Source organism: Streptococcus hongkongensis (assembly GCF_053206145.1).
Window position 1 is genome coordinate 1 of the sequence record NZ_JBRUGD010000012.1, and the last position, 57,671, is coordinate 57,671.

Genomic DNA, 57,671 nt, shown 5'->3' on the forward strand with positions numbered 1-57,671 from the left:
TGACAGCACCAACATCTCCGCGAACTAGAACAGTTACTAAACCACCACCAACATGTTCTTTACCAATCAAGGTAACATTGGCTGCTTTTACCATGGCATCTGCTGCTTCTATTGAGCCTACTAGCCCCTTTGTTTCAATCATTCCTAATGCTTCTGAAGTCATAATCTAATCCTCTTTCTTTACTGTCAAGATAACTCTTATTTATTTGGTAGAATTGTTTCCACTTCACCATGAGGACGTGGAATAACATGAACTGATACTAGTTCACCAATTCGTTGTGCAGCTGCCGCGCCGGCATCTGTTGCGGCTTTGACTGCACCGACATCTCCGCGAACTAGAACAGTTACTAAACCGCCACCGACGTGTTCTTTACCAATCAAGGTAACATTGGCAGCTTTTACCATAGCATCTGCTGCTTCGATTGAGCCTACTAGCCCTTTTGTTTCAATCATGCCTAATGCTTCTGAATTCATTTTCTATCTCCTTTAAAATAGTTATTTGATAAGTCTTAGCCTATCTTTACCTGTAACACCCATTGCATTAGCCTCTTCTGTATCCAAATGACATTCAAGACTAAAGGTATTTTTGACACGAACTGTGACGTTTTTTAATAGACCACCACGGTCACCTGGTAGTTCTAGGGACACTTCTTGATTGTTTGTCACACCATAATTCTTAGCGTCCTCTGGTGACATATGGATATGCCGCTTGGCAACAATACAACCTTTTTCTAATTGAATAGAGCCTGTTGGTCCAATGACTGTACAACCAGGCGTATTCTCAATATCCCCTGATAAACGTAATGGTGCTTTGACACCTAATTTAAAACAATCTGTTGCTGTAATTTCAACTTGTGTTTCATCTCTTACTGGTCCCAAAATGCGAACTTTTTCAATAACACCTTTTGGTCCAGCAAGCGTAACACATTCTTGAAGAGCATATTGACCAGGCTGAGATAAATCTTTCAATTTTTGAAAAGGATACCCCTTACCAAATAGGTAATCAGCATCATTTTGAGATAGGTGAATATGATGATTAGAAACACCAAGTGGAATTGAGTATCCATCTCGATCTACTTGTTGCAAATCATGAGTAGTAACTATGCTAGTGTCACCTAATGGCTTAGCATCTGAGGAAGCAGAACCACCTAGTTGGTCGATCACTTTATAAAATAAACTTTCTAAATCTTCGTCCATCTTTTTCCTCTTATTTCTGTTTTAATGATGATAAAATTTCACGAACAATTGCTTCATTGTCTACAGTATTTTCAGTTTCTACTGTTCCTGTCATTGGTTTTTTAACATCTGCTGCTTGACTTTGATGAGATTCAAAAGCCGCTTGAATAGATTGAGGCGTTTGGTTTAGAAAATTTTTTTCTTTTTGCTGACAAGTCTGACTGACCTGTTCATGGTGAACCGATGCTGATGAAACTGCAGATACTTGTTCATCACTCACATGTGATGAACGTGTTTTCGGTAAATTTTGGAAAACAAAATCTTCACTAGCTAAGGTTGTCACATCTTTAAGACCATAGGCTACTGTCTTCACATTTATCAAATGTTTTGGGCCCAAATTTTCTGAAACAGAGCTACCTCCGGATGTCCCACAACCAAGAGTAAATGCTGCTGGTAAACCAGTTGATAAGCCTGTACCACCTTGACTGCCACCTGTATTAACTAAAATACGAGATGCTGGTTTAGTAGAGAATCGGAAAATCATTTTAGGATCTTCTGTATGTAAACTCATAGTATGCCCAATCCCATTTTGTAAAAGTTTAATACTTAATGCACATGCTTCTTCCCAGTCATTAACAACATAAAAACCTAAAACAGTGGTTAATTTCTCAAACGATAAGGGATTACCTTGTCCTACACCAGCTTGCGGACCAACTAAAACCTTAGTATCACTTGGAACTGTCAAACCAACCGCTTTAGCAATATAGGTGGCTGGCTTACCTACAAATTTCGGACTCATTGATGGGTTACAGCCCTTAGAATTACCTCTAAAAAGAACATGGCAGACTTTATCAGTTTCCTCTTTGGTCATAAAATAACAACCTTGAGCTTTCAATTCAGCAATAACTTTATCTTTATTGCTTTCTTCACAAATAATTGCCTGTTCAGATGCACAAATAGTACCATTATCAAATGTTTTAGAGGCTAGAATATTAGCAATGGCCTTTTTAACATTAGCTGTTCTTTCTATGTAAGCAGGAGAATTCCCAGCTCCGACACCAATAGCCGGCTTACCACTACTATAAGCAGCTTTAACCATACCAGGACCACCAGTTGCAATAATGAGTGATATATCTTTAGCATGCATCAGTTCATTGGTTGCTTCTAAAGATGGATTCATCACACAAGAAATAGTATGTTCCGGAGCACCCGCTTCAATAGCAGCCTTACGAACCAATTCAGCTGCTTCAACACTACAGTGTTTAGCTGATGGATGTGGCGCAAATACAATAGCATTGCGTGATTTAATAGCAATCATAGCTTTAAAAATAATCGTCGAAGTGGGGTTTGTTGATGGTGTTATTCCTAACACTAGACCAACTGGCTCAGCCACACTAAAGAGTTTATTTTTGTCATCAAAATCAATAATCCCTGACGTTTTTTGGTCTTTTATTTCATCATATAATAACTTGGCAGCAGCATAATTTTTATAAGCTTTATCAGCAACTTTACCAAAGCCTGTTTCTTCAACAGCTAATTCTGCCAAGTAATAGGCATTTGCTTCTACTGCTTTAACAATATTTTGTAAAATAGCATCAATTTCTTGATCGGTGAATAATGCGATTTTATCTGCTGCTTTTTTACCATTTCTAACAAGATTTCGCGCTTCCTGAATGGAACATAAATCAAGGTCAATTGTATTCATTCTTTCCTCCTTTTTCTTTTCTTACTCATTTTTCTTTGATTTATAGTCGGTCACTAACAAGTCAATCATATCTCTTCGAACCATTTTTGATAATGTTTCAATTGGTACATGTACATCGTCATTAGCTGCAACAAGACTTCTTAAGTCATCTGCTTTGTTTTTTTCTAACTGCCTTTTAAACTCTTTCAAGGGCAATTTCTGAAGATCAGTCAATAGATTTTTTGATTCTTCATTTTGTAAGAATTGTTGCTCAAATTTTTCTTCTGCCGCAATTCGAACATTTGATTCCTTTTTTAGATAACTCTCATCAGTTGTTTCCACTATTTCTTCAGGATAAAGCTGAAGCAATTGGCAATCTGGTCGTGGAATTACATGAACCGATACCAGTTCACCAATTCCTTGTGCAGCTGCCGCGCCGGCATCAGTTGCTGCTTTAACAGCACCGACATCCCCGCGAATAAGAACTGTAACTAAGCCGCTACCAACATATTCTTTTCTAATCAAAGCGACATTTGCGGCCTTAACCATGGCATCTGCTGCTTCTATTGAGCCAATTAAACCTTTTGTTTCAATCATACCTATCGCATTCATCGCATCCTCACCTCGTTTACATCAAGTCAGACCAGTTCGCAGGGAATGTAGTATAAAAGATTTTGGCATGATCTGGAGATCCCCAAACCACATCTGACCCTTTAGGGACATAAAGAACATCTCCAGCACGACCAACATAAGTTTGGCCATCAATTTCAACAGATACCGTTCCAGAAATCACATAATCAATTTCTTCGTATGGGAGTTTCCAAGCAAAGTTAGAATGATCAATTGATAAGAAACCAGCACTCATTTTTGATTCATCCTTACTTACTAATTCCTGATAAGTTACCTTATCATCAGGATTTCCGGTGTCAAATTCGTCCATCCTTACAGTGCCTCCTTTGACAACTTTCAAGCCATTGTGATGGGCAACACATCGATAAGGTAAAGAAGGTTTGTCTTCTTTATCTACTGTATTTAAGAGCGTTTTTAACAATGAGAGTAGATCATCTGAGCTCATCTCATTGCCTTTTTTAAAATTGATATTGGCTTTTTCACATTTTGGACAATCCACTTCAAAAGAAATACCATACTTTTTAGCTTCATCTTTAGCGGCTGGTGTGATAATGGTATTTGCTTCAATTAGGCAAGTTGATTGGCCATTCTCGTAGCATTCCAATACATCTTTTGCAACAATTAATTTTGCCATTTTTTCTCCTTATTCCAGATTCATGAAAGTCAAAAAACATTCGCTTTATGAAAATCTTTCTTTTTTCCCATTTTGTTTTTTAACATCATCATAATTTTCATCAATGATTCCGACAACCGCAGCATCTACGGGCATCCGATCATCACCCATCATGCGACGTGCTGCAGAGCCTGTTGTGATAATAACACGATCACCAATACCAGCTCCGATTATATCAACGACGACGATAAGTTCTCCCGCTTTACTGCCACCTTTCACTTCCGCTAGTAACAATTTAGAACCATTTAGTGCTTCCGATTTTCTAGTCGCCCAAATGGTATCGACTAATTCAGCAACTAACATATTATCTCCTTTTTAATAGATGACTGTCTGACTACAATTCATTGCTATTCCAATTGGTGTGACAAACATCGGATTTTGTGGCTTAACCGTTTTTATTCCAGTTTCTTTTTGAATAATGGTCTCAATTCCTGTCAAACAACTACTACCACCAACTAAATAAATAACATCTATATCATGACCAAGTATATGGCGGTTAATAATTGAAGCAATCTTTTCCACAACCGGTTTTAAAACACCGATTAATTCCTGATGATTTTCAGGATTTCGTTTATAAGCATCAGCAACCTCAAACTCAAGATGATAAGCTCCAGCTACAACAAGTGTGAAATGGATTCCTCCTGTTGCTTCATCAACAGAAGATACCACTTCGCCACCTTTAAAAATTGAAATACCCGTAGTTCCTCCACCAATGTCAACAATAGCCCCATTTTCCAACCCAACAATTGCATTAGCTGCAGTTGGTTCGTCTAACAGAGCCGTTAGCTCAAAACCAGCACCTTGCACCACATTTTTAATAGCACCTGAATCCAGTTTATTTGTTCCTGGGGGAATAGCTGCCGCAGCATATAAAAGTTCTGTCTCTAACTTTTGTTCCAAACTTTCTTTTAATTCACGAACAATTTGGATGGCTCCAATATAATCCACGACCATCCCGTCACGAATAACACTTGCTGGTTTATGAGCTCCTGCAACGATATTTTTATCTTCATCTAAAACAACTAAAACAATATAAGCAGTTCCCAAGTCGACGCCAGTCAAGTAAACTGAACTTTTTCTTTTAATGGCTTGTTTTTCAACCGTTTCAAAATCCTTCACATAGTGATCACAACTTTTAGGTAATCTCTCTTGTTTCATCCGTATCCTCCTTGCTTAGATTCAGGTAATAGGCGATCAATTGTCCTAACCGTTGACCAACCATTTCAAGTGCTTTAGATGGATTATTTTCTAAATAGGCTTCTGTTTGAAAGTAAAGGGGATAAAGTCGAGATAGTATCTTACCTTTATCCATTTGTAAAAACAAAGAGACCGTTGAAAGATTGTTTACTAGGTAGACACTGTCAACATAGTCTGAAGAAGTATCAATTTTTAAAGATGGTAAAGAGAGATTGTCACTCGCTTCTATGGTTCCCAAATGGTGTTCAAGAATAGCTAACTCTTGGGCTAAACTAAGATCAACTGATACTAAATCAGATGCCACTTTTAAAAACTCACATCGTAAAAGATAAATTTGGTTGTCCTTTAAAGCATGTGATAAATGACTTACTTGTAACCTATTTTTAGAATTCACAGCTTTTAAAAACGAGTTTTTCTTCTTTTCAAGTGGATTATTATTATCAAAAATAGTGATTTTACGATCCATCAAAAATGTTTTAGCACCTGGTGTTAATCTTGTATTTGTTTCAATTGTGAAAGTCTCAAAAGGAAAATCATGATACTTAAGACGTAAATCATCTTCTGTTAGAAATTTCATCCTTTTCTTCTTTCTTTTTTCGTATTTATAATCCACGTAAAATTGTTTCTAAGTTATCACTAGTTACAGAGCGTGGATTAGTTGGAGTGCAAGCGTCATCTACTGCGTGCTTTGCCATTTCAGGAATCATTTTGTCAAATTCAGTTCGATCAATACCTAATTCCTCTAAGGAATTTGGAATACCAAGCTGTTTCGAGAGTCGTTTAATAGCTGTTATCAATGCCATAACACCTTGTTTTGGTGTTGACCCATTTATATCCAACAATTGAGCAACTTGATTGTAACGACTTGTCACTTCTGTTTCATTAGTTTCATCAAGACTAGCATTGAAGGAAATAACATAAGGCAATAGAAAAGCATTGATGCGGCCATGTGGTACATGAAAGAAGGCAGCAATGGCATGTGACAAACTATGACAAATTCCCAGACCTGCATTGTTAAAGGCTATACCAGCAATAGATGAGGCATTATGCATTTTTTCACGTCCCAATTGATTGCTTCCTTCTTTATAAGCTATTGGAAGGAAATGCCAGGTCAACTTAATCCCTTTTTCTGCACAAGCATCTGAAAAATCACTAGCTTGATTAGAAACATAAGCCTCCAAACAATGTGTCAATACATCCATCCCTGCGTCAGCAGTCACTTTTGGAGGCACAGTCATTGTAAATGACGCGTCTAAAACTGCAATATCTGGAACCATTGACTGATCAACCAAAGCAATTTTTTCATTATGTTTTGGATCAGAAATAACAGCAAAGGATGTGTTCTCGCTTCCAGAACCGCTGGTTGTAGGAATAGCAATCATCTGTGGTTTTGCTACTTTTTCAGATTCAGTATAAACACGAATCACAGCTTTGGCTGAATCCATTGCTGAACCGCCACCTAAAGCAATGACTGTATCTGGTTTAAACTGCTTAATTTCAATAATACTTTGCGCAATCACCTCAACAGTTGGATCTGGAACAACTTTTGAAAATACCAAGGTTTCAGCACCAGCATCCGTTAAGCTTTCCAAAACCTTATCTACCATGTGGCTTTGTTCCATAAATGGATCACAGATAATGTAAGCTTTTTTGATTGGTAATTTAGAAATTTCTTTTGTAGACCCCTTACCAAAAATAAACTTCGGTCCTACATTAAATTCTTGTACTTTCATTGATTACCTTCTTTAATTTTTTATTTTTTCTAATAAATTCTTATAATCCTCATTAGTAGTTAGTTTTATACAAAAGACTTCATTTAAGCCAGCTTCTTTCAATTCTTTATGACAATTTTCAATTTTTTGCAATGAGTCTTTTTCTTTTTGAATAACTATCCCAATAGCTGGTATCCGGAAGGCTTTTGCAAAATTTGGTGAATAAACTCTGAATTCACAATCTGAAGGAAGCAACATCATGATACAACTGGCATTCTGTTGCATTGCAATAATATGGTTAGTCATCCAAGGACTCCTAAGATAAGAACTCGGTACAACAATTGTTTGATCATAATAAACAATGGCATCAACCCGTTTTATCTCTTTTTTGCCTTCAATCACTTCAACAAATTTGAGTTTATCAGTATCCTCTGGACAAATGACTAGGATTCGTTTCTTCATGATTTTGTCAATCCAACAGTTGAAAAGCCCAAGTTATCATCAAAGTAATCTAAGATGCTTTGTAAAGCTGTTTCAACACTCTGAACATCGCCACTAAACATCACGGAACCCGTAAATCGATCAACAAAGCAAATATCTACATTAGCTGCTTTTCCTGCTATATCGGCAGCAATGATTGCTGTTTCATAGGGGGTTAAAGCAAGTATTCCAATGGCACCCTCATTTAAAGCGCCCAAGCTATCGTAGACCGCATCAATAGGAGCTGCAATGACGTGCGCTAAGGTAATTTGTTTACCGGGAACCGATTCTTGGATAATACGATCTATTTTTCTATCATCTTCAAACAAGTCATCTCTCCTTTAGTCTTAATGTTTTACTACGGTCACTGGGAAATCATAAGCTAAAATATAGCTTTCAATTCGATCTAAATCATATTGACTCAAGGATGGGTCACCTTTGATTTTATATTCCATACCTAATTGATAGTATTTGTTGACACCTAATTTGTGATAGGGTAATAAATCAATTCCTTGGAAATTCGGATAATCCTTATAAGGACGTAGAAATTCAATAATAGCTTTGATTTCTTCTTCACTATCATTAATTTCTTTGAGCATCGGCATCCTGATTTTGACTTGGTGACCAGATTCAATAATTGATTTTAAATTAGTTAAAATACGTTCATTCCCAACGCCTGTCAGTTCATTATGCCGTTTTGAATCCATATGCTTCATGTCAAATAAAAAGAGATCTGTAAACTCGGCAGCTGCCATAACAACTTTATTTGGTACATGTCCTGCTGTTTCTACAGCAGTATTTAAGCCATCTTGTTTACAAGCCTGCAATAATGCAATTGCTCCCTCTGGTTGTGCTAAACATTCACCACCAGATAAGGTTACACCGCCTCCAGACATCTCGTAAAAGGCATCATCTTCATGGATAATCGCCATTAATTCTGAAATGCTTTTTGACTGTCCAGCAATCGTAAGAGCACCTTCAGGACAGCCTTCTACATCCTCTTTACTTAGAAGTCTTTTTTTATATTTTCTAATATCAATCGGATGTTCTTTATTAGCATAGTCAAATGCCTGTGGTGCCTCTGGATTTGTATAAGAAAAGCATATTTTTCCAAGTGGACATGTTTCAGCACATGAATTATAGGGCTTACATAAGCTTTCTTTATACATCATGTTGCTACCAAATTCCAAGCCCTCTGGATTAGCACACCATTTACATCGCATTGGACATCCCTTAAAGAATACAATTGTCCGAATTCCAGGTCCATCATAGAGGTTGTATTTTTGAACATTAAAGACATTGATCTGAATGTCATTTTTCTTTCTTGTTACTACCACTATTTTCTCCTAATCCATCTTGTCTAGTCTCATTCCTTTTGAAACTAGACAAGATTCATTTTTTTAAATTTTTGTTAGGACAGTTCTTGCAATAATTTCATCTTGAACGTCTTTACATAATTCAACAAAGAATGCACTATAACCAGCAACACGAACGATAAGGTCACGATATTTTTCTGGATGTTTTTGAGCATCAATCAAGATGTCATTATCAAGATAGTTAAATTGCATTTCTCCATTTCCAAGGATACTTGCTGTTCTTAATAGTGTAATTAAGCTTTCTTCACCTTGAGGCGTATCAAGTAATCCGGCCATAATCTTGAAATTATGGACAAGCCCAATATTCATATTTTCATTGGCCATTTTTGAGACAGATTTAATAATGGCAGTTGGTCCTTTCGTATCCATACCATGATCTGGTGAAATACCATCAGATAGTGGCGTCCATGCACGACGTCCTGATGCAGAGGCACCTGTAATTTGTCCTAACGGTGTATTGTTTGAGATAGATAAAGTTCCGTGACTTAATACAGAATATAAAGTTTTGTATTTACGATGCTCACATTCAGTAAATTCAATAATGTCTGAGGTAAAGTAATCAACATAGTCATCATCATTACCATACTTAGGAACTGCTAAGCAGTCTGCGCGAATTTTATCATAGCCTTCGAAATCAGCAACTAGGGCTTTATTTAATTCTTCAAGGCTATATTTTTTATCTTCAAATACTAATTTTTTAATAGCTGCCATTGAATCGGCGTAATTAGCTAATCCTGACCAAACAACACCAGGACCAAAGTTATACATTGCTCCGCCAGCCTTAACGTCACGACCATTTGTCATAGTTCCTTCATACATCATAGACATTAAAGGTACTGGAACTAAATCTCTTTGAACACGTTGTGAAATAACGGTCATTACTGACGTCCATTTAGTCACATATTTAATTGTTTCCTTAACGGCAGCTTCAAATTGTTCAAATGTTTTGTATTGGTTTAGACCACCCATATCTGGTGTAACAGGTTTGCCATACCAAAGTGGTATCCCATGATTTAAAGTTGTTTCAATTAATATTGGCCATTGCGTATACGCTGTTGATGTCCATTGATAAAGACGACCAGATTTTTGAGGCTCAACACAACCCATTAAACAGTAATCACGCGCATCTTCCATTGAAACGCCTTTGGCCAACATCATTTTGATATGTGTATCATCAAAGTGACAGGCTGGGAATCCAATGCCTGCTCTAACAACGTCAACAATTTTTTTCAAGTATTGACGTGGCGATTTATTGTGAATGCGTGTTGCTAAAGTTGGTTGATAAACTTTGACATGACGAACTGCATCCATAAGGAGATAAGTTAACTCATTTGTTCCATCACGTCCATCACGCGTCACACCACCAACACACATATTAACGAATGGTTGGTAACCAGCAAAGAATTGTGAAGAGCCTTCTGATGTTAACCACATCATTTCTGACATCTTAATAAACATTGATCCAGCTATTTCAAAAGCTTGGAAAGGTGTCATACGGCCTTCTTCGATGTCTCTCTTGTATAGTGGATACATATATTGGTCAACACGTCCAATAGATAGTCCTGTTTGATTTTCTTCACACAGTAATAAATTTTGAATGGTTACAACATATTGCATAGCTTCCCAGAATGTTTCTGGTTTATGTGCAGGAACCTTAGCATTGACTTGTGAAATAGCTTGTAATTCTGCCTTACGTTTTGGATCACTTTCTTTTTCTGCAAGTTGTGCAGCATAATCAGACAGTCGTTGCGCATAAATCATAACACCTTCAGCTGTTAATATTTGTGCTTTATAGAAGTAAATCTTTTCAATATCATCAGGATTACCATAATCAAGTTCATCTAAATGTGCTTGTGCTTCTGCTTTAATATCAAGCATTCCTTTAGTCATACCAACGACATCATAGCCAGGATTAGAATCTCCACCACCTGATGTCGCATGGTAAGAACAATCTGAGACAAATGAATCACCAGATAACTCCCATGCGCCAGCTTCACGGTATTGTGATTCACAAGCTTCATCAACTGATTTCCCTTCCCAATATGGGAAAATTTCTTCTCGTAAAATCTTCTTATTTTCTTCAGACAAGTCATATGGGTCTTGTGGACGCGTTGAAACTGTATCAATTTCATCACGTAACCAACGCCATGAGATATCTGGAGAAAAGGCACCCCAACGAGCTCCACCATTAGGTGCACCAACTAACAATTCGTTGTCTTGAATAATTAAAGGTGCAATCTTACAAAATTCCTTAAAGGCTGTACCGCGTAATACAACTTTAGGCATACCTTCATTGGCTTTTGAAATTTTTGTTAAATTGATGGCACGAATAAGTGAAATAGTTGGTTTAGCTTTCAAATATTGTTTTTTTAAGGCATCTAAACGAGGTGTGATACCATCTGGAACTTCAGTTCCTTCAGGTGCGATAAGTGGACTTGAACTTGTTTTCTTTTCTTCTTTACTAATATCGCTTGATACACTTTGAAATAATTTTTCTAGTGATTTACGTTCACTGTCACTTAATTGTTTTGTAGCTTCTTCTAGTTTAGCTGTAAATTCTTTCATATCCATTTGTGATATTTCCTCTCTGTTAGAAATACAAGCAGTTATTTCTAAAATTCTATCTTCTTATTTGTCTTACTAAAATCCTATCCGCCTTGTATATGTCAGATGCTTTGGTGTGATATTTTCAGAGCAATAACCACGACCAGTTGTCAGTCCACCTAAAATCATTGACGGTGCAAAATTGGAACTTATCCCAATGGCTGAGCAGACAGTTGGGCCATTTACAACCATTCTTCCCACAGTTTTCACTGTCGCAAATTCCTTTATAACTTGCCAATCCTTTGAATGTATTGTCAAGGTATGCCCCATCCTCAATTCTGCCAACAAAGCCATGCATTTTGTGCAAGCAAGCGTCCAATCAGGCTCTAAATACACAATAATAATCGGGCAAAGTAGCTTCTTACTAAAGAAATCTTCTTCTGTGATATAATCTTGGACAGAAACCAATACCTTAGTTGTATCCGGTACTGAAATACCCGCTTTTTGAGCAATCCAGATTGCAGATTTACCAACGTAGTTGTCTAAGACATTTTTTTCAGATTGTCTTAAAAATGCTATTAATGCTTTTGTTTCATCTTCATTCAAGAGATAAGCACCATTATCAACCATTGCTTTTTTAATGGCATTCCGAATCACATTTTCAGTGACCAGAAATTGTTCGGCACCTGGCATTATGCCATTATTGAAACTTCTAGAATAAATCACATCTTTGACAGCTTGCTCAATGTCAGCACTTCTTTCAATGAATACAGGTCCTGATGATTCACCGCCATAAATCTGTGACGTATTTGTCTGATAAGTATCTGAGATAAATTCAGGACAGCCAATATTAATAATCAATGATAACTTATCACTAGCTAGGAGCTCCTTAATCCCTGCATCACAAGTAATTTCTGAGACTGAAATTGCCCCTCTTAAATACCCAATCGTTTCCACTAAGTTGATTAGTTCTTTAATACTTTCAATTGTTACTTTTTTAGATAATTTATTGGCAACAAAGATTAAAGCATTTCCTGATTTCATGGCTAATAATATGGTGTTGACTAGCAGTGTGAAACTAGGATGACTGGGTAATAAAATAGCTACAGTACCAAGCGGTACACCAATCTCAATCACTTTGTCGTTCAAATTTCCATTAATAATTCCGACATATGATTCCTTTTGGTAAGTTTTTTTGAAGCGTTTTATAAAGCTTTCGTAAAGAAATACTTCATCTTTTTCACTACCGTAATTATTACCTGTTACAAAACGATGAATCAATTGACTAGCAGCCTTCTGTACTTCTTCAGTAAAACTATCGCAATACGTATCTAAATCACTCTGTGCAAGATCTTGTAATTGAACAAAAGATGTTTGAGCATTCAGAAGGAGATTCCTCATTTCTTGAATAGAATCTAAATCTTTGTCAATATATCTCATTTACAATACACTTTCTTATTCTTGATTTTCTTCTGGCAATAAAACTGACAATGAATAACGGTCAATAATTTTTTTCAAATCTTCGTGTGGTCCAGGGATTACAACATGGCTATATACTTGGGCATTCATTTTTTCAACAGCCTTAACACCAGCAGCAACTGCTGTTTTACAAGCTTCCGTCTCACCTTGAATGATAACTGAAATATAACCTGAAGCCGTGTTTTCATAACCAATGACATCCACTTCTGAAGCTTTTACCATTGCGTCCGCTGCTTCTAAGACATAAACTAAACCAAAAGTTTCAATGGCTCCAATTGCTTGATATCTTTCCACAATATTCTCCTTTATCAATTATCAATATCATGCACAGACACAATATCCCCAACTGAGGAAATCGGTCTAGGCATCACATTATGAGAAGTTAACTTCCCAATTGCTGCAGCTGCATGGGCACCTGCTTCGACTGATGCTTCAACGGCAGCAACATCTCCAACAACCATTATAGTTACTAATGTTGACCCTACATTTTCGTAAGAAACAAGAGAAACATTACTAGCCTTTAACATTTTGTCACAAGCTTCTAAAGCTGGAACTAATCCAACAGTTTCAACTAAACCGAGAGCTTGTCCACCATGATATCTCATATTAATTACTCCTTTTGCTATTGAAAAACTTTTGCAATATATTTTTGAACAGCGAAGCGACCATCGTCAGTGATTTTGAAATTTATTCGTAATTGCCCCTTGTCGTCCAAATCATAGCTAGCTTGTTCAAGATAGCCATTGCATTCTAAAGACATTAAATGTTCCAAAAACAAGGGCTCAGTAAACTGTTTTTCTTGACCATACTGCCCTTTTAAAGCTTCCATAACTTGGCGAACATCTGCTTCAGGAACTTTATTCATATAGTTCAAAACAGCTGTTCTTGCTGGTAATAAACCCATCTTTATACCTCTATTCTTAATATTTGAAATCCATAAGACTTTTAGTGATTTGGGATAAAATCGAAGTGGCATTTTTTGATGACACCACCCTTATTCTTATACACCCAAACCTTCAAAATCAAATTTTACCGACTCACTATGACTTACTTGGCAAAATCATTTCCACTTCTCCATGAGGACGTGGAATAACATGGACAGATACTAATTCACCAATTCGTTGTGCAGCTGCAGCACCAGCATCTGTTGCTGCTTTAACAGCACCGACATCACCACGAACCAAGACAGTTACTAATCCTCCACCAACAAGTTCTTTGCCGATTAATGTGACATTTGCTGCCTTAACCATAGCATCTGCTGCCTCAATTGAGCCAACAAGTCCTTTTGTTTCAATCATTCCTAAAGCTTCGGAATTCATAAGACGACCTCCATATTATATATTGTTATTGGGATAATACTTTTCAAAAAAGGAATGCATTATCTCAACTAGAATTACTTTGTAATTAAAAAATAAGCTCTACACTCTTTTTATTATGTTTATTTAATATAAAGTAAGTAGGCCACAAAACAATTGTAAGCCCTTCCACAACTGGAAGGTCAATATTATTTTGTGAAAAAATTAATTTTTCACATTTAAAACAAATGATTTGCCGTTTATAAGGGGTTAAGTAGCTACTTATTTGTGAAAGATAAGTAGTTTTAACTGTTAATAACCTGAATTTTGACTATATCTTACAATAATGTAAAATTAACTTAACAAAAAACCTTCCTCTAAGAGAAAGGTTTTGAAAAGTAAGCAAACATTTGGCAGGTATTATTTTTTTATTCGACTCATATCTTCCTGAATCTATCAAGACTCTTCTAGTAAAGCTAGTCACTGAAACCCACTTTGATATAATCCAATAGATTTGCTATAAATTTCACCTTATAGCAAAAACAAAAAGTGAAAGCAATTTGCTTGCCTTCACTTGCTACTACAGGTTATTGAATTATTTACCAAGTTTCAACTCCTACAAATCATTTTGTCCAGTTATTTTTGTAATTTCATCCTTTGTAACAATGGGAATAATGACCTCTGTTACAAATTCATCTAAATTTTGAGTAACCCAATAATCAATGACATGTCGTTCAAAACATTCTTCTTTCAAAGAATAATGGTTTTTATTAGCATACGTAATTAATTTTTGGTAAGTTTCATTAATTGTATCTAGTGATCCAATATGGTAACAACAAAGTGCCATAAAGCCACCAAAAGTAGGATAATCAGCTGATTCTGGAATACAATGTTGCAATATCGTTGCCGATTGACAATTCCCATCAATTTTTTGTTGATGCGAATCATATTTCAAAATTACCGGACCTGATACCTCAAGATGATGTTCTTCTAAATATCTAATCCATTCCAAATTGATAATCGATTCCTTATAGGAATAGGTAAATGGTTGTTTAATATGACAATAACTAGCCTCTTCACTATAATACTTAACACTAACAATTTGACAGGCCGCAAATTGTTTTAATTGTGATTTATTCTGAAGACACATCTCACCTTCAATAATTAATTGTATCCAATCATCAATTGAAGCAAGCGAAATCATTAACCTTTCTCTTTCAGCTTGAATTTCAGCCTTTCGCTGTTTTAGGTAATTATAATGATTTGCGCAACCTTTTAATGAAATTAATTCCTTAATTCTTTTTAAGTTTAAACCAACTTGTTGATAGTATTTTATAACAGGAATTAAAAGCAGAGTTTCATTATCATAAAATCGATAACCATTATCACTACAAGTATATTTGGGTTGAATAAGGCCTAAACTTTCATAGTAACGTAACGTTTTTGCTGAAACCCCACTCATACTCGCTGCACGCCCAATAGAAAACAATCCATCTTCTACCATTCTCTTTCACCTCATATCATATTGTTAGTCTATAGCATTGAAATTCCCAATATTAAAAAAACTACTGACAACTTATTGTTACTGTAATTCATTTTTAGTGATTGTTTTACTTTTATATAACAGATGAATATTTTCATTGTAATCCCTACCATTAGGGTAAGGTCAAGTTGATTTCTTATTGGAGAAAAAACAGAAAAAATAAAATAAGTAGTTTATAAAAATCCCAATCTGTTACTGTTTATAGCAATAATCTTATTTTGTTGCATATTCTTCCTATAGATAGTTACAATAATTTTGTATCAAAAAAAGGCTAATCTGCCATTAAAACATTGCCCTTACGGATAAGTTTTTTTGAAAAATAGTATAACAAATAATGGTTATTTCCTCTTTGTTCAGATTATTTTTATTTAAATCAGTCCTGAAAGAAGTTCTTGTTTTAAAAAAATACTCAAACATAACTAATCGTAAACTTTAAAAAGATTAAAAATGCTTTGATTCAACTATTCATCTAAACTAAAATAGCACAAAAAAACAAAAACTTGAATTCTCTATTTTAGTATATAAAATTATTATTTATAGGACAAGTCTATCTCCTAACTTTTATGCATAAAATTAATTGTCGCTGACAAAAATGAGATAGACTTTCAATGAAATAGCTTTCCTAAAGTAATCCACTTATTTTCTAACTAAAGTGTTAACTAGACTAATGCTGTTATTTTTTGTGTTGGTTCAATTCGGCTTAGGAGGTTTAAATTTAAAATAAAAACAAACCAGTCAATTATCTGAAGTACAGGTAATTAACTGGTTTGCTTATTTCGGTTAAGGTTTTATTTTTATTTATTTACTATCTAAAATGCTATTTTATATCTTTAGTCACTGATGTTTTTCTTTTTTTATTACCCCAAAATAGAGAGACTAGGACTAAGAGTATGCTTGCCACAATCACACCAAATTGTCTGTCTTTATGTCCTGTTTCTGGTAAATTAGACTTTATGTTTGATAGGACTTTGACAGGTTTTTGAGCCAAGTTATTGACCGTGTCTTCCTTCTTGTCATCTGTCAACTCTTTAAGTGGCCGTCCCATTTTTTCCAAAGGGCTATTGACTTTTTTGTCAGCAATAAACTCTTGTAAGGGTTTATGAGCAGATGAATTAGCGTGGTTAGAGTCCATTTCTAATTGCTGCTCTTCTTTTTTGTCTTCTTGCAACTTTTCTTGTTCAGTTTGCTTTGTTTTTGTTGCATTAAGCAAGTCAGTTAGCAAAATACTATTAAAGTTCCCCGCCTTATCTTCAACAACTAAAGTCAATTTATCCAAACTAACTAAAGCAGTCACACTGTTATCATCTGATGTCACTTCTTTAGGAAGTATTATCTGACCATTTTCATTAGCAAAAAAGTACTTCGTAAATTTATAAGTCATACCATCACCCATTTCACTATCTCCCTTTTGATCATAATCAAAAGCGATAAAAGTACGGTAATGCGGAACTAATTTTTTAGAATCTATTTGACCTACCGTCACAATTCCAGTTTTCTCATCATAATGAGCACTTTTAGGTAGATCTGGTGTCTGCGTACTTACCATAACATTAAATTCTTTATGTTGTTCTAGTGCCCCTTCTACAACAGGCGTATAAAGGATACGGTAAGTGTATAGGCCATCTTTAACTTTCTCACCTAGTTGATTTTTACCATTCCAAACTAATTTTTCCATCTTGTGATGACCTTCAGCTTGTGCATAGTTCTTTGAGTAGGTATCTACTTGGTCACTCTTCCAAACAACTTCTCCTTTTTCATTCAAAACAAGAGCATAAATAGTCTTAACATTTCTCAGGAATGTTGCTTGAGGTGTGAGGTAATCAAAATTATTATCTCCATTTGGAGAAATAGCAAAGTAAGGTTTTCCATCTTGATCCAGATCTAATGTAAAGTGTTCTTCTTCGTCAAGACTTTTTGCATATGTTCCCAATACAATATCCTTAGGTAACTCCTCGCTATAAGCACTCTCAAAGGGATCAATTCCCTCTTTTAAAACATTAGCTAAAAACCATGGTGTCACTTGAGTTACTAAAGCAGTATAGTTATTTTTCGTTTTTACTTCTTCCCCAAAACCACCAATTGAACTTTCATAGTCTAATTGATTCTCTAAACCATCTTTTACCGTCTTTTCATAAAAAGTACCATCTTTCATTTGGCTATAGATGGGATCCTCTAGGGCTGGTAAATTCGCAAAATCTCCTCTATATGCAAGGAAGGGGATACTCATTAATTCTTGACTATCCTGACTTCCTTTTTTGAAACGTACAAAACCATCTAAGAAATAGCCGTTTGGCATTTGTTTCAAAAGCTCTTCAGTATAGTCACTAGCATCAATTGTAAGAGTAAGGTCAGTATATGGTCCTGAAACGGTCACTTTTTTCCATTCGCTATCCTTTAAAGACCTCGATTGCAACGCAAATTTCCCCTCTTTAACTTGATCCGTTAAAAGATTGGTTTGATAGTAAAGTTCACTCTTTGTTTGTTTCAGATTATGAATTCTGACTACAAATGTAAGCAAATCTGTTACTTTACCAAGATTTACTTTTGCTTGATTATCCTCAGACGTTAGATAATATTCCGCCTTGAAGGCTTTGTCTGCATCAATAGCCCCAGCTCCTTGTTGACGAGGAGAGTAATATGCTTTTGCTTCAGGATTGAATAAGGTTCTTGCAGAACTCATCACAATATGTTTCGTCAACTCCAATTGTTTTTCAGGTGATAAGTTAAGACTTGCATACTTATTAGCCAATTGGGCCTGTAACATGGCCATTATCCCGGAAACATGAGGAGTGGACATACTTGTACCAGATAATGTTTCGTATGTATCTTTAGAAATGGTTGATAAAATTTCAAAACCAGGTGCTACAATATCTGGTTTTATTTGTCCTTCTGCATTTAATCCCCAACTTGATTCTACCATCATACGGTCGCCCCCTGCATTGTCAATTACTTCAAATTTATGAGGAAAACGAATCTGACTATTGTTAGCTTCTACTAATTTTTGGCCATCTACAAAACTAATAAAGCCTAGTGGGACATCTGTATAGGGAATTAACATGTTACTTTGGTGTTCTCGATTATTTGCAACCAGTATACCACTTGCACCAATTTTTTTTAGTCGCTCAAGTGTAGGTCTAAAATCAGCTAATCCTACAGATCCTGTCCGTTTTATTAAAGCAATTTTCCCATTGAGATCTTGCCCTACCAAATCTTGCTCACTACCAGTATTTACAAATACAATGTTATACTCTTTATCTTTATCGAAAGCTTTTGATGATAATAAAGGAAGCTTCCACTCTTTTCCATCAGAATTAACACTGGCTACTTGACTAACTGATTTTTTGGAGTCGTAACCACCTACACTTAAAATATCATTGGAAATAGCAGGACTACTAATCTGACCAAAATCAGGATTTTTGGAATATGGATTGTCAAATCCTTTCCCAAAAGCACCATCATTTCCCACTGCCGCAACTAATAGAACGCCATGTTCTTTAGCTAATTGAATGGCTTCCTTCACATCTGAATGTAACGCTAGCCATGAATCTGCTGACCGACCAAAGCTCATATTAACTGTTTTAGCACCTAATCGTACAGAGTCCTTAATAGCATTTGCATATGCCTTTGCAAATTTATCTTTATTATTAGTAGTGTTTTTTGCTAAGGGAGAAACTCGCATCAACATAAGTTGAGCATTAGGTGCCATACCATTTACAAAGAAGTTATTGTAAGCTATTTTTTCACTATTTGCTGCAACAATTCCCGCTACGTGAGTTCCGTGATTAATATGTTCAATTTCCTTTGGATTAATAGCTGATTTATCAATTGGCCCCAAAATGTTAATTTGATTACTATAATCGTAAGCAAATACAATTTTATCATTTATCCATTGCCCATAATCAATGTTTTCTTTCTCTTTGAGTTTTTCAAATCCCTCTTTTTGAACAGCGAGTTTAGATGAATCTGTTCCTTTGTCTAGTTTAAACGCAGAATGATAGATATCAAAACCAACATCAATGACTGAAACGAGTGTTCCCAAACCATTTTTTGTTTCTTTTTGTAACTCTTTAACCTTTGTTGGGTCATTGAGTGCAAGAAGCGAGTTTTCTATGCCAGTAACTTCTTTTTTATATGCTTCTGGAAGATCTGAATAGTCTTTGGATTTAGTTTGCACTTGTCTCGAAGGTTTCTCTTCAAAACTGCCCAAGTCATCACCAATACTGCCTAACTTATCTGAATCTGAAGCAACTGGTGATTCTTCTAAATGATTGCTCACTTCTCTTTCAGTGGTTTGATTCGCATCTGTTAAGTCGCTTTGTTGTGAATGTGTTGTTTGCAAATTTGACTCCGACAATGAGTCACTTCCTTTTTGTATCACTTCCGAAGGATAATCTAAAGGGTCGTCTGCTCTAACCGTTCCTGTATACAATAAAAGAACACTTGCAGCAACAAGTGATATTCCAAATTTTCCATATTTTATGTGATTCTTATTCACGAAAAATCCTCCATTTTAATCATTACTATTATCATAAAATAATTAAGCACCTCTTATCAATTCAATTTTGTTAACGCGATGCAAATTATTGAATTAAAATAAAGATACAATAACTTTATGCTGTTTTAATAATTCCCTTAACTGATTGATATATAGTCTTTTGTCCCATCAAATGAGTTCAAAAGTTTGATTTTCGTGATTTAAAAGAATAATAAAAAAGAGGGCAACCTCTTTTTTTGCTATGCTTTATTGATTTGGCGTTTGATGACCATGAAAATAATCGGAAGTACTGAGACGAAGACGATAGCTAACATAATCAACTCAAAGTGAGCTTTGACAAATGGTATACTGCCAAAGAAGAAGCCAGATAAAATACCAATGATGACCCAAGATAAACCTCCAATGCAGTTAAAGATGAAAAATTTCTTGGGATCCATTTTACCTATTCCTGAGATAAACGGAATAAAAGTTCTAACAATAGGAACAAAACGGCCTAAAGAAATAGCAATATTACCATACTTTTGGAAGAAATGCTCTGTCTCAGTAATATGACTATCCTTAATAAATTTCCCAAAGAAGGGAACTTTTCTCAAAGCCAAGCCATATTTTCTACCTAAAGTATAATTCACAAAATCTCCCAATATTGCTGCAATAGCAAGAATAATGAGAAAAGGAATTGGATTATAAGCACTTTTTGCAATAAAAGCCCCAGTCATAAAAAGCAGAGAATCTCCTGGTAAAAAGGGAAAGAAAACCAAGCCCGTTTCTACAAAAATAATTAAGAAAATGATCAGAAAGGCATAAATCCCATACTGAGTTAAAATCAAGTTAATAAAATTGGTAAACATAAGCATCCTTTTATTTGTATTTTTTAAATAGTCAACAGTAATAAGCATATCAGAAAAAAAGAATAAATGCCATAGCATTTATTCTTTAGTGATGCTATAACAAAAAGTTTAACCTAGGATGCTTAAAATAAACTGATCGTTTGATTTGTATAGCCAGAGGATATAATGCTTAAGAAAATGAGTTCTGACTTAATTGTCGCAAAAGAGCAAGTCACGGATATAATCAACTGGCATATCTTCGCCAGTAAATAACTTGAAGGCTTCTGCTCCTTGATAGAGCATCATGCCCAATCCATTGATAGCTTTTTTAGCACCATGTTTTTTGGCAAACTTGAGTAATTCAGTCTCAGCAGGGCTATAAACGACATCAAAAACAACTAAATCAGGCCGGATCACTTGCGGATCAGTTATCAAGCTTTGCTTCTCCAATGGTTTCATCCCAACGCCAGTTGCATCAATATAAATACTTGATTTCGCGATAGATTCCTTAAAAGCTACTTGATCTGCTATATCACTAAGTGTGACCTTGGTTTGAGTCATTTGATTAATCTTGTCAACCGTTTTATCCGCATTAGCAAAGAACTGATCTTGTTGGTTGAAGATATGCACTTCTTTTGCGCCATCAAGTCCTAGTTGCACAGCAATGGCAGTTCCTGCCCCGCCTGCTCCTGCCAAGGTAATGATTTGATCCTTGATGTCAACACCTTCTTCTGCTAGGGCACGAACTGCCCCCGTTCCATCCGTAATGTAGCCAACAAGATGACCTTTTCCGTCTTTATTCACAACTGTATTAACAGCACCAACTAGCTCAGCTGCTGGCGACAGTTCATCCAAATAGGGAATAATGGTCTGTTTGTTTGGCATGGAAACATTGGAGCCTCGAATCCCTAATGCTCGAATACCCGCCACAGCATCTTCAAGTTCAGCATTATCAACTTCAAAAGCCAGATAGGCATAATCTAAGCCAAGTTTAGCAAAGGATTCATTATGCATTTTTGGAGATAAACTGTGACGGATAGGATTGGCAATCAACGAAATCAATAAAGTGTGACCGGATAAACGTTCTGACATGATCGGACCCTTTCTTTTTATAAGTTGTTAATAGCTGCGCTACTATGAAAAACCTTGTTGTAGCGATAAGAAACAATTATTTGAACCAAGCTTCCTAAAATAGCCAAAGCGGCTAATAAAACGAAAACTAACTCAATGTTCTTTTCTGCAAGAATCCCCGTAAGATATGGAATTGCCATAACAGAAAGCGAGGTTGCTAATGAGTAATAGCTGGTAATCCGACCCCTGTGATTTGGGAAAAATTCAAGAAGGACAACCAGTCCAAGTTGCCAAATCCCACCTGCTGCAAAAAAGCCAATGGCAACTGTTGCTAAAATCAAGGTTATCATATTTGGTAAGACTAACATGGTAATTAAGGCTAGAGCAGTCAAGGTTGTACAAGTAATGATGAAGTGAACAACATTAACTCCCTTTTTGATAATAGCCGAGGTTAAAAAGACAGAGGTAAAGGAACATATGCTATAAAGACTGACAAACATCAAACTATTCGTTTTAGACACTCCAACTATTTGATCTGCAAAAGTTGGCACCCAAATGATAAAAATATTAAATAAGGAAACTGAGACCAGTGAGAATACAAGGAGACAAATACCTTCTATGGCAAACTTAGCTCCATTAGCTGAGACAGTCACGTGCTCTTTAGAATTTGATGCCGGCAAGCTATTAGCTTTTTCGCCACTAGACATTGCAGGAAATGGTAGACGCGCTAAAAAGAGACAATTCACAAGAAGTAGACCAGCCGAGACTAAGAAGGTCCAGCCAAAGAATAAATGCTGTTTAATTAGAAAACTGGTGATAATAGGGAGTAAAAATTGCCCCATTGAGATAAAGGACTTGTTTAGGACACTTAAGGCCCCATTATTTTGATGACTCTCTGAAGCCTCAACCACAGTGGGATAGGTCGCTGTATCTAAAAATGAATTGCCAATTCCTGCAAAAATGGCAAAGACAAATGCTAAAAGATATGACGGAGAAAAGACGAGTCCTAAGTAAAAAATGACATAGGAGAGAGCCCCTAAAATAACAGCTTTACGTCTGCCTAAGGCATCAGATAAGAGACCTGCTAAATTGATACTTAAAATCCGACCAAATCCAACAGCACTGATGACTAAAGTAATTTGACTAATTGACGAATGCCATCTGTCTTGGAATAAGCTCATGTTTTGGGAAATGATAATTGTTGCAATACCTTGAAAAATATAATTGACATATAATGAGCCAATTGTCGGTAAGAATTTATTTTTCATGGATACTCCTTTATTAATTTTATTTTAAATTGCCATTGTATGATGTCAATACAATCCATCTTAACCTAATATCTTAGCTGATATTGAATCACTTATTAAGCATTCGATACACACTAATAGATAAGGGAAATGTGATGATATCTAAAGCAAAAGTTGACATACCCTTATATTATATCCTATTTTTTGTGATTCAGATGATTAGTTAAAAAAATAACAAAATTTATATTATTTAATCATATCCCCAATCCCCAATGTGACAGACTCTTTGACATAGTCATCCTGCATTATTTAAACAGCTGAAAACTTAAAATTACTAAAGGGGCTTTTAAAACGCTAGATTCCTAAGAAATCTAGCGTTTTAAAGGATAATTCTGTCTCATTAGTAACTACAATTTAGAGTGCTGTTACTGTCCATATACCTATGTGTTCTGACTTTACTTTCTTTCCTTTCGCAAACTGAAGCGTAACCATCATTGCTGGATAGGCTTTATCAAAATAGTAATAGGAACCTTTTTTATTGAGTTCTTTTAAATTAACATGATAAGAACACTGCGATTTTGACAGATATAAACGAAGAAAAACGTCTTCTTCTAGATTTGATGGGTCATTAAGACTGATTGCTGCAATATTTTGGACAGTATCATACTGGTAGCGCAACAGACTATCCCCCGTGCCAGTCTTAACTAGCTCTGTTTTGGCCATTTGACTGATATCTTGATTTAACTGATAACTAACTCCTTTAAAATAGACAGTCAATTGAATGTGAACTTCTTGATTGAGATGGACAGAACGACCAAAATAGGTTGAATCCTTTGTTCTTGAAAAATCCCACTGAATAGGTAACACCAAGGAGAGCAACTTCCCATTAGTAGCCACTGGTTGAAAATACTGTGGTAGGATAATATCATCACCACTCTTAACAAGTAAGTTGAGGGTTTGCTGACTTGAAATAGTGGCAGGATTAATTGACTTCGTAAACTGGTTCTCATTTGTTTTAGCATCAAAAGAAAGGACACCTTGTTCATATTTTAAAGGTCCCAATTCCTGGTATAGTTTAGCAAGAGGTGGTATAGCTAATTGGCTAGTTTCCAAAATTCTCACTGGTTTGTTAAACTTAGCTGATGTTTTACCCTTACTTGATACAGTGACCTCTATTTGGCCTGCTTGGCCATTAAGTCGTAAAATAGCTAACAGTTTTCCTTTAAAAGTCTTCTTATCTGCCACGTTATAGAAACTGTGGTCAATTGGATTTGCATTATCTAAAGCAATCAATTCAGCCGGACCACTGACTGAAACATGAACCAGACAATCATCAGTTAGGACTATTTCGTCATTTCTATCCATTAGATTGATGACCAGATACAGTAATTTTCTTTTTTGATTACCACTTAAAATGGCCTCTTCTCTTACTTGTAAATGATGTGCTGGACCAAATCCTCTTACAAGATTTCTACCAGTTGTTTCAGAGATTACTCGGCCTTTGTCATCGTAAGCAATTGCTTTTAGTTGCCCCTTTATAAAAGGAACTTGCCAAGTAAGATATAAGTTTTGTCCACTTATTGAGTGATTTTCTTCGGGCTGAAGGATCTGATAAGTGTGTCCACTTGTCGTTTCCCGTTTTGAAAAATGCTTTTCTCCGAGGTCTTTTTTCTGCCCATCTTGATCAAATAAGAAAAGTCTGACACTTGCGGCATTACTATAAACAACTACGTCAACGTGACCTGTTGCTGTTTGAGTAATGACCTTTTCATCCCAAATGGGCAACAGATGTAAGCATGTTGCTTGTGTTGCCCATTGGCTTTGGTAGAAATAATAAGAATCTTTTGGAAATCCTGCTGTATCAATAATGCCAAAATAAGAGTGTTTGGGTGACGGCCATGTTCCTGTTACACCTGGAGCAATGTTATTCCAAGGAGTTGGCTCCCCTAGATAATCAAACCCTGTCCAAACAAATTCACCTGCGACAAAGTCTCTAGTAATAACATCATACCAAGCCTGACTTGCTAAATCTCCCCATTCCACTGTCGACTGATCATAAGAAGTCAATTCATACAAAGTGCTTTGCTCTTGATGCTTAAGGTGATAGACTGATCTTGAATTGACTGCTGAAACTGTTTCTGAACCATATAAAAACCAAGTTGGGTGTTGGACTTGTAGGCAATCATAGTCCTTACCCTTAGCATAATTTAAACCAATCAATGACAGATTACCCTCAACTTGACTCAGATTATCCATGATTTTTTCAATCACCTTATACCAGACAAATTGAGGATCTTTCACCTTATTATCACCAATTGTAATAAAATGATGACGGTCAACTTCTAATACCCATTCCAGTAATTGGTTAAGTATCTCTGGATAAGATGACACATCGCCAGAAAAGCCTTCCAATAATTCATTTCCGATAGACCAAGCCAATATAGAAGGGTGATGCCTACTTTTGATAATCATATTTTGTAAAATATAGTGGCCCCATGTCATGCGACTATCTACTTTAGCTTGCAAGTAATGACAATTTTGCCTTCCTAGAGGCTGAGTAAAGTATCTTGAGAAATCAAATATATTCTCATTTTTTGCATATAACCAGGTATCAAAAGCTTCTTCAATCACTAAGAAACCAAGTCTATCGGATAAGGTTTTAATAATGCGAGCACTTGGATTATGGGCCAAACGAATGGCATTAGCTCCCATTTGTTTTAGGAGCACTAATTGACGTTCAATTGCATCAGGATAGGCACATGCTCCTAAACCTCCTTGGTCATGATGCAAACAAACACCTTTTAGTTTATAAGCTTGTCCATTAAGGTATAGTCCGCGCTTAGGTTTCTTTTGAATCATTCGAAAGCCTGTTTCGATTGTTATGTCATCTTTTACATCTTGATTTATTAATAAAGACAACCTGAATTGATACAAGTTAGGGGTTTCTGGTGACCAGAGCTCAATACCAACTATATTGAGTGATAGTAGAAATGAGTGATCTCTGATAGCTTCCTTTAAGGGATACAATCCTTGAATAAGTTTTCGACCGCTCTTTCCTGAGCGATTTAAGCTCCAAATATCAAGCATTAACTGATAGTCTTTGAAATCTGCTACCTCTTTTAAATCAGATAAAGTGCCAGATATTTCCAACTGTAAAGGCTGATGGCTTGTCACAACTTCTTCTTGATTGGTCCAATCAATCTGTACTGATTCTTCTTTGATATGGTCGAAAGGGATTACTGAGAGTGTCACTGAACGGTAGAGTCCTGAACCGGAGTACCACCTTGAATTTGGAATCGGGTTATGGCAGCGAATAGCAATGGTGTTTTTATCCCCGATAGTAACAAAATCACTAATATCATACGTAAAGGCCAAATAGCCATTGAGATGTTCTCCAACTAAACAACCATTTACAAATACTTGACTTTCCAAGTAGGCTCCCTCAACGGTTAGACAAATGCGACAGTCTTTAAGAGACTGTGCTATCCAAAATCCTTTTCGGTACCAACCAATTCCACCAAGTTTATAACCACTTTCGGCTTCTCCATTTTTGGTGTAAGGTTGATCCCGACTAAAATCATGTGGTAGAGTTATTTCTTGTGCATAGCTATCATCAAAATCGACCTTTTCCAATTCTTTAAAATCACCATAAAGAAATCGCCAATGTGAGTTAAAGTCTTGTCTTCTCCCTACTTTATCCACTATTTGATAATTTATTTCTTCTAAACGTTTTTTCATATCAATTCTCTTCAATTCTTATTATCATTTATGGAATAATAATTATCCCGATAACAGTCTCTAAATTCCTTTGGCGACAATCCATTTAATTTCTTAAACATTTTTATAAAATAATGATTAGTGTTATAACCTATTTCAAAGGCAATCTCACTGATGGAGTGATTGGTATACAAGAGCAGTTGCTGTGCTTTTTGAATTCTAACTTGGTTCAAATACTGGGCAAAGCTCTGCTCTGTTTCGTTTTTAAAACATTGACCAAGATATACACCATTAACATGCAATTTATCTGCCACGTATTTTAAACTCAAATCCTCTGAGTATGACTGTGTAATATATGAAATAGTTTCACTAACAAGTTCTGAAAACCGCTTTTGTGGTGGATTATCTTGACTAGTTAACTCTAATAATCTAACCAGTTCTGATTGAATGCGATCAATATGTTTACTAGTATGAATGGTTTCAAGCATAGCTGAGTAGGTCGTTTTGTCTAAAATTGGAAATTTACGATAGATATCTAAAAACAGCAAAAAGGAAACATGTTTAACATCCTCAGGACTATAGCCTAGCTCTGCCATTTCTTCAAATATGGCATCTAATTTACTTAAGATCGTCGGCTTGTCACCAATCATCAATGCTTTATTGAATGATAAAAATTGTAGTTCCGAACTTGGAAAAATAGTGTGGCTGATCGCACTTCCCTTAACTTGTTTATTATAAAAGAGATGACTTTGAACCTGATTGTAGCTATCATATACATTTTCCCAATCCGTAACTGTTTCAGCCAAAATTAATTGTATCAGATCAGCTTGAAAGGTTTGCTGCAAGTCTTCTACAAATGATTTAATCAGTAAACGGTTGCCAACTAAAATAGCATAAAATACCTTTTTATCTTGAGTAATGACGAGTGGTAATTCTTGCATGTTTTGTTTAAAATAGCTCCGTAAGTTTTCAAGTTCTCTAGCATAGTCAATATATAGCACCGTGAAAGAGGTATTCTTCAACTGATACTTATTTGCCAGATGCTCCTCAAAATCAGACTCACTTAACTCATCCAGTAACCATTGTTTAACAAGATATTCGTCATATCCTGTTTGCTTTTTTCGTTCAATCATGTGTTGGTCAAGAGTGTTTTTAACGGTTACAAGTTTTTCTTTTAATTCATCTTTATTAATCGGCTTTAGAAGATAAGCTCTGCTTTCCAGTTCAATGGCTCGCTTAACAAAATCAAATTCTTGATAGCCTGACAAAATCATCGTTTGTAAGTTAGGATAAAGCTTTGTTGCTTCTTCAATCAACTGCAATCCAGTCATTTCTGGCATATTGACATCGGAAATCATCAGGTCAACGCGAATATCACTTAACAGTCTTAAGGCTTCTTTTGCTGACTTAGCTGTCCCAATAACTTCAAATCCCAACGATTGCCAATCAATGATAAGTTGAAGCCCTTGCAAAATCATGTATTCATCGTCTACTAAGAGTACTTTGTACATTAGACTTCCTTTCTAAATGTAATCTCTATCTTAAAGCCACCTGCTTTTGAATGTCCTATTGACCAAATTAAATCATCTTTAAAATAAGTCATCAAGCGCAAATAAACATTTTCTAAGCCAATCGATGTCTTATCGCTTTTACCATTTTTTCTTAAATTATCTTCAATCCGCCTGATATCATTATCTGAAACACCTTTTCCATTATCTTCAATCAAGATTTTAATAAAGTTACCACTGTCCTTAGCTTTGATACTAAGGGCATTGTCACGACGATTATAATCAATACCATGAACAAAATAATTTTCAACTAGGGGTTGGATAACAAATTTGGGTATTTGAATTGAGGACAAACTTGGATCAACCACGACATGATAAGCAAAACTTTCGGGATAGCGCATCTGATACAAATAAATATATTTTTCACAAAAATCGAGTTCTTCTTTTAAACTAGTAACTTTATCCTTACTGATATTATTTCTGAGTAAGGCTGCAAAGGCATAAATAACATCTGCTAATTCTTCTTGGCGACAGCTAAGGGCATACATTCTAACATACTCTAGCGTATTGTATAAGAAATGTGGATTGATTTGGGCCTGTAAGGCACTCATCTGAGCATCTCGTTGCTCAACCTCAAGCGTATAAATTTCTTCAATGGATTGGTTGATGTTGTCTAACATGAGATTAATTCCTTCAGAAATATTGAATAACTCCAATTCCATATGACTATTGTCAATTTTTAAGGACAGGTCTCCTGCAGAAACTAAATCAAGTGTATCAGTGATTTCTGAGACTTGTTGAATGTAATTGCGAAAAAGACCAAATAACAGTTTCAACAAACACCAGGCTAAAAAGGCTGCAACAATACTATAAATCAAAACAGTTTCAATGGCATTTATTATTAAGGTTGTTTTTTTGACCGTAACAAGCGTCAACCAACTCCCAACTACACTGCCACTGATCCTATAATCTTTAGCTTGATTTAGGGAATAGATGTCTCTTTGTCTTTTAATGGCATTTCCAAATAATGAGCTTAAATCAGATTGATTTGATGGGGTCATATCATAGAGCTCCCGACCAAAATCATCAAATGCAAAGGTTGATATCAGTGAATTTCTCTCAGCCTTTGAAACAGATGGTTGTTTAAAGGTTAAATATAAACTTCCCTCTACTTCACCATTGTCTGGGTGACGAATGGCTTGAACCATATAATTGCCTCTAAGAAAATCTAGTTTTCCACTTTTAAATTGCCCCGTTTTACGAGCTTTTGTGGCTTCAAGGTAGTGATTATTGTCATCTAAATTGATAATGATGGATTGCATCTCCGGATATAAATCAAATAGCCTTTGCATCTGATTAGGTATAGCAACCGTTTTACGATCCATTTGCCAATCATTAATCACTTTGTTAAAATAAGCACTTTGACTCATCGTCATATAGTCCGTTAAGTTGCTAAAATCATCTGATCGGCCAACCAGTTGCTCCAATACACGTAATGTGACATAGTTTTGTGATTGCAGAATCCTAACTGATTCTTCCAGACGCTTGTCCATTTCTTTTTGGACTGTTCTATAGTCACTAATGATTGAGTAAGTACTTAATGATAGGGCACCAATTCCAAAAAATAAGATAATTAAGATACTGTATACTTTCATCAGGCGATTAATTAATATTCCCTGACGAATTTGCTTATTAAAAATTTTAGAAAGATTATTAATTATCATAAGTCATGTCATCCACAATTTTTCGATTTGATTTGCTAACATAGTCTAAGACAAAGACAAATAAACCAAAACTAAGAAAGAGGAATAAGCCTTTAAATTTCCAAGTTACAGCTATGGTAATGACTAAGCTGGCTAGGAGTTCTAAGAGTTTTCTAAAACTGAAAAATAAACTAATAAAAGCTAGCTTGATGTTATCCCAAATGGCAATATCATAAAGCACATCATATAGACTGACATAAAGGTAGAGCAATACAAAGAAAACCATAACGGCTCCGATTATAAAGGTCAAACAGAAAAATATGAGCCCTTGTAATTGAATGGCTAAATGTAAATTGATGGCTAGAAAACAAAGCACTAAGAGTAATGATAAGAAGTAACCATTAGCTCGCTTAAAATTGTCTTTCCAAAGGTCAAAGGCTGTCTTAATAGAATAATTTTTTGCTTCTACATCACTAGTAAAATATAAGGAAATAATAGTTTGCCAAGCAGGTCCAATTCCAAATAGAATGAGACCAGATAAACAGAGCACATGAAAAATCAGTGTTAATTGCATCATTTTCCATATCGTATAAAATAATTTTTCTAATCCTGACATACTATTTCCTTTTCTTCTTTTCAAATTATTTTTCTTAACCAAATCTACTATATCATACTTAATGTCATTGTGAAACCGCTTAACAAAAAGAGGACTAAGACACATCTCAATCCTCTTTGTTAATTGGCTTTTGGGAAACTTATTTGTTTTTAGAAGTATAGTCATCCAATTGTTTTTGAACTTCTTTTTGAACTTTATCCCATCCAGCGCCTTTAAGGTCTTTAATCATTTTTGGCAATGTTTCGTCAGGATCTACGGTACCTGTGTTCACACTAGCTTTATAGCGATTCATGACATTAGCAATATTAGACAATTCAGTCTTGATTGATTTTGTATTTACTGTAAAGCCAAGGATTGGTGATTCTTTGGCATCTTTGATTGATTGATCACGTTTTGCAATCATGTCATCTGTAATAGATTCTTGAGTATAGAGAATCTTATTATTACCAGTGTTCCAAGCTGACATATGAAGTTTTGGTTTATAGCCATCAAGTAATTTGATTTTCTTGTCGCCAGTTTTTTCCCATGCTTCGCCCTTGACACCATAAACAAGTCCATTTAATAATTCTGGGTCACTGTTAAGCAAGCCAAGTACTTCAACAGCTTTTTCTTTATTTTTAGAAGCACTTGAAACGACAAAGTTGGCCATTTGTGCTTGGTTAGTTGTTTTTAATTGTTTTGTCAAAGGACGAGAGACAACTTCTTTACCAGCTGCGTTAGTTAAGATAGTGTCGCCATAATCCATAGGACCTTGTGTTTCTTCACGCATAAACCAAGTATCGCCCTCTAATGGGTAACCCTCAGTATTGGTTGCTGCATCTTTAGGAATCAACCCTTCTTGGTACCATTTATGCATTAGGCGAAGGTTATCTTTAAATCCTTCATCTTCATATTGGTTGATGATAGTTGGTTTGCCTTCATCTATTTTTACTGCAAATGGTTGATCTTTGGTTAATGGGTAATCAAAGTTACCAGACATATTGAAGACTTGTCCAATTGCAAAAGCTGCTGTTTTAGGATCTTTTTCATGGAATTGTTTTAGCACTGCTTCTGCTGAAGCGTAAGAATTAACGCCTGAAATATCCAATCGATATTTATCAACTAAAGGTTTGTTAAATGTGAGCATTTGTTGAGCATAAACATTGGCATCAACAGGGAATGCATATAATTTGCCATCAACTTTATTTCCTTTGATATAGGCAGGATCCATATTTTCATATGTTTTTTTAGCATATTTTGGAATTAATTTTGTTAAATCAGCAAAGGCACCTTTTTGAGAATTCACGACATAATTATTTGAAAAAGCAATATCATAAGCCTCACCAGATGCGATGATGGTACTCATTTTACTATCCCAGTCACCCCAGCCAATATACTGGACATCGAGCGTAACTCCTGTTTTTTCTTTAATGCGTTTATTCGCAATCTTCATTAATTGATTAAAATTATCAGGTTTATCCCCAATTTGATACATTAAGAGTTTGCCACCTTCTTTATCACCACCTGTAGATTTGTTGCCACAAGCTGCGAGACTAGAAGCTGCCAAAACAGTTCCGGTTACACAAACAATTTTTTGCCACTTTTTCATAAGTGAACGCCTCCTAAAATTTTTTACATATTATTCTTTGACACCACCAATAGTCAAACCACCTACAAAATATTTTTGGAAAAATGGATAGGTGATAGCAATTGGTAATGTTGCAATAACCACAATGGCCATCCGAACTGATTCTTTGGGCAATGCTTTAAAGCCATCAGCCATTTGAGCTCCGAGACTAGCATTGCGAGCCAGAGCTTCTAAGTTACTTTGAACTTTCATTAGTAAATATTGCATAGGTACTAGATTGTCACTTTGAATATAAAGCAACGCATTGAACCAATCATTCCAATAAGATAATGCTGCAAACAAACTAATTGTTGCTATTCCTGGCACAGCTAATGGTAAAACAATTCTGACAAAAATGGTGAATTCACTAGCCCCATCAATGCGAGCTGACTCAATGATACTATCTGGAACTGTTTTTTTGAAAAAAGTCCGCATCACTAAGATGCCAAATGGACCTAATGCTAGGGGTAAGATTAATGCCCAGATGGTGTCTTTTAATTGAAGGAGATTACTAACAACTAAATAGTTAGCGACCATACCAGGAGCAAACAACATGGTAATCAATGCGTAAATGGTGAAAAAACGCTTATAAGGGAAATATGGCCTTGAAATAGCATAAGCATAGGTAGAGGTCATTGTCGTATTAATTAGTGTTCCAAAAACAGTAATGAAAACTGAAATGCCAAATGACCTAAGTATCTTTTCTTTCATGACCCCTTCAAAAATAAATTGATAGGCATGTGTAGACCACAGGTTTGGGAAAAAACTATAGCCATGATTGATTAAATACCCTTCATCTGTAAAGGAGATTATAATAACAAAGACAAAGGGAATAATACAAGACAAAGCAAATAGGGCAATTAGAATATTGAAGATAAGATTGGTTCTACGATCAAAGGTTCTGACCGAGACTTTTTCAATTTTTTTTCTTTTTACCATAGTTATCTCCTAAAAAAGTGCTGAATCTGGATCCCATTTTCGAACAATGGCATTCGAAATCAAGAGAATACAGGTCCCTACAACTGACTGATACAGACTAGCTGCTGAAGCCATACCAATATCACCTGTAGAGGTTAATCCATTATAAACGTATGTATCAAGTACGCTGGTTACTTCATATAAAGCGCCTGAATTCTTTGGAAGTTGGAAGAATAATCCAAAGTCAGACCTAAAAATACTACCAATATTTAAAATTAACAGTATTGAAACCATTGGTAATAACTGAGGAATGGTAATATTTTTAATCTGTTGCCACTTACTAGCCCCATCAACCATGGCAGCCTCGTAATAGTCATCACTAATCCCAACAACAGAGGCATAATAAATAATACTGTTATAGCCAAGTCCCTTCCAAACATTCATAATTAACAAAATGAGAGGCCACCAAGTTGGATTAGAGTACCACATAATTGGTTGTCCACCATGTGCCACAATCGTATTATTGATCATTCCACGGTCAGGATTTAAGAAGGCATAAACAAAATATTCAATAACTACCCAAGAAAGAAAATAAGGGAGTAATGACATAGTATGGTAAACTTTAACCCCTCGCTTATTGCGCAATTCACTCATGACAATTGCAAATGCAATAGCAAAGAAAACATTAAAGGCTAAAAAGATCAAATTGTATCCTAAGGTATTCTTAGTTATCAACCAGGCATCTTTAGATGAAAATAGAAATTTAAAATTATCTAAACCAACCCAGGGACTATGGCGTAAACTTTCTAAAAAACCACCTGATGAATAATGGAAATCCTTAAAGGCAACAACATTAGCAAAAACTGGAATATAGAAGAAAAAGATAAACCAGACAAATCCTGGTAATACCATTAGTAACAAGGTTCGATTCTTCTTAACAGTTGTCCAAAATGATGCTTTTTTCTTTTTGGTCATGTCACGCATAAACCAAACCTCCTAACTTCTTCTCAATTCCTCTAAAGTATATCAATCTCCTCTTGGACCAACAAGCAACAAATTATAGAATTGATAACACAAACTATAGGTCTTTAGAACAAAGTATAGATTACTAAAGAAAGCCTTTTCAATCTCTCCTTTTTTTCATATACTATTGGTAAGATAATGGAGGAAACATAACATGCAACTATTAACAATTGATATTGGTGGCACTTCTATCAAGTTTGCCCTGTGCCAAGATGGACAACTCAGTCAGCAAGTCCAATTTCCAACTCCCGATAATCTAGAAAGCTTCTATGAGTTATTAGATCAACAAGTAAAAAACTTTAAAGCCAAATTCCCAATTGAAGGTGTTGGAATTAGTTCACCTGGTGCCGTTAATAAAGAAACTGGTGTTATCGAAGGGGCCAGTGCTCTACCATATATTCACAACTTTCCAATTCAAAAGCAATTAGAGCACCTCTTCCAACTGCCAATCAGCATTGAAAATGATGCCAATTGTGCGGCTTTAGCCGAAAATGCCATGGGGGCTGGCAAAGGAAGCTCTAGCATGGCTACTATTGTTATGGGGACTGGAGTTGGTGGCAGTCTGGTCCTCAATGGTAAAATTCATCACGGAGCTCACTTATTTGGTGGTGAATTTGGCTTTATGGTTATGGACAAAGATTATCACATCCTTAGTGAATTAGGTACAGTGGTCAACATGGCTAAACGATATAGTCAAACTAAAAATGATGGCAAGAACTATACCGGAATTGAAGTGCTAGGCCTTGCACAAGCAGGTGATGAGCTTGCCATTGCTGAAAAGCAAATCTTTATCCGAGCCATCGCCATGGCCATTTATAACATCCAACATACCTTTGATCCAGAAATGATTTTACTTGGTGGTGGTGTGTCACAAGCCGACTTTTTACTGCCTACACTTGAAGCTGAACTGGACAAGATTTATCAAGCCGTCAAAATTTCAAACATCAGACCAAAACTGGGCATTTGCCAATTTAAACAAGAAGCTAACTTATTGGGCGCAGCCATCGACTTTCTTTCTACTGGCGAGGAACACTAATATGGACAGACTGGATTTTATAGACACCCGCTTTGGCACTGCCAACCACTACCGTTTCTCACAAGGCAACTGTCTGCCATTGACAGGAACACCTTTTGCCATGAATTACATCTCCGTTCAGAGCCGAAGTAAGGATTCTAGCTGGTGGTTTCATCCTGAGGACCACTCCTTTCTTGGGCTGAGGCTAACCCATCAACCTAGTCCCTGGATTGGTGATTTTTCAACCTTTACTTGCCTGCCAGTCAGCGGAGCTATTACCATTGGCGATGATTTCCATAACCAATGGTCCTACCGACCAAAAGAAGCGACCTTCCAGCCACATCAAATCCAACTCTCTAGTCCTGGTCAAGGTTTAAGTGTCCTAGCGACTGCCTCTACTTATGCTTTTCAGTATGCTTTTTCTTTTGAAAATGGCGGTGCTGGTATCATCATTCATCACCCTGGTGCTAGTGCTTGGCAAGTTTCTTCCGATGGGAAAACCCTGCATGGTTATGTCAAGAATCAGTCAGACTGTGAAGATAAAGACCTGAAAATGTATGTAACCATCCATCTGTCTCATCCAATTGTAGAACGAAAAATCGGGAAAGAGTTGATGACTTGTGCCTTAAATGATAGTCACGAAGATAGCTTTTTCTATTTTGCCTTTGACAAGGTTATTAAAGAAATTGAACTGAGTGGCGCGACTTCCTTTATTAGTCATAAGCAAGCTCTGATCAATTATCAGACAGAGGGCAAATTGACTTTTAAGCAAGCCGTTGAAAAAAATCGTTCGAGCTGGTTAAGCTACCTTGAGCGGATCGAGGTCACAAATCAAGACAAGGAAAAAGAGCATCTCTTTTACCAACATTTCTACCGCTCACTCCTCTTCCCACAAAGATGGTATGAAATTGATGACCTTGGTCAGGACATACACTACAATACATTGACCAAAACAGTAGCAAAAGGAAAACTCTATACTAATAATGGCTTTTGGGATACTTCTAAAACACTTTACCCCTTCTTATCTTTGATTGCTCCAGAGATTTATGAGGAGGTTTTAGAAGGTTTAGTGTCTTCCTATAAAGACACGGGCTATCTACCAAAATGGTTATCCCCTGATGAACGTGGCATGATGCCAGGTACATTAGCAGATGCGGTAATCGCTGACGGTGCTATGAAAGGATTGGGCAAAAAGGATTGGCCAGTTTTATTAGAAGCCATGTTAGCAACCGCTAAAAATGATAAAGAGGATAAAAAATATGGTCGCCTAGCAAGTAAAGACTACGAAGCTCTGGGGTATATTCCAAATGCTTATCCAGAAAGTGTTAATCAGACCCTTGATTACTCATATAGTGATTTCTGTATTGGTCAGCTTGCTGGACTTTTAGGACAAAAAGCCTTGGCAGCTCATTACCACTATCAATCACTCAACTACCGGAACTTAATTGATTCGGAACAGACTTGTTTGCGAGGAAAAGACAAGCAGGGCCATTTTGCATCTGATTTTCAACCTAAAGAATGGGGGGGTGATTATACAGAAGGCTCTAGTTATCAAAATGCTTGGGGTGTTTACCATGATTTTCTTGGTTTAATAAAAGCTATTGGCGGCAAAGCTATTTTTGCTAAAACCCTAGAAGAGCTCTGTAACACTAGTCCTGACTTCTTAGTTGGTTCCTACGGCTTTGAAATTCATGAAATGTCAGAATTAGCTGCTCAAGATTTTGGTCAGATTGCCATCTCCAATCAACCAAGTTTCCACCTGCCATACCTTTACTACTTCGTTGGTAAACCTGCCTATGGGCAATTAATCATTAAAAATTTGCTAAATCATGCTTTTACCAAAACTGGCTACCCTGGTGATGAAGATAATGGCAGTATGAGTTCATGGTATCTCTTAAATACAATAGGCCTTTATCCAATGACTCCCGGCAGTAGCCAATACTTGTTAGGAATACCAAATTTGGACAAGATTGTCATACATCTCCCCAACCAAAAAGACTTAGTCATCAGCTGTCAGAATAATCATCCACAGCACCAATTTGTAACTGAGGTAAACTTTAATGATGCCAAGGTGACCAAACTCTATATGACCCATCGTGATTTACTTAAAGGTGGAAAATTGGCCTTCAAACTTGGACTTGTTCCGCCAATCCGCAACTTGAAACAAGCTGATTTCCCATTTTCTCTTACAAAGTAAAAAGCTGAGACTATTTTCTCAGCTTTTTTAGTGATAATCCTCAGCTTGTGCTAAGCTAACTTTGGCTTGATTGGCATTAGTTTGCTTCAAAATATGGTAATCATAATAGCGAATAGCAATATCTGAGCCAGTTCGACATGGTCCTGATATCAATTCCTCATATCGGGCATTCAAATTTGGCTGTGATTCTTGGATGGCTTGCCAGAAGTTGATATCTTCTTCCACACGCGCTAGCCATGGGCTAATTGATTGAACAAAGGAAATATTTTTTGACTCCTTTAAAACGTGACTGGCTTTGGCCAATTCTTTTAAAGAAGCTTCTAAGAATGAAAGGTCATTAGCTTTGATAGCCTGGGCAATTGCAAATGGGCACTCCTGGTGCAGGTGCCGATTACCATTATGATAGGCAAAGATTTCAAGGGCATTTGCTTCAGCCGGCGAATCTGCATAAGTCAGCAAGGTTTCTTTAAAGGAAGTGGCTGGCTCAAAACGATTGGCATCCCACAAATAGTGGCTCATATCCATTAAAGTGAGCTTGGACATTTCCCAATTAATCATTGGATTTGACACAATTCCTGAAACTAGATAGCTAGGATTGGCTAACTGCGGCGACCGGTTGGCATAGGGACTGATAAACAGTCTTTGATGGTCTTTTTGATAATCATTGACTGGAATATTGTCCCAAATAATGATTGGTCGATGATAGACTTGGTGAATTAAAGCTACATCAGCCTCAGAAATCTGACTGGCAAGGGTTGATGGTCCTGTCCAAAAGAAAGGAATTTCAGGTGCCATAATTTCTGATAATTGGTTTAAATATAAGGAATCATGAGCATTATCATACTCAGTTGGGCAAACAACCAAGTCAACAGCCGCCTGCTGTTTTATGAGGTAATCATAAACCTGATTAACTAAGTGGCCTTGAGCAAAAGCAGCAGATTGATAATACTTTTCAACAGTTTCCATGATGGTATAGTCAATGTCATCTAAGAGAAGACCAAAACGATTGACGCCCAAATCAATCATTTGTTGCAACTTTTCATATAAAACCTGATAGTCCTCAGGATCACAATAATCAAAATCCAAACCCGGACTAATCATATACCAAAAATCAACCTGATTAGCTTTAGCCTCAGCTAACAAGTCTTTAAAATAGGCAATCCACTCATTGGGGTACAAATCACGCCATTGCTTGCGCAAAAAGTCATCATTTTTAGGCGCATACATATAAGTATTCATGCGATTTTGACCTAAAAATCGTAAGCAATCACTTCTTTCTTCCTTTGTCCAAGGTTCCCCATAGAAGCCCTCAATCACCCCCCTCAAAGCAAAACTTGGAGAATGCTTGATACTAACTAGAGCAAGTTCAAGCCCCTGTTTTGTCTGAATAATTAGCTTTTCAAGGGCTTCTTGGGCATAGGCAAAGCCTCGCATATTTGACGTTGCAATAGTGATGGTATAATCTGACTTAACCACCAAGGAAAAAGCATCCGCTGGCAGATTTCGATCATACTGATGACACATGTGAAGAGTGGCTGAATCATCGGTGACCCACTCAAAAAAGTTAGCTTTAGCTAAATCGGTCTTTAAAGACTCCTGATTTTGAAAACGAAAAAACTGACCTTTAAAGGCAACCTTTACGGGTCGTGGTAAAACTAAAAAATCTCCACGACTTATCACTTCCTGATAACTCTTTAGCTGATTATACAAGGATATAACCATAATGAAACCTCAACTATTTATTATTTTTGACTACTACTGCGATAATACAGTTTAACTGGAATTTTTTTACTTTCTAGTTTTTGCCGATTTGATGTAATCATTTGAACCAGCAATCGAGCAGCTTCTTGACCAATTTGCAAGAAATCTTGACCCGCCGTTGTCAAACCTGGTGATAACAATGATGCCGCTTGAATATTGTCAAATCCAACAATAGCAAGATCATCTGGAATCTTAAAATTCTTCTGTTGTAAATATTGTAATATCTGAATGGCTAACCAATCATTTTCAACAACTAAGCCTGATTTTCTACTTTTACTTCCCTCTAAATAGGAAGCTAACTTAGTTAATTCTTCTGCAATGGAAGAATTTTTCTCTATTATCCAATGCTGACTAGTCATTTTTTCTTCTGAAACAGCTTGCAGATAGCCCAGGTATCTATCTCTAACTGATGAAACCTCACCTAAAGATTCTTGTCCTATAAAGAGGATATCTTTGCATCCTATCTGGATAAGATGTTTAGTTAAATCATAAGAGCCCCGATGGTTCTCAGAGACAACTGTTGGCATCTCAAACCCTTCAACAACTTTATCTAATAAAACTAGAGGAATTTCTTTCAACTGGCATTGGAATAATAAATCAATACTCTGATTCGTATTTTCTGGATAAAGAATTATCCCAGCGTAATCAGACAATTGATCCACTGATACATTTTTGACCAGATTAATGGTTAGTTGAAAGTCACCTTTTGACAGTTCTTGGACGATGCCTTTGGCATAATCTGTCAGTTCATTACTAGCCTCAAATGGCAACAGTAAGGCAATTAATTTTTTTTCCGAGCCAGTTGTCGCTTTTCTGTCCTTGACAAAACTGCCTTTGCCTCTTTGACGATGAATCAAGCCTTCATTTTCTAATTCCACCAAAGCTCTTTTAGAGGTAATTCGGCTAACAAAAAAACGTTCTGATAATTCTTTCTCTGTTGGTAGCTGATCGCCAGCTTGTAAACTGCCATCAGTCATTTTTTCTTTCAGATAATGATATATCTTTTTGTACAGTAACTCTCCCATCATGCCCCCTTTTTTTATAGTATATCATCATTTTTTAGCAATGTAAACCTTTACAAAAAGCAAAAGTAGGTATATAATGTAAGCAAAAATAAATGATATATCATTTGGAGGACCTTATGACAAGACCGATACCTAGAAGTGTCAGTAACTTTATGAATAAAATCGAAACCCTCTGTGGTGAGGAGCATGCAGACTGGGCAAAAAATTTCAAAAAGTCATTTGCCAATACCTTGGAAACTACCTTAAAAACCTATGAAGACGGAACAAGCTTCCTTCTTACTGGAGATATTCCAGCAATGTGGTTAAGAGATTCAACAGCGCAAATGAAACCTTATTTATTTGTCGCTAAAGATGACCCTGAAGTGCGCCAATTAATCACAGGTTTGGTAAAACGCCAATTTCGTTACATTCTAATTGATCCCTATGCTAATGCATTTAATGAAGAAGCAAATGGTCAAGGCCATCAAACAGATCAAACTCAGATGAATCCATGGATTTGGGAACGCAAATATGAAGTCGATTCTCTCTGTTACCCTATTCAATTGGCCTATCTCCTTTATCAAGAAACAGGTGAAACAAGTCAGTTTAATGACGACTTCCATCAGGCAATTTTAGCCATCCTTGATTTGTGGGAAGTGGAACAAAATCATGACCAATCTCCTTATCTCTTTGAACGAGACACTTGGCGCAAAGAAGATACACTAACCCATGCTGGAAAGGGAAGCCCTACTGCTTATACTGGAATGACTTGGTCAGGCTTTAGACCTTCTGATGATGCTTGCCAGTATGGTTATCTTGTTCCCTCAAATATGTTTGCTTCAGTGGTTTTAGCCTACTTAGAAGAATTATATGAGCAGCTCTTTTCTCAGCCTGCACTTGTTGAGCGCATCAAAAAATTACGTGAAGCCATTTTGCTTGGTATTGAATCTTATGCTATCGTAAGGAATAAACAAGGGCAAAAGATCTTTGCTTATGAAGTTGATGGTCTTGGAAACTATAGCATCATGGACGATGCCAATATTCCTAGCTTATTAGCAGCACCTTATCTAGGCTTCTGTCAAAAAGATCATCCTATTTACTTAGAAACACGTCGTACCATTCTAAGTAAGGAAAACCCTTATTTCTACAAAGGTAAGGTGGCTGAAGGAATCGGCTCGTCCCACACTCCCGAAAATTATATCTGGCACATTGCTCTTGCCGTTCAAGGGCTGACAGCGACAACTAAAAAAGATAAAGAGGCTATGCTTAACTTCTTAGTTAAGACAGATGCCGGTACCCACCTTATGCATGAAGGTTTTGATGTTAATGACCCAAATAACTATACCAGAGAATGGTTTTCTTGGGCTAACATGATGTTTTGTGAACTACTTTTAGATTATTTTGACATGACAATTAAAGCATAAAGGATGACAATATGAAAAAGAAAAAAGTACATATTATTTCACATAGCCACTGGGATAGAGAGTGGTATATGGCCTATGAACAACACCATATGCGGCTAATCAACTTGATTGATGACCTACTAGATTTATTCAAAACAGATCCTGATTTTCATAGCTTTCATTTAGATGGCCAAACCATTATTTTAGAGGATTACTTGCAAGTTCGTCCTGAAAAAAAAGAGCAACTGCAAGACGCTATCACTAAAGGAAAATTGAGGATTGGTCCCTTTTATATCTTACAAGATGGCTTTTTAACCTCCAGTGAATCAAATGTCCGAAACATGTTAATTGGAAAACAAGATTGCGACCGCTGGGGAGCAAGTGTCCCACTAGGGTATTTCCCAGATACCTTTGGTAATATGGGGCAAACACCTCAATTAATGAAACAAGCTAATTTGGCAGCCGCAGCTTTTGGTCGGGGCATTCGTCCAACTGGTTTTAACAACCAAGTCAATACTGATGACCTTTACAGTTCACCATTCTCCGAAATGACCTGGAAAGGTCCTGACGGCAGTGACATTACAGGTCTTTTATTTGCCAATTGGTACAGTAACGGTAATGAAATTCCGACTGATGAAGAAGAAGCAAAAGTTTACTGGACACAAAAACTAGCTGATGTTGAAAAATTTGCCTCAACCAATCAACTGCTGATGATGAATGGTGTCGACCATCAACCTGTACAAGTTGATGTAACCAAGGCCATAAAAGTCGCCAATAAACTCTTTCCTGATTACCAGTTTGTACATTCTTGCTTTGAAGACTATTTAAGTGATTTAGAGGCCGAATTACCAGATAATCTGACAACAATTGAAGGCGAAATTACCAGTCAAGAAACAGATGGTTGGTACACCTTAGCTAATACGGCTTCATCAAGAATCTACCTCAAACAAAAAAACACCCAGGTCTCTCGTCAACTGGAAAACATCACGGAACCTCTTGCCAGCATGGCTTATGATATTAGCGGAGACTACCCCCACGACCAACTGACCTACGCCTGGAAAACCTTAATGCAAAATCACCCACATGATTCAATTTGTGGGTGCAGTATTGATGCGGTTCATAGGGAAATGATGCCTCGTTTTGACAAAGCCTTGGAAGTTGGAAAATACCTAGCCACTGAGGCCACTGAGGCCATAGCTTGCGCCATTGATACTTCTTCTTTCCCTGAAGATAGTCAAGCCTTCATCCTTTTTAATACACTAGGTCACCCTAAAGAAGCTATTATCAAAAAAACACTGATTTGGAAAAAGGCGCCACTTGGTTGTCAGAAACCTTCTGAATTGTTTGAAAAAGTCGAAAAAGAACGACTAGCTCTAGCTAAAGACTTCCAAATCATTGATAGTCAACATAACCCCGTTGAAGGTGTCCGCATTCTGGCCACTGAAACAGCTTTTGATTATGACTTGCCAAAACGGACTTTCCGTGAACCTTATTTTGCTATCAAGGTCACTCTGGAAATGCCTGTTACGCTTGCTGGTATGTCCTATGCTAGTTATGCCCTTCGTCACCGCAAAGCTATCGCCAAAAAAGAAATAGGGAAGCTCTTATATCATGAGGATAAGGGGCTTCTTGAAAATGAGTTTATGGCAGTGAAAATCACTGAAAATGGTCTTTTAACGATTACTGATAAGACAACGGGTCATACTTATCCAGACCAACTGGTCTTTGAAGATTGTGGTGATATTGGAAATGAGTATATTTTCAAACAGTCTGCCGATAAGAAAGCTATTTTAGGTCAGAATTTCCCCTTTACAGTAGATGTGCTCACTAATACTGAGAACTTAGCGCTAATCAAACTGACTCGTTTTATGGCGATTCCAAGGTCAGCTGATGCTACTTTAGCTAAAGAAATGACGGCGATTGTCGATGTGACCGAGCGAACAGCTGGTCGCTCCCAAGATTTGGCGCAATTACGAATTGAAACAGATATTCGTTTAGAAAAAAGGAGTCCGCAATTACAGTTTACAACGCGTTTTGATAATCACATGACCAACCATCGTCTGCGCGTGCTTTTCTCTAGTCAGCTAGAGACTGACCATCATTATGCAGATAGTATCTTTGAAACGGTTAAACGGCCAAATCGGGTCAATCCGCAATTCTGGAAAAACCCATCTAACCCACAGCACCAAGAATGCTTTGTTTCCCTAAGAGATCACGAAAAAGGTATTACTATTGGTAACTTTGGTCTCAATGAATATGAAGTTCTTCCAGATACTAACACTATTGCCCTAACCTTACTCCGTTCAGTCGGTGAATTGGGAGACTGGGGCTATTTCCCAACCCCAGAAGCACAATGTTTAGGGCAACAAACCTTAACTTACACCTTTGAAGCTTTTTCCGAGGTCAACCAACATCACTCTTATATCCGTTGCCAAGCTATGCAAGTACCATTTACTTTGGTTCAAACTAGCCGCCATGACGGGCAACTACCTCCTCAAAAAAGCTATCTGTCAGAACTACCAAGTCAGGTCGCTCTAACAGCCTATAAACGAAGACAAGGAGATAATGCTCTCATCACGCGCCTTTATAACTTGTCAAATGACTCCTCACAAGAGTTTAATTTACTCGTGCCAGATAAAAAAGGACAGGTTTGTAACTTGTTAGAAGAGGACTCTCAACAAGCACTACCAAGACAACTAGGAAAAGGACAAATTCTAACTTGTTCCTGGCACTAAAAAAGAGCTAACAGCCGTTAGCTCTTTTCATTTACTTTAAGTGCTCCATAAATGGTCTTGGCTAAAATTTCATAACCTTTTTGCCCAAAGTGTAAGCCATCATCCTTGATGCCAATAAGAATTCTATCAAGTGGCATGTCATCAGTTGCTGCATCTCGAAAAGCTTGATTCAAGTCCAAAGCACGACAGGCCTTTTCCTGACAAACTTTAGTGATTAGTTGACCATATTGTGCTAGTCGTTGATTGCTTCTTTTTGTCTGCTTTGCTTCATCCACAGGAGGTGGCAGCAAAAAATGAATCCGGCGTGTCATAAACCGTGTTGCAAAGATATCAATCAATTGATTCAGATTCTTTTCAAATTCTTGAGGGCTGACATCTCTGTCTGTTGCTAAATCATTTGTACCGACCAACACAAACAAATACTCCGATTGATTATCCATAATGATGTCTTCAAAACGAGCCAACAAGTCGCGCGTGCTATTGCCTGAAATAGCTGAATTCATTACTCTAAGTGTCGGGTCTAAGTCATACAATTTAAGGTTAACCATTGGAATATCAGCATCCTCAAGCCTTGCCATTAAACTATCGCCTGTCACATGTATTTTCATCGATTCTCCTTCTTTTTTAGGAATGACTGCTCAGTTATTGTCACTTTCTGTGAACTGAATTTGCCATGGTTCAATTACGTTTTTGCTGGCTAAAAGCTCTGAAAATGACTTGATTTTTGGAGGATGGTTTGTGTGCTGACCAATTATCTTTTCCATCCAAATCATATCGAACCAGGTGTCAAATTTGTAACCAGAATTAGTGAAATGACCAACGACATGGTAACCCAGTTTTTGATGGAATGCTTGACTACCATTGTTTAAATAGGGAGAGCTTTCTTTTATCCAAGCGATACAAGCATTGAGATTAAGTACCCCCATTTGTTCCAGTAGGCATTCTAACTCTTGATAAAGTTTTTGTCCCCAACCTTGTCCTCGTGCTGACTGGGATAAATAGATAGTCACTTCAGCTGACCAAGCATAGGCCTCTCGTTCATGGAAAGCTGATCCATAGGCATATCCTAAAATCTGGCCATCCTTTTCAATAACAAGATAAGGATAGAAAGACTGAATCGCTAGCATTCTTTCCCTAAATTCTTCTAAGCTAGGGAGCTGATAGTCAAAAGTAATAGCAGTTTGCTCGACATAAGGTTGATAGATTGATAATAAGATGGGAGTATCTTCTAATCTTGCTTGACGAATTAATAATGCCATAATGGGGTACTTTCTCTTTCCTTTGGAAAATCGATACTATAATGTTACATTACCTAAACAGCTAACACCTTCTCCATGATGACTTTTTAAGTGCAGTTATTAAGATGAGTGGTCGAAAACATGAGAAAATAATACCCTTTTCTCATTTTTTATATTATAACAAAAAAAGGAAGTTAAGTGGGTCCTTAACTTCCTTTGTCTCTCTCGTCCATTAAAACAAGCACTAATTTTCTTTACGACGTTTGACTGAAGCAAACAGGCCTGCACTTGCTACTAGTAAACCAGTAACAACAAAACTATTACTTACTGACTTAGATTTAGAATCCGCTAATTTTGGTAATTCTTCAGTTGTTGCAACTGGGTTAGTTGACCCTTGTTGGTAAACATAAATTGTTTGACCATTATGATTGATAGTTATAACCTTATTATTATCAGGTACAGTAATATGGCAATCACCTTCAACAAATTCGGTTAAATTAGTTCCAAAGATAGCATTACTTACCCAACGGTAGAAATTAATGGTATGTGTTTTATTCGTAGGATTCCCTGCAAAAATAAACATTGGTTGTCCTTGGAACATCCCACTAATAGCAACCGTTTTGTTAGCTAATCTTTCATGTTTTGGCCACCACCCTGAAACATAAAAATTACTTTCGCTTATGTTAGCCAGTGTTTTAAAACCAGACGGAACAGCTTCAATCCATGAACCAGAATTTGCATAATAAAGTGAATTAGCTGCATAACCACTTGTATATGGACTATTAGCATCCAAAGTTATTTTCATAAGTCCTTCATAACTGTAACCATTATCTGGGTCTGTCATAGCAGCATCAAAGCCCGGTAACACTCCTAAACTTTCAAGTTTAGCCATAGCAACACCACCTAAAACAATAATAGGTTTCTTGCCAAGAATACTAGCATCGAATTGGTCATTATCCAACACAATCACATCTGCATCGCTAGCAGAATCAACTAAGTTGAATCCCATTTGTTTAAGGGCAAGACTAACTTCCGATGGTGACCTAAACCCTAGATTGGCATTGGCATTACCTGGTGCATAAACAGCTAATGCTTTCAAGGTTTGACCAATCGGTTTCAGGCAGGTTGGTTTAGCATACAATGGATATGTGGCAACTACACTATCATAAGTTGCTTTATCCATAACATAACCATCATCAGTTAGATAAACTGACTTACCAGCTTTTATAGCTGCATTAACAGCTTGAACTGCAGCTAGAGAGTTATTAGAAACAATATAATAGTTTTCTGTTGTCGATTGGGTCCTAGGTGCACTCGTTAAGGTAACACCACCAAGTTTTCCGTCAAATACACTTGCTTTATAAACAGCTTCAGACCTAAAACCACGCATTGCTGGGAAGTTCATGACAAGCTCAGCATACATTGCTGACCATTCTGATTCATTGGCTCCTTTATACAAAACATGATTTGCATAGCCACGCTTGGCTTGAGCCATGTCAATGACTAAGTCACCTTTTTTGTAACCTTCTGCATCAGCAGTTAATTCATTAATAATTACCCCATTTCTTCTGAAGTAATCAATCATCTTAAAGGCTTGGTCAATATCATTTGTAGCTGATAATTCCATTGGAATAACATAGTAATCTGGGAAGAAAGTAGCATGACCATCTTTTATGCGACCTTTAACGGAGCCATCAACTGTTACCAAAGCATCTTCTGCAGCTTTAACTTCTGCCTTTTGAATACCACGAAGATAAAAATTCAAACGGTTCTTCATTAATTGATCACTATGAGATAAATCATAATTAATGCCACCTAGAACGGCATGATATCCGGCTTTATAAGACTCCTGATTTGTACCTGGGATTTCAATGGTATGACCAAGAATCCCTTGATATAAGCCATAAACAGCTGTATACCCAGAAAAAGAATCATCCCATCCTGAACCATAATCAAATTTGGGAATAATGTATCTATCATATACCGAATTAGTAATTCCGGCATTTCCCATTTCACGAGCCGCATTCACTAAGTCGTTCTCAAATAAATCATATTCAAAGTTTGGATCATGAGGAGGTGTGCAAGGTTCAATCAAGAAATCTTTAACGAATCCATGAACATCAAAAATTGATATTGGATTCCACTTATTTATTTGTTCAACAATTGCAATTGTTTCCGGGTTAGTCTGATAGCCAGTATCCCGGTTTGGATCCAATCCATTATTTAATGCACGTTCATTAGCAATATCCCCATCAGGATTTTCAGTGAAGTTAAAGAGTAAAATAACCTTTTCTAGTAAACGCTTGATATCAATCGTTACCGTCTTAGGATTATTATTAGCATCAACTGTTTGATAATTGATTATTGAAGCAGTCGCAAAGGTTTTAAAGAGACTACGAACAATATCAATACCCGGCTGCTCATCAGCATGGGTATTATTAATAAGAATAGGTAATTGATAATCAAATTTACCTTGTGCTAACAGTTCTAAAGCCTTGTCAGGCTGCATTAACATCAAAGGTGTCGTTTGATTTAAGTAGTTATCAATTGTTGCTTGGTCCTTTGCAACAATCCCCATTTTAATATCATTTTTTAAGGCACTTTTTCCAATGGTTTCAATCCTAACTAGGCGATCAGTTGCATGATTTTGCTCAATCGTTTTTAATTCATTAAGCAATTCGTCATGTGTCATATAATCAGCATAAGGACGTAGATTCAGTTCCTTAGTCAAAATTGTTTGGCCATCTTGACTGACACCAGTTAGTGTATAAGTTCCAATGTAGTCACGATAGGTACGGCGAATATTATTTGGCCATCTTAAACTCAGATCTGACCCAAACAATGGATTAATCGTGATATGGTAATCAGTTGTTGAGGCATTTGTAACTGACGTAACTGATAGTAAATCAGCACCAACAAAACCACCTGACTTAATATCATAAGTCTTAGTAGGCAAATTAGAGATGGTCCAAGTCATTGGACTTGTAGTTGGGGCAGAAATAGCTACGGTATTTTTTTCCTCCATATAGACCGTTTGACTCCCCTGACTAAGTGGAACAGCTGTTGAGCTTGTGATAGCTGATGCAAGGATACTATCTCCATTTGAACTAGGCTTACTCGTATCAGTTGGAGCAACTGTCGGCGTTTCTGTACCAATTGCTGGCGCAGTAACACTAGTTGTCGGACTAGTACTGGTAGCTAAATTAGTATCAGAACTTGCCACTGGAACTGTGCTACCCGTAGCCAAATCATTGGAGACTAAAGCACTTGCTTGTCCCGCAGAATCAGTGGCTATCACCTCATTAGCTTGAACATATTGCGTCAAGGCTAAGGAACAAAGTAATAAACACGACGCTGACAACCCTTTAATAAGGATGTCAGATGAAGCTTTATGACCAGTTTTTAAATTAGTCATAGGTTTACCTCCTCATGTAGGGAACTCTAACCCCTACTCTAAATGATATTTTTGTGTGATAAAATACTCTTTAGCATATTCATTTTAACATAGCGAAAAAAACCTTGCAACCGCTTCCAAAATTTGTTAGAATTCAAACTATTTCATTATTTTATCATTAAGATGATAAGTCATTGACAGTTTGACTGAGTAAATTCTCAAATAACCTAAAAACTTCCTTCATGTAGAAGGAAGAATAGGGAACAACTTGTTATTATTTTACTGTGCTCAATTTTTTCTGTCCGCTATTTTGTGTTTCCTAACTCACATTTTTGTATCTCTTATCCAGTTTCGACCTAATATTCAGGTACTCCACCTAAGATACCAATTTTTTATTAAATAAAATTTCTAGTAAAGAGATTTGTAGCTGATATTCTAATCTTTTTAGTTTCAATATACTGACCTCAATAATATTTTTCCTCCGGGGGTATGACTGGTTAAATCGTTCATAGACATTTCACCCACTGTCCTTTCACGCTGGCAGCCTGAACGTTCAGAAGTATCATTATAATTATTTGTCATCATGGCAGATAAGTGACCAACCTATTTTTTATCTGATAATTATCGCTCATATCTTCGCGTATCAGATTTCTTGCTCAACAAATAAGAAAGTCCCACCTCGGTTTATTCAATTGTCAATGAACAAACAAGGAGGAACTATTTTATATTTTTATACGTACTGGATAATCAGTTAAACCTAACTAGTAATCCATACTAATAGGATAAAGAGTTAGGAGTTTAATTAAGTAGTCAATAGATAGTTGTCGACCACCAAACTTCAATCTGGAGTATGCTGATTGGCTACAAGTCAGATATTGGGCAAGATATTCTTGTGTAAAATCATAATTTTCCCCAGATCCATGAAAGGACTGTACATTCATTCACTCCTAAGAAGAGTATAGACAAGTTTTGAACGAATCTTAGGAGTGAATGACAAATTGGCATACGAAATTTAGAAGAGATAGAATTCTGTAATTAAAGACATATTAAGTACGATACAGATTTTCGCAAACTAAATATAGTATCACTTGAAAAGGCAACCGTTTTCTGTACAAATTTTATAAAGTGCTTTTTAGTTAAGTAATCAATCGTATTGCCATTGGTGTCTGGTAATTGAGGTTACCATGGATACGATGATAGTTCCACCAATGACCGTAATCTCTTGTTTTGACGCTTAGCTCTTCAAGGGAGTGGAAAACTTCTTGATGAATAAACTCAATCTTGAATGAGCGATAGTTGCCCTATGATACTGCATTATCATAGGGGCATACTGCATAACTTAATGACCGTGTAATGTAAATCTAGCATGAGTCGAAAAGGAACTCCTTATGATAATACATTTATAGAATTCCTTTATAAAACATTAAAAAGCTTGTCAACAGTGCACATTTTGCATTCATTGAACAAGCTCAATTTGAAATCCTTAAATACATTGAAATCAATACTAACCCAAAACGCCTTCAATCCGCATTAAGATATCAGTCACCGATAGAATTTGAAACAAGTAAACTTTGATTCACTTAACGTTTTGAATTATGAAGCTAAGATCAAATATTTTTAATAATTTTTAAATGTGTTAAAAATTTTTGTGATAACTCAACTATACTGTAAATTCCTGTTAATAATTACTATATAATAAATCACTCCTATATTTGTCAAAAACCATAATGCCCGTATTTGCAAAAACTTTTTATGCTTGATCCTTGTGATAACATCTACCATCAGGATCAAACGTAAAAATTGTCTTTTGGGTATCTCTTTTTTTGCAAGACCATGTCAAGTCATATTATCTTCAATATTTTTAATAGTTTGTTGTATGGAATTGTTTCCATTAGTAAATTAATAAAGTAGAAACTTTAACTAATATCACTTAATCTAAACTAGAAGCTCCATTATCAAGATTACAAATAACTTTTTCAACTAAACTCAGTCGTCATAGCCACTAGGATGGCTATGATGCCAGGCCCATGCGGTCTCTATTATGGTTTCAATATTGTCAAATTGTGGTTTCCACCCCAGTAATTGTCTGGCTTTGTCAGATGAGGCTATCAAAATATCCGGATCTCCTGGTCTACGAGCTACTATTTCGACAGGAATTGCTCTGCCAGTAACCTTTCGGGCAGCATCTAATATTTCAAGGTTTGAAAATCCGGTAGCAGATCCTAAATTAAAAGCGGTTGAGTCTTTTCCAGCTCTTAAATATTCAACTGCTAGCATGTGTGCATCTGCTAAGTCAAAAGGATGCACATAATCACGAATATTCGTGCCATCAGGAGTCTGATAGTCATCTCCAAAAATCATCAACTTATCTCTCGTCCCTTGTGCCACTTGAAGCATAATTGGTAATAAATGTGTTTCGGGACTATGATCTTCTCCAAGACTACCATCTGGCTTGTCTCCAGCAACATTGAAATAACGCAATGCTACAAACTTGATGCCATAAGCTTCATCTGACCATTTCATGATAGTCTCCATCATCAATTTACTTTCGCCATAAGGGTTTATAGGATTTTGTTCTGCTGTTTCTTTGATTGGAATTTCTTTTGGAATGCCATAAGTTGCAGCAGTTGATGAGAAAACGATATTATTGACGCCACATTCATTCATGACTTCTAAGAGTTTAACCATACCTACTGTATTGTTGTCAAAATATTTTAAGGGGTCCTTCATGGATTCTCCAACTAAAGAATAGGCCGCAAAATGAATAACAGTATCAATATCAGGATGTTCCTTAAAAACTTGGCGCATAAAATCTTGATCCGCCAAATCTCCTTGATAAAAAATAGCATCTGGATGCAGAGCTGCACGATGTCCAGTTACCAAATTATCCACAACAATCACTGCTTCACTTCCTTTTTCAATCAAACGATCGACCATATGTGAGCCAATGTAACCAGCCCCACCAAGCACTAAAATTGCCATCTTTCTTCCTTTCTCTGGATCATATTCAGTAACTTCTATTATATTACACCTAAACTCATTACAAAGCGATTAAAAGCCATCTGCCCCTCTGGCGTTTGTTTATAGACACCGGCATCTTCTAAAACTCGAGCAAAGGTCTGTCCGACTGCTTGAAAAACAAGGTCGTGAACAGTCTCTGCGCTTATTACTGGATGTGCTTGTTTGATTTGCTCTGCCCATTCCTTATGGTATGCTGCAATTGTGTTTTCTTGTCCCAACAAATAAGCTTCAACCTCCGCTAACTCATCTTTTAAACGAGGTGGTAAAATAGCCAAGCCCATCACTTCAATCAATCCTATGTTTTCTTTTTTAATATGTTGCACATCAGCATGTGGGTGATAAACTCCATCTGGATGCTCTGGTGACGTATGATTATCACGTAAAACAAGGTCTAATTCAAATAAATTATCACGTTTCCTTGCAATTGGTGTCACGGTATGATGTGAGATATCTTCTGAATAAGCCAATATATCAACTGTTGCATCTGAGTAGTCTCGCCAAGTCAAGCGAATATGTTCAGCTAATGCCACTAAGTCTGTCTTATTTTGACCAGTTAAGCGGAGAACTGACATTGGCCACCTTAGTATAGCGACACTCATATTCTCAAACCCTTTTATCTTAAAGGAATCACCAATTGTGGCTTTTTCCATTGGGAAAATGTAGCGTCCTCCTTGATAATGATTATGTGTCAAAATTGAGCCACCAACAATAGGAAGATCAGCATTTGAACCAGCAAAATAGCCTGGAAAAATGTCGACAATATCTAGTAACTGAGCAAATGTTGTCTGACAAATCCTCATTGGTACATGTTGGGTATTGAGAAAAATGCAATGCTCATTAAAATAGGCATAAGGAGAATATTGAAAGCCCCATATTTCATCACCCAAAGGCATACGGATAATTCGGTGGTTAGCTCTAGCTGGGTGGTTAAGTCTACCATGATAACCTTCATTTTCCATACAAAGTTGACATTTTGGATAACTGGACTGCTGAAGTTTTTTTGCAGCCGCGATAGCTTTGGGGTCTTTTTCAGGCTTAGATAAATTAATAGTAATTTCCAAATCCCCATAAGGTGATGGTGCCGAAAAGGCGATATTTTTTGCAACGGCTGCCACTTTGATGTAATCATTGGTTCGACTTAGGTTATAAAATTCTGAGATCGCCTGTTGAGGAGTTTTTTCATAAGTGTCCCAAAATCTTTGATTAACCACACTTGGAATAGGAGTGGTGAAATTCATCAACTCCGCACCTAAGCAGTCTTTTTCTTCTATTAAAGAACCAATCTTACCATTTTCAACTGCCAAATCTACCAAACGCTCTTTTAATGAAATGAGATTGTCGTTACTTATCTCTTGATCAGCATTAGTTTCACCGACAAGTGCTAAAATTCGGTTACGAAGATAAATACCATCAACAATGCTATAATCACTATTCTCAATCACCTTAGTGACAAAGGCTTCAACTAAACTGACCATCTTTTATTTCCTTGAAAGCACACGTGAGCCAGAAGCAATTTCAGCAATGTAAAAATCTGGCGCATAGCCTATAGTCTCAGTATAGACCTGACCAACATTTGCCTTAAAAGCATCAACCTTATTTTTGGCAACAATAGCAATACCACAGCCTCCAAAGCCTGCTCCTGTCATGCGTGCCCCTAAAACTCCTTCTTGTGCCCAAGCAGTGTGAGCTAGCGTATCAAGTTCAATTCCCGTGACCTCATAATCATGCTCAAGCGATACATGAGAAGCATTCATTAAGCGACCAAATTGCTCTAATTCACCAGCTTCTAGGGCTTTTCTGGCTTTTAAAGTCCGTTGATTTTCTAAGACTGCATGACGAGCACGTTTGATACGATTACTATCTTTAATCAAATAGGAATATTCATCAAATCTAGCTTCATCAAGTTCACCAAGTGTTTTAATGTCAAGTAGAACATTTAATTCCTCGACAGCTTTCTCACACTCTGCTCGACGCTCATTATACTTTGAATCCACCAACTCTCTACGCTTGTTTGTGTTCATGATAACAATCACATGCTCGCCAAGATCAAGTGGTACCAAATCATATGACAAGGTATTGGTGTCCAGATAAATAGCTCGCTTTTCAGCACCCATACCAATGGCAAATTGATCCATTATACCGGAATTAACACCAATATATTCATTTTCGGTTTGTTTCCCAATTTTGACCAAATCTAGCCGTTCAAGCTTTAGCTCAAATAATTCTTCAGCAACAATGCCCACCAACATTTCTAGAGAAGAAGATGATGATAAACCGGAGCCGTTTGGAATATTCCCATAGACATAGAGATCAACCCCCTTATCAATCACATGACCAGCTTTCTTTAAAAAAGTAATAACGCCTTTAGGATAATTGGTCCATGAATCTTCTTTTTTAAAGGCTAAATCGTCCAAAGATACTTCAATAATCCCAACTTCTTTAAAATTTGCTGAGTAAAAGCGTAGTTTTTGATCATCACGTTTTTTAGCGGCCCCATAAGTTCCCAGTGTAATCGCTGCTGGAAAAACGTGTCCACCATTGTAATCCGTATGTTCACCAATTAAATTTATACGACCAGGCGAAAAAAAAGTTGCATCTGCTTGCTCTTCAAAAATCGTTTGAAAAGCTTGGTTGAGATCTTTTTCGTTCATTATGATACTCCTTTAGCTATTGATACTTCTATTATAAAATCCATAAAAAAGTTTTTCAATATTTTTACTTAAATTTTACTTATAAATTACTAAAAATGTTATAATAAAATCAATACAGAGAGGAAATTATTATGGCTACACTTAAAGATATTGCAACATTAGCAGGCGTTTCTCAAGCAACTGTTTCTAGAGTTCTAAACCATGATGAAAGTCTATCCGTCACCGAGACTACAAGGCACAAAATTTTAACCATAGCAGATGATCTTGACTATAAAAAGCACCAAAAAATCACAAATTCCAAAAGAGTCAAACAGAAAATAGCCATCGTTCAATGGTATAGTGAACAAGAAGAACTAAATGATTTATATTATTACACTATCCGGATTGGGATTGAAAAACGTGCACAAGATTTAGGCTATGATATCGTCCGCTTCTTTGATAGTCATTTAGATGCCTTGCCTAATGACCTAGTCGGCATTATTGCGATCGGGAAGTTTAGTCAAAAGCAAATTCAATGTCTTGAAGAAATAAATAAAAATCTGGTCTTTGTCGATAGTGATACGTTAACGAGTGGACACCCTTGTGTTACAACTGACTTTGATCATTCTGTCATGAAAGTTCTTGACTATTTTATTGATAAAAATCTCACTCCTATTGGTATGATTGCTGGAGAAGAAAAGACGACTGATGGATTAGAAACGATTGTCGATCAACGATTTAGAACCTTTCGTAACTATGCTTATGAACATGGTATCTACACTCCAAAAACAATATTTATTGGTAATTTTTCTGCCCAATCTGGCTATTTTTTAATGAAAAAGGCCATTGATGAATTGGGAAATGAACTCCCAAAAGCTTTTTTTGTAGCAAATGATACCTTAGCAATCGGAGCTCTCAAAGCTCTTCAGGAAGCTGGAATTGCTGTCCCACAAAGAGTGAGCTTAATCTCATTTAATGACACATCACTTGCCAAACAGGTCTACCCAGCGCTCTCTAGTATTACTGTCTATACAGAAGAAATGGGACGCACAGCTGTAGATGTGTTAAACAGACAGTTAATTTCACCTGAAACTATCGCCAGTATGACGCGAATAGCGACAACATTAACCCTACGAGAAAGTAGTTTATAGAAAAAACGATGACAAAAATAATTCTAATTTAGCAAAACAATAATATCAACACGTAGTTACTAAGAAATTAACCATATTTTCTCTGATAGTAAGTTTAGAAATAGTGCAAGAAAAATGAAACAAGTTTCTGAGATGGAGGGAGTCAAGTTGTCTCGTCGCCGAATTAGACGTATTATGAAAAAACTAAATCTTGTATCAATTTACCAAGAAGAATCATTTAAAAGGAAAGAATGAGATAGCTATCCCTAATCATTTAGTTAAACAATTTAATGAACACAGGCCGCTAGAAGTTCTCGTAACTGACTTAACTTATGTTCGTTTAGGAAAGCGCTGGGCTCATCTCTGTTTTATTATTGATTTCTATCATAGCGAAATCATCGGACTTTCTATTGTTTGGTACAAGACGGTTGCTCTAGTTAAACAAGTTATCCAAACTATTCCTTATACTTTAACAAAAGCCCCCCTATTTCATTTAAATTGACATGTCCCCTGTCACTGGACTATCCAGTGAAAGGGGTTTTTGGTATGAAATATAATGATAAGTTTAAGTTAAATGCAGTAAAAATGTATCGTTCAGGTAAATGGGGTGAGCACCAGAAGGTATCGGACAAAAAAACTTTAGAAAAAGAATAGCACATTAAACTTCTGTTGAGCCTTTTTGTCTTGTAAGAACGAGATAAAGGGATTTACCCTTTATCATCATAACAAATATCGGAATGGCTTGCTTTTAATAGAATTCTTTGGGGTTTACTCTGTTTATGTCCATTGTCAACGCTAATTAGAACAAACTCAACTTGTTAGTTGCTGGACACTTTGTTAGAAGAAAAGTTTTTAAGAAAATCCTAAAAATACAGAAAAGACTTCCTTTAGAACTAAAAGTTAGAGTATGGCGACCGATTATTTATATTGAAGAATAACTTGACTAATATGTTTGCTGAGAAGTGACTGAATAATCGCCAAATATGTTTACCACCCACCTATAATGTATTTAGTTCTTTGACCTATGATTTTGTTTTTCTTCTTGAACAATCAAGGTTCTAAGGTTATGATTAATTTAAACCTAACATTTGTGGAGTATTTTAATGAAATCCTTGAGGAGATTTTTATTAATCGTCTTATTACTATTTGTTTATGGGGAATAGGTTACACTAAACTAGACAGTCTTATAAAGTATTCTAAACTAAAGAAAATAAGAGAACATTATGACTAGAAAAGTACGCCAGCAATTTACAGATGACTTTAAACAACAGATTGTTGATCTTCATAATTCTGGGAAAAAACGAAGCGAGATTATTAAGGAATATAATTTAACACCATCTCCCTTTGATAAATAGGTTAGACAAGCAAAAACAGAAGGTGGACATCAGAAACAAATTCATTACAATCCGACTTGGAATTATTTTAAAGAACTCATAATAGAGAAACTACATAGCGAAAAAGGCTCTCAAATTTATGCCAAACACAAGACAAATGTTAAACCCGTTTTTGGCAGATTGAAGAGTATTTTTGGTGTGCATAAAGTACATGTCAGAGACAATCAGGCTGTCCAAACAGAGTTGGGATTCCTCTTCATGAGTATGAATCTCACAAAATTGGCCAAGA

45 protein-coding genes and 5 pseudogenes (1 of these 50 running past the window's edge) are annotated in these 57,671 nt (G+C 36.4%); 9 read left to right on the top strand and 41 right to left on the bottom strand.

Features of this window, described 5'->3' with window-relative positions:
- From ACVRZD_RS07910 to ACVRZD_RS08060, 31 genes and pseudogenes are all read right to left on the bottom strand, one after another.
- Positions 1-163, bottom strand: a 163-nt coding sequence (locus ACVRZD_RS07910) for a BMC domain-containing protein (protein WP_447450426.1), incomplete at its 3' end; no start/stop codon positions are given.
- 35 nt (positions 164-198) lie between these two features.
- Positions 199-474, bottom strand: a complete 276-nt coding sequence (gene eutM, locus ACVRZD_RS07915) for an ethanolamine utilization microcompartment protein EutM (protein WP_037625278.1) — start codon at positions 472-474, stop codon at positions 199-201.
- Positions 475-495: 21 nt separating this feature from the next.
- Positions 496-1,197, bottom strand: a complete 702-nt coding sequence (locus tag ACVRZD_RS07920) for a phosphate propanoyltransferase (RefSeq protein WP_037625275.1) — start codon at positions 1,195-1,197, stop codon at positions 496-498.
- Positions 1,198-1,207: 10 nt separating this feature from the next.
- Positions 1,208-2,881 carry an acetaldehyde dehydrogenase (acetylating) gene (locus ACVRZD_RS07925; RefSeq protein ID WP_037625273.1) on the bottom strand — a complete coding sequence of 558 codons (1,674 nt, stop codon included), beginning with the start codon at positions 2,879-2,881 and terminating at the stop codon, positions 1,208-1,210.
- A 327-nt stretch (positions 2,882-3,208) separates the two neighbouring features.
- Positions 3,209-3,472 (bottom strand): annotated as a pseudogene (locus tag ACVRZD_RS07930) (BMC domain-containing protein); the annotation flags it as partial.
- A gap of 16 nt (positions 3,473-3,488) precedes the next feature.
- Complete coding sequence (locus tag ACVRZD_RS07935; RefSeq protein ID WP_037625270.1) at positions 3,489-4,124, bottom strand: EutQ-related cupin domain-containing protein; 636 nt, start codon at positions 4,122-4,124, stop codon at positions 3,489-3,491.
- Between the two features lie 45 nt (positions 4,125-4,169).
- Positions 4,170-4,466, bottom strand: coding sequence for a EutN/CcmL family microcompartment protein (locus ACVRZD_RS07940; protein ID WP_037625268.1), 297 nt, complete (start codon positions 4,464-4,466; stop codon positions 4,170-4,172).
- Positions 4,467-4,478: 12 nt separating this feature from the next.
- Positions 4,479-5,321: an ethanolamine utilization protein EutJ gene (gene eutJ, locus ACVRZD_RS07945; protein ID WP_037625266.1), complete on the bottom strand. Its 843-nt coding sequence runs from the start codon at positions 5,319-5,321 to the stop codon at positions 4,479-4,481.
- The gene (locus ACVRZD_RS07950) at positions 5,299-5,937 is read right to left on the bottom strand and encodes a hypothetical protein (RefSeq protein WP_037625264.1); all 639 of its coding nucleotides are present in this window, start codon (positions 5,935-5,937) and stop codon (positions 5,299-5,301) included. Before ACVRZD_RS07950 ends, eutJ begins: the two co-directional genes overlap by 23 nt.
- A gap of 25 nt (positions 5,938-5,962) precedes the next feature.
- Positions 5,963-7,093 (bottom strand): 1-propanol dehydrogenase PduQ, encoded by a 1,131-nt coding sequence (locus ACVRZD_RS07955; RefSeq protein ID WP_037625261.1) that lies wholly within the window; start codon positions 7,091-7,093, stop codon positions 5,963-5,965.
- Between the two features lie 12 nt (positions 7,094-7,105).
- Complete coding sequence (locus ACVRZD_RS07960) at positions 7,106-7,534, bottom strand: EutP/PduV family microcompartment system protein (RefSeq protein ID WP_037625259.1); 429 nt, start codon at positions 7,532-7,534, stop codon at positions 7,106-7,108.
- The gene (locus tag ACVRZD_RS07965) at positions 7,531-7,881 is read right to left on the bottom strand and encodes a BMC domain-containing protein (protein WP_037625257.1); all 351 of its coding nucleotides are present in this window, start codon (positions 7,879-7,881) and stop codon (positions 7,531-7,533) included. Before ACVRZD_RS07965 ends, ACVRZD_RS07960 begins: the two co-directional genes overlap by 4 nt.
- An 18-nt stretch (positions 7,882-7,899) precedes the next feature.
- On the bottom strand, positions 7,900-8,889 hold the full coding sequence (gene cutD, locus ACVRZD_RS07970) for a choline TMA-lyase-activating enzyme (RefSeq protein ID WP_037625255.1): 990 nt from the start codon (positions 8,887-8,889) through the stop codon (positions 7,900-7,902).
- A 63-nt stretch (positions 8,890-8,952) separates the two neighbouring features.
- Positions 8,953-11,499 carry a choline trimethylamine-lyase gene (gene cutC / locus ACVRZD_RS07975; protein WP_037625253.1) on the bottom strand — a complete coding sequence of 849 codons (2,547 nt, stop codon included), beginning with the start codon at positions 11,497-11,499 and terminating at the stop codon, positions 8,953-8,955.
- A gap of 69 nt (positions 11,500-11,568) precedes the next feature.
- Complete coding sequence (locus ACVRZD_RS07980; protein ID WP_037625252.1) at positions 11,569-12,912, bottom strand: aldehyde dehydrogenase family protein; 1,344 nt, start codon at positions 12,910-12,912, stop codon at positions 11,569-11,571.
- 15 nt (positions 12,913-12,927) lie between these two features.
- Entirely contained in the window at positions 12,928-13,245 is a 318-nt protein-coding gene (locus ACVRZD_RS07985; RefSeq protein WP_037625249.1) for a BMC domain-containing protein, read from the bottom strand.
- A 14-nt stretch (positions 13,246-13,259) separates the two neighbouring features.
- Positions 13,260-13,556, bottom strand: coding sequence for a BMC domain-containing protein (locus ACVRZD_RS07990; protein ID WP_037625247.1), 297 nt, complete (start codon positions 13,554-13,556; stop codon positions 13,260-13,262).
- A gap of 17 nt (positions 13,557-13,573) precedes the next feature.
- The gene (locus ACVRZD_RS07995) at positions 13,574-13,855 is read right to left on the bottom strand and encodes a helix-turn-helix domain-containing protein (protein WP_037625245.1); all 282 of its coding nucleotides are present in this window, start codon (positions 13,853-13,855) and stop codon (positions 13,574-13,576) included.
- Between the two features lie 136 nt (positions 13,856-13,991).
- A complete protein-coding gene (gene eutM / locus ACVRZD_RS08000; protein WP_037625243.1) occupies positions 13,992-14,270 on the bottom strand; it encodes an ethanolamine utilization microcompartment protein EutM in 279 nt (92 codons plus the stop codon).
- Between the two features lie 592 nt (positions 14,271-14,862).
- Positions 14,863-15,750 carry a MerR family transcriptional regulator gene (locus ACVRZD_RS08005; RefSeq protein WP_037625241.1) on the bottom strand — a complete coding sequence of 296 codons (888 nt, stop codon included), beginning with the start codon at positions 15,748-15,750 and terminating at the stop codon, positions 14,863-14,865.
- A gap of 856 nt (positions 15,751-16,606) precedes the next feature.
- Positions 16,607-20,284, bottom strand: a complete 3,678-nt coding sequence (locus ACVRZD_RS08010) for a S8 family serine peptidase (protein WP_155274936.1) — start codon at positions 20,282-20,284, stop codon at positions 16,607-16,609.
- Between the two features lie 239 nt (positions 20,285-20,523).
- A complete protein-coding gene (locus ACVRZD_RS08015; protein ID WP_037625326.1) occupies positions 20,524-21,132 on the bottom strand; it encodes a VTT domain-containing protein in 609 nt (202 codons plus the stop codon).
- A gap of 189 nt (positions 21,133-21,321) precedes the next feature.
- Positions 21,322-22,203 carry a shikimate dehydrogenase gene (locus tag ACVRZD_RS08020; RefSeq protein ID WP_037625239.1) on the bottom strand — a complete coding sequence of 294 codons (882 nt, stop codon included), beginning with the start codon at positions 22,201-22,203 and terminating at the stop codon, positions 21,322-21,324.
- Between the two features lie 17 nt (positions 22,204-22,220).
- Positions 22,221-23,450: an MFS transporter gene (locus ACVRZD_RS08025; protein ID WP_037625237.1), complete on the bottom strand. Its 1,230-nt coding sequence runs from the start codon at positions 23,448-23,450 to the stop codon at positions 22,221-22,223.
- Positions 23,451-23,843: 393 nt separating this feature from the next.
- Entirely contained in the window at positions 23,844-27,167 is a 3,324-nt protein-coding gene (locus tag ACVRZD_RS08030; protein WP_052128118.1) for a glycoside hydrolase family 2 TIM barrel-domain containing protein, read from the bottom strand.
- 11 nt (positions 27,168-27,178) lie between these two features.
- Positions 27,179-28,657, bottom strand: coding sequence for a response regulator transcription factor (locus ACVRZD_RS08035; RefSeq protein ID WP_037625235.1), 1,479 nt, complete (start codon positions 28,655-28,657; stop codon positions 27,179-27,181).
- Entirely contained in the window at positions 28,657-30,378 is a 1,722-nt protein-coding gene (locus ACVRZD_RS08040) for a sensor histidine kinase (RefSeq protein WP_037625233.1), read from the bottom strand. The genes ACVRZD_RS08035 and ACVRZD_RS08040 overlap by 1 nt, the downstream gene beginning before the upstream one ends.
- The gene (locus ACVRZD_RS08045) at positions 30,368-30,973 is read right to left on the bottom strand and encodes a YesL family protein (RefSeq protein WP_037625231.1); all 606 of its coding nucleotides are present in this window, start codon (positions 30,971-30,973) and stop codon (positions 30,368-30,370) included. Before ACVRZD_RS08045 ends, ACVRZD_RS08040 begins: the two co-directional genes overlap by 11 nt.
- A gap of 139 nt (positions 30,974-31,112) precedes the next feature.
- Entirely contained in the window at positions 31,113-32,561 is a 1,449-nt protein-coding gene (locus tag ACVRZD_RS08050; protein ID WP_037625229.1) for an ABC transporter substrate-binding protein, read from the bottom strand.
- A gap of 30 nt (positions 32,562-32,591) precedes the next feature.
- Positions 32,592-33,518: a carbohydrate ABC transporter permease gene (locus ACVRZD_RS08055; RefSeq protein ID WP_037625227.1), complete on the bottom strand. Its 927-nt coding sequence runs from the start codon at positions 33,516-33,518 to the stop codon at positions 32,592-32,594.
- A 9-nt stretch (positions 33,519-33,527) separates the two neighbouring features.
- Positions 33,528-34,472, bottom strand: a complete 945-nt coding sequence (locus tag ACVRZD_RS08060; RefSeq protein WP_037625322.1) for an ABC transporter permease — start codon at positions 34,470-34,472, stop codon at positions 33,528-33,530.
- Positions 34,473-34,674: 202 nt separating this feature from the next.
- Here ACVRZD_RS08060 and ACVRZD_RS08065 point away from each other — a divergent pair, with 202 nt between their 5' ends.
- On the top strand, positions 34,675-35,556 hold the full coding sequence (locus tag ACVRZD_RS08065) for an ROK family protein (protein ID WP_037625224.1): 882 nt from the start codon (positions 34,675-34,677) through the stop codon (positions 35,554-35,556).
- Position 35,557: 1 nt separating this feature from the next.
- A complete protein-coding gene (locus ACVRZD_RS08070; protein WP_447450420.1) occupies positions 35,558-37,732 on the top strand; it encodes a GH92 family glycosyl hydrolase in 2,175 nt (724 codons plus the stop codon).
- Positions 37,733-37,759: 27 nt separating this feature from the next.
- On the opposite strand, the gene ACVRZD_RS08075 is transcribed toward ACVRZD_RS08070, so the two are convergent.
- Together ACVRZD_RS08075 and ACVRZD_RS08080 are read right to left on the bottom strand one after the other, a co-directional pair.
- Positions 37,760-39,454 (bottom strand): protein O-GlcNAcase, encoded by a 1,695-nt coding sequence (locus ACVRZD_RS08075; RefSeq protein ID WP_447450421.1) that lies wholly within the window; start codon positions 39,452-39,454, stop codon positions 37,760-37,762.
- Between the two features lie 20 nt (positions 39,455-39,474).
- Entirely contained in the window at positions 39,475-40,518 is a 1,044-nt protein-coding gene (locus ACVRZD_RS08080; protein ID WP_037625222.1) for a GntR family transcriptional regulator, read from the bottom strand.
- Positions 40,519-40,634: 116 nt separating this feature from the next.
- On the opposite strand from ACVRZD_RS08080, the gene ACVRZD_RS08085 reads away from it, so the two are divergent.
- Positions 40,635-41,921: a glycoside hydrolase family 125 protein gene (locus ACVRZD_RS08085; protein WP_037625220.1), complete on the top strand. Its 1,287-nt coding sequence runs from the start codon at positions 40,635-40,637 to the stop codon at positions 41,919-41,921.
- A gap of 11 nt (positions 41,922-41,932) precedes the next feature.
- The gene (locus ACVRZD_RS08090) at positions 41,933-44,635 is read left to right on the top strand and encodes an alpha-mannosidase (RefSeq protein ID WP_447450422.1); all 2,703 of its coding nucleotides are present in this window, start codon (positions 41,933-41,935) and stop codon (positions 44,633-44,635) included.
- Between the two features lie 17 nt (positions 44,636-44,652).
- Here the strand turns inward: ACVRZD_RS08090 and ACVRZD_RS08095 are convergent, their stop codons facing one another.
- The 5 genes and pseudogenes from ACVRZD_RS08095 to ACVRZD_RS08115 all read right to left on the bottom strand — a co-directional run.
- A complete protein-coding gene (locus ACVRZD_RS08095; protein WP_037625218.1) occupies positions 44,653-45,243 on the bottom strand; it encodes an SGNH/GDSL hydrolase family protein in 591 nt (196 codons plus the stop codon).
- 30 nt (positions 45,244-45,273) lie between these two features.
- Positions 45,274-45,894 carry a GNAT family N-acetyltransferase gene (locus ACVRZD_RS08100; RefSeq protein WP_037625216.1) on the bottom strand — a complete coding sequence of 207 codons (621 nt, stop codon included), beginning with the start codon at positions 45,892-45,894 and terminating at the stop codon, positions 45,274-45,276.
- Positions 45,895-46,117: 223 nt separating this feature from the next.
- Positions 46,118-49,288 (bottom strand): zinc carboxypeptidase, encoded by a 3,171-nt coding sequence (locus ACVRZD_RS08105; RefSeq protein WP_037625214.1) that lies wholly within the window; start codon positions 49,286-49,288, stop codon positions 46,118-46,120.
- Positions 49,289-50,028: 740 nt separating this feature from the next.
- Entirely contained in the window at positions 50,029-50,208 is a 180-nt protein-coding gene (locus ACVRZD_RS08110; RefSeq protein WP_052128117.1) for a helix-turn-helix domain-containing protein, read from the bottom strand.
- 195 nt (positions 50,209-50,403) lie between these two features.
- Positions 50,404-50,622: pseudogene (locus tag ACVRZD_RS08115) on the bottom strand (IS3 family transposase); the annotation flags it as partial.
- A gap of 67 nt (positions 50,623-50,689) precedes the next feature.
- On the opposite strand from ACVRZD_RS08115, the gene ACVRZD_RS08120 reads away from it, so the two are divergent.
- Entirely contained in the window at positions 50,690-50,842 is a 153-nt protein-coding gene (locus tag ACVRZD_RS08120) for an IS3 family transposase (RefSeq protein WP_080730843.1), read from the top strand.
- A gap of 411 nt (positions 50,843-51,253) precedes the next feature.
- Here ACVRZD_RS08120 and galE read toward each other — a convergent pair whose 3' ends face one another.
- The 3 genes from galE to ACVRZD_RS08135 are packed head-to-tail and all read right to left on the bottom strand — an operon-like array spanning position 51,254 to position 54,939.
- Positions 51,254-52,249 (bottom strand): UDP-glucose 4-epimerase GalE, encoded by a 996-nt coding sequence (gene galE, locus ACVRZD_RS08125; protein ID WP_037625212.1) that lies wholly within the window; start codon positions 52,247-52,249, stop codon positions 51,254-51,256.
- A gap of 38 nt (positions 52,250-52,287) precedes the next feature.
- Positions 52,288-53,763 carry a UDP-glucose--hexose-1-phosphate uridylyltransferase gene (galT, locus tag ACVRZD_RS08130; RefSeq protein ID WP_037625211.1) on the bottom strand — a complete coding sequence of 492 codons (1,476 nt, stop codon included), beginning with the start codon at positions 53,761-53,763 and terminating at the stop codon, positions 52,288-52,290.
- A 3-nt stretch (positions 53,764-53,766) separates the two neighbouring features.
- Positions 53,767-54,939, bottom strand: coding sequence for a galactokinase (locus tag ACVRZD_RS08135; RefSeq protein WP_447450423.1), 1,173 nt, complete (start codon positions 54,937-54,939; stop codon positions 53,767-53,769).
- 131 nt (positions 54,940-55,070) lie between these two features.
- On the opposite strand from ACVRZD_RS08135, the gene ACVRZD_RS08140 reads away from it, so the two are divergent.
- From ACVRZD_RS08140 to ACVRZD_RS08155, 4 genes and pseudogenes are all read left to right on the top strand, one after another.
- Complete coding sequence (locus ACVRZD_RS08140; RefSeq protein ID WP_037625210.1) at positions 55,071-56,069, top strand: LacI family DNA-binding transcriptional regulator; 999 nt, start codon at positions 55,071-55,073, stop codon at positions 56,067-56,069.
- Positions 56,070-56,135: 66 nt separating this feature from the next.
- A pseudogene (locus ACVRZD_RS08145) lies at positions 56,136-56,541 on the top strand (IS3 family transposase); the annotation flags it as partial.
- A gap of 730 nt (positions 56,542-57,271) precedes the next feature.
- A pseudogene (locus tag ACVRZD_RS08150) lies at positions 57,272-57,400 on the top strand (transposase); the annotation flags it as partial.
- Between the two features lie 12 nt (positions 57,401-57,412).
- Positions 57,413-57,671 (top strand): annotated as a pseudogene (locus ACVRZD_RS08155) (transposase) (its annotated part continues 74 nt past the right edge of the window); the annotation flags it as partial.

What these genes read in the sequence shown, in the direction of transcription:
- ACVRZD_RS08045 (WP_037625231.1), bottom strand. Translation starts at nt 30,973, where the DNA reads ATGTCAGGATTAGAAAAATTATTTTATACGATATGGAAAATGATGCAA.
- ACVRZD_RS07990 (WP_037625247.1), bottom strand. Translation starts at nt 13,556, where the DNA reads ATGAGATATCATGGTGGACAAGCTCTCGGTTTAGTTGAAACTGTTGGA.
- ACVRZD_RS07925 (WP_037625273.1), bottom strand. Translation starts at nt 2,881, where the DNA reads ATGAATACAATTGACCTTGATTTATGTTCCATTCAGGAAGCGCGAAAT.
- galE (WP_037625212.1), bottom strand. Translation starts at nt 52,249, where the DNA reads ATGGCAATTTTAGTGCTTGGTGGGGCTGGTTACATTGGCTCACATATG.
- ACVRZD_RS07955 (WP_037625261.1), bottom strand. Translation starts at nt 7,093, where the DNA reads ATGAAAGTACAAGAATTTAATGTAGGACCGAAGTTTATTTTTGGTAAG.
- ACVRZD_RS08020 (WP_037625239.1), bottom strand. Translation starts at nt 22,203, where the DNA reads ATGTCAGAACGTTTATCCGGTCACACTTTATTGATTTCGTTGATTGCC.
- ACVRZD_RS07960 (WP_037625259.1), bottom strand. Translation starts at nt 7,534, where the DNA reads ATGAAGAAACGAATCCTAGTCATTTGTCCAGAGGATACTGATAAACTC.
- eutM (WP_037625243.1), bottom strand. Translation starts at nt 14,270, where the DNA reads ATGAATTCCGAAGCTTTAGGAATGATTGAAACAAAAGGACTTGTTGGC.
- ACVRZD_RS07940 (WP_037625268.1), bottom strand. Translation starts at nt 4,466, where the DNA reads ATGTTAGTTGCTGAATTAGTCGATACCATTTGGGCGACTAGAAAATCG.
- ACVRZD_RS08080 (WP_037625222.1), bottom strand. Translation starts at nt 40,518, where the DNA reads ATGGGAGAGTTACTGTACAAAAAGATATATCATTATCTGAAAGAAAAA.
- ACVRZD_RS08140 (WP_037625210.1), top strand. Translation starts at nt 55,071, where the DNA reads ATGGCTACACTTAAAGATATTGCAACATTAGCAGGCGTTTCTCAAGCA.
- eutJ (WP_037625266.1), bottom strand. Translation starts at nt 5,321, where the DNA reads ATGAAACAAGAGAGATTACCTAAAAGTTGTGATCACTATGTGAAGGAT.
- ACVRZD_RS07935 (WP_037625270.1), bottom strand. Translation starts at nt 4,124, where the DNA reads ATGGCAAAATTAATTGTTGCAAAAGATGTATTGGAATGCTACGAGAAT.
- ACVRZD_RS07920 (WP_037625275.1), bottom strand. Translation starts at nt 1,197, where the DNA reads ATGGACGAAGATTTAGAAAGTTTATTTTATAAAGTGATCGACCAACTA.
- ACVRZD_RS07950 (WP_037625264.1), bottom strand. Translation starts at nt 5,937, where the DNA reads ATGAAATTTCTAACAGAAGATGATTTACGTCTTAAGTATCATGATTTT.
- galT (WP_037625211.1), bottom strand. Translation starts at nt 53,763, where the DNA reads ATGGTCAGTTTAGTTGAAGCCTTTGTCACTAAGGTGATTGAGAATAGT.
- ACVRZD_RS08110 (WP_052128117.1), bottom strand. Translation starts at nt 50,208, where the DNA reads ATGAATGTACAGTCCTTTCATGGATCTGGGGAAAATTATGATTTTACA.
- ACVRZD_RS08105 (WP_037625214.1), bottom strand. Translation starts at nt 49,288, where the DNA reads ATGACTAATTTAAAAACTGGTCATAAAGCTTCATCTGACATCCTTATT.
- ACVRZD_RS08025 (WP_037625237.1), bottom strand. Translation starts at nt 23,450, where the DNA reads ATGAAAAATAAATTCTTACCGACAATTGGCTCATTATATGTCAATTAT.
- ACVRZD_RS08085 (WP_037625220.1), top strand. Translation starts at nt 40,635, where the DNA reads ATGACAAGACCGATACCTAGAAGTGTCAGTAACTTTATGAATAAAATC.
- ACVRZD_RS08090 (WP_447450422.1), top strand. Translation starts at nt 41,933, where the DNA reads ATGAAAAAGAAAAAAGTACATATTATTTCACATAGCCACTGGGATAGA.
- ACVRZD_RS08070 (WP_447450420.1), top strand. Translation starts at nt 35,558, where the DNA reads ATGGACAGACTGGATTTTATAGACACCCGCTTTGGCACTGCCAACCAC.
- ACVRZD_RS07980 (WP_037625252.1), bottom strand. Translation starts at nt 12,912, where the DNA reads ATGAGATATATTGACAAAGATTTAGATTCTATTCAAGAAATGAGGAAT.
- ACVRZD_RS08030 (WP_052128118.1), bottom strand. Translation starts at nt 27,167, where the DNA reads ATGAAAAAACGTTTAGAAGAAATAAATTATCAAATAGTGGATAAAGTA.
- ACVRZD_RS08050 (WP_037625229.1), bottom strand. Translation starts at nt 32,561, where the DNA reads ATGAAAAAGTGGCAAAAAATTGTTTGTGTAACCGGAACTGTTTTGGCA.
- ACVRZD_RS08075 (WP_447450421.1), bottom strand. Translation starts at nt 39,454, where the DNA reads ATGGTTATATCCTTGTATAATCAGCTAAAGAGTTATCAGGAAGTGATA.
- ACVRZD_RS08040 (WP_037625233.1), bottom strand. Translation starts at nt 30,378, where the DNA reads ATGATAATTAATAATCTTTCTAAAATTTTTAATAAGCAAATTCGTCAG.
- ACVRZD_RS08100 (WP_037625216.1), bottom strand. Translation starts at nt 45,894, where the DNA reads ATGGCATTATTAATTCGTCAAGCAAGATTAGAAGATACTCCCATCTTA.
- ACVRZD_RS07995 (WP_037625245.1), bottom strand. Translation starts at nt 13,855, where the DNA reads ATGGGTTTATTACCAGCAAGAACAGCTGTTTTGAACTATATGAATAAA.
- eutM (WP_037625278.1), bottom strand. Translation starts at nt 474, where the DNA reads ATGAATTCAGAAGCATTAGGCATGATTGAAACAAAAGGGCTAGTAGGC.
- ACVRZD_RS08015 (WP_037625326.1), bottom strand. Translation starts at nt 21,132, where the DNA reads ATGTTTACCAATTTTATTAACTTGATTTTAACTCAGTATGGGATTTAT.
- ACVRZD_RS08005 (WP_037625241.1), bottom strand. Translation starts at nt 15,750, where the DNA reads ATGGTAGAAGATGGATTGTTTTCTATTGGGCGTGCAGCGAGTATGAGT.
- ACVRZD_RS08055 (WP_037625227.1), bottom strand. Translation starts at nt 33,518, where the DNA reads ATGGTAAAAAGAAAAAAAATTGAAAAAGTCTCGGTCAGAACCTTTGAT.
- ACVRZD_RS08065 (WP_037625224.1), top strand. Translation starts at nt 34,675, where the DNA reads ATGCAACTATTAACAATTGATATTGGTGGCACTTCTATCAAGTTTGCC.
- ACVRZD_RS08135 (WP_447450423.1), bottom strand. Translation starts at nt 54,939, where the DNA reads ATGAACGAAAAAGATCTCAACCAAGCTTTTCAAACGATTTTTGAAGAG.
- ACVRZD_RS08095 (WP_037625218.1), bottom strand. Translation starts at nt 45,243, where the DNA reads ATGAAAATACATGTGACAGGCGATAGTTTAATGGCAAGGCTTGAGGAT.
- ACVRZD_RS08035 (WP_037625235.1), bottom strand. Translation starts at nt 28,657, where the DNA reads ATGTACAAAGTACTCTTAGTAGACGATGAATACATGATTTTGCAAGGG.
- cutC (WP_037625253.1), bottom strand. Translation starts at nt 11,499, where the DNA reads ATGGATATGAAAGAATTTACAGCTAAACTAGAAGAAGCTACAAAACAA.
- ACVRZD_RS08060 (WP_037625322.1), bottom strand. Translation starts at nt 34,472, where the DNA reads ATGACCAAAAAGAAAAAAGCATCATTTTGGACAACTGTTAAGAAGAAT.